The sequence below is a fragment of the Amycolatopsis sp. lyj-346 genome, assembly GCF_046548975.1.
Taxonomy (GTDB): domain Bacteria; phylum Actinomycetota; class Actinomycetes; order Mycobacteriales; family Pseudonocardiaceae; genus Amycolatopsis.
This window is the reverse complement of record NZ_JAJPWT010000024.1, coordinates 1-56,934: the sequence shown is the minus strand read 5'-3', so window position 1 is coordinate 56,934 and position 56,934 is coordinate 1. Positions and strand designations below refer to the sequence as shown.

Annotated in this window: 51 protein-coding genes and 1 pseudogene (1 of these 52 only partly in view); 30 read left to right on the top strand and 22 right to left on the bottom strand. The window is 69.7% G+C overall.

What is annotated here, in order from left to right; all coding sequences use genetic code 11:
- From ACLJQE_RS41875 to ACLJQE_RS41795, 17 genes are all read left to right on the top strand, one after another.
- Nucleotides 1-301 carry the 3' portion of a hypothetical protein gene (locus tag ACLJQE_RS41875; RefSeq protein WP_410645341.1) on the top strand. It extends 257 nt beyond the left edge of the window, so 301 of the gene's 558 nt are visible here — the last part of the coding sequence; its start codon lies beyond the left edge, outside the window; it ends in the stop codon at nt 299-301.
- A 1,270-nt stretch (nt 302-1,571) separates the two neighbouring features.
- Nucleotides 1,572-2,078, top strand: coding sequence for an SAF domain-containing protein (locus ACLJQE_RS41870; protein WP_410645339.1), 507 nt, complete (start codon nt 1,572-1,574; stop codon nt 2,076-2,078).
- Nucleotides 2,078-2,941: a MinD/ParA family protein gene (locus ACLJQE_RS41865; protein ID WP_410645338.1), complete on the top strand. Its 864-nt coding sequence runs from the start codon at nt 2,078-2,080 to the stop codon at nt 2,939-2,941. The genes ACLJQE_RS41870 and ACLJQE_RS41865 overlap by 1 nt, the downstream gene beginning before the upstream one ends.
- Entirely contained in the window at nt 2,938-4,299 is a 1,362-nt protein-coding gene (locus ACLJQE_RS41860; protein WP_410645337.1) for a CpaF family protein, read from the top strand. The genes ACLJQE_RS41865 and ACLJQE_RS41860 overlap by 4 nt, the downstream gene beginning before the upstream one ends.
- Nucleotides 4,296-5,189 carry a type II secretion system F family protein gene (locus ACLJQE_RS41855; protein WP_410645336.1) on the top strand — a complete coding sequence of 298 codons (894 nt, stop codon included), beginning with the start codon at nt 4,296-4,298 and terminating at the stop codon, nt 5,187-5,189. Before ACLJQE_RS41860 ends, ACLJQE_RS41855 begins: the two co-directional genes overlap by 4 nt.
- A complete protein-coding gene (locus ACLJQE_RS41850; protein WP_410645335.1) occupies nt 5,186-6,073 on the top strand; it encodes a secretion system protein in 888 nt (295 codons plus the stop codon). Before ACLJQE_RS41855 ends, ACLJQE_RS41850 begins: the two co-directional genes overlap by 4 nt.
- A gap of 23 nt (nt 6,074-6,096) precedes the next feature.
- Nucleotides 6,097-6,297, top strand: a complete 201-nt coding sequence (locus ACLJQE_RS41845; protein ID WP_410645334.1) for a hypothetical protein — start codon at nt 6,097-6,099, stop codon at nt 6,295-6,297.
- A 1-nt stretch (nt 6,298) separates the two neighbouring features.
- Nucleotides 6,299-6,721, top strand: a complete 423-nt coding sequence (locus ACLJQE_RS41840; protein WP_410645333.1) for a TadE/TadG family type IV pilus assembly protein — start codon at nt 6,299-6,301, stop codon at nt 6,719-6,721.
- Nucleotides 6,722-6,738: 17 nt separating this feature from the next.
- Complete coding sequence (locus ACLJQE_RS41835) at nt 6,739-7,620, top strand: hypothetical protein (protein WP_410645332.1); 882 nt, start codon at nt 6,739-6,741, stop codon at nt 7,618-7,620.
- 20 nt (nt 7,621-7,640) lie between these two features.
- Nucleotides 7,641-8,072, top strand: coding sequence for a TadE/TadG family type IV pilus assembly protein (locus ACLJQE_RS41830; protein WP_410645331.1), 432 nt, complete (start codon nt 7,641-7,643; stop codon nt 8,070-8,072).
- Nucleotides 8,072-8,506: a hypothetical protein gene (locus tag ACLJQE_RS41825; RefSeq protein WP_410645329.1), complete on the top strand. Its 435-nt coding sequence runs from the start codon at nt 8,072-8,074 to the stop codon at nt 8,504-8,506. Before ACLJQE_RS41830 ends, ACLJQE_RS41825 begins: the two co-directional genes overlap by 1 nt.
- Before the next feature lie 18 nt (nt 8,507-8,524).
- Nucleotides 8,525-8,932 carry a hypothetical protein gene (locus tag ACLJQE_RS41820; RefSeq protein WP_410645328.1) on the top strand — a complete coding sequence of 136 codons (408 nt, stop codon included), beginning with the start codon at nt 8,525-8,527 and terminating at the stop codon, nt 8,930-8,932.
- A 102-nt stretch (nt 8,933-9,034) separates the two neighbouring features.
- The gene (locus tag ACLJQE_RS41815; protein WP_410645327.1) at nt 9,035-11,473 is read left to right on the top strand and encodes a transcriptional regulator; all 2,439 of its coding nucleotides are present in this window, start codon (nt 9,035-9,037) and stop codon (nt 11,471-11,473) included.
- A 788-nt stretch (nt 11,474-12,261) separates the two neighbouring features.
- Complete coding sequence (locus ACLJQE_RS41810) at nt 12,262-13,488, top strand: AAA family ATPase (protein WP_410645326.1); 1,227 nt, start codon at nt 12,262-12,264, stop codon at nt 13,486-13,488.
- Between the two features lie 40 nt (nt 13,489-13,528).
- The gene (locus tag ACLJQE_RS41805; RefSeq protein WP_410645325.1) at nt 13,529-15,307 is read left to right on the top strand and encodes a VWA domain-containing protein; all 1,779 of its coding nucleotides are present in this window, start codon (nt 13,529-13,531) and stop codon (nt 15,305-15,307) included.
- Between the two features lie 68 nt (nt 15,308-15,375).
- The gene (locus ACLJQE_RS41800; protein WP_410645324.1) at nt 15,376-16,059 is read left to right on the top strand and encodes a hypothetical protein; all 684 of its coding nucleotides are present in this window, start codon (nt 15,376-15,378) and stop codon (nt 16,057-16,059) included.
- A 56-nt stretch (nt 16,060-16,115) separates the two neighbouring features.
- Nucleotides 16,116-16,709, top strand: coding sequence for a hypothetical protein (locus ACLJQE_RS41795; protein WP_410645323.1), 594 nt, complete (start codon nt 16,116-16,118; stop codon nt 16,707-16,709).
- 84 nt (nt 16,710-16,793) lie between these two features.
- Here the strand turns inward: ACLJQE_RS41795 and ACLJQE_RS41790 are convergent, their stop codons facing one another.
- The 7 genes from ACLJQE_RS41790 to ACLJQE_RS41760 all read right to left on the bottom strand — a co-directional run bounded on the left by ACLJQE_RS41790 (nt 16,794) and on the right by ACLJQE_RS41760 (nt 26,773).
- Entirely contained in the window at nt 16,794-17,444 is a 651-nt protein-coding gene (locus ACLJQE_RS41790; RefSeq protein WP_410645322.1) for a MarR family transcriptional regulator, read from the bottom strand.
- A gap of 106 nt (nt 17,445-17,550) precedes the next feature.
- Nucleotides 17,551-18,513: a C40 family peptidase gene (locus ACLJQE_RS41785; protein WP_410645320.1), complete on the bottom strand. Its 963-nt coding sequence runs from the start codon at nt 18,511-18,513 to the stop codon at nt 17,551-17,553.
- An 18-nt stretch (nt 18,514-18,531) separates the two neighbouring features.
- Nucleotides 18,532-19,608 carry a replication-relaxation family protein gene (locus tag ACLJQE_RS41780; RefSeq protein WP_410645319.1) on the bottom strand — a complete coding sequence of 359 codons (1,077 nt, stop codon included), beginning with the start codon at nt 19,606-19,608 and terminating at the stop codon, nt 18,532-18,534.
- Between the two features lie 20 nt (nt 19,609-19,628).
- On the bottom strand, nt 19,629-22,121 hold the full coding sequence (locus ACLJQE_RS41775) for a type IV secretory system conjugative DNA transfer family protein (protein ID WP_410645318.1): 2,493 nt from the start codon (nt 22,119-22,121) through the stop codon (nt 19,629-19,631).
- On the bottom strand, nt 22,118-23,938 hold the full coding sequence (locus ACLJQE_RS41770; RefSeq protein WP_410645317.1) for a VirB4 family type IV secretion system protein: 1,821 nt from the start codon (nt 23,936-23,938) through the stop codon (nt 22,118-22,120). The genes ACLJQE_RS41775 and ACLJQE_RS41770 overlap by 4 nt, the downstream gene beginning before the upstream one ends.
- A 6-nt stretch (nt 23,939-23,944) precedes the next feature.
- Nucleotides 23,945-25,000, bottom strand: coding sequence for a PrgI family protein (locus ACLJQE_RS41765; protein WP_410645316.1), 1,056 nt, complete (start codon nt 24,998-25,000; stop codon nt 23,945-23,947).
- 12 nt (nt 25,001-25,012) lie between these two features.
- Entirely contained in the window at nt 25,013-26,773 is a 1,761-nt protein-coding gene (locus tag ACLJQE_RS41760; protein ID WP_410645315.1) for a hypothetical protein, read from the bottom strand.
- A 46-nt stretch (nt 26,774-26,819) separates the two neighbouring features.
- Between ACLJQE_RS41760 and ACLJQE_RS41755 the strand changes: the two genes are divergently transcribed.
- Nucleotides 26,820-27,035, top strand: coding sequence for a hypothetical protein (locus tag ACLJQE_RS41755; RefSeq protein WP_410645314.1), 216 nt, complete (start codon nt 26,820-26,822; stop codon nt 27,033-27,035).
- A 206-nt stretch (nt 27,036-27,241) separates the two neighbouring features.
- Here ACLJQE_RS41755 and ACLJQE_RS41750 read toward each other — a convergent pair whose 3' ends face one another.
- The 3 genes from ACLJQE_RS41750 to ACLJQE_RS41740 form a co-directional block, all read right to left on the bottom strand.
- Complete coding sequence (locus ACLJQE_RS41750) at nt 27,242-27,565, bottom strand: pilin (protein ID WP_410645398.1); 324 nt, start codon at nt 27,563-27,565, stop codon at nt 27,242-27,244.
- Nucleotides 27,566-27,723: 158 nt separating this feature from the next.
- Nucleotides 27,724-28,626 carry a sigma-70 family RNA polymerase sigma factor gene (locus ACLJQE_RS41745; RefSeq protein WP_410645312.1) on the bottom strand — a complete coding sequence of 301 codons (903 nt, stop codon included), beginning with the start codon at nt 28,624-28,626 and terminating at the stop codon, nt 27,724-27,726.
- A 476-nt stretch (nt 28,627-29,102) separates the two neighbouring features.
- Nucleotides 29,103-29,279, bottom strand: a complete 177-nt coding sequence (locus ACLJQE_RS41740) for a hypothetical protein (RefSeq protein WP_410645311.1) — start codon at nt 29,277-29,279, stop codon at nt 29,103-29,105.
- Between ACLJQE_RS41740 and ACLJQE_RS41735 the strand changes: the two genes are divergently transcribed.
- The 4 genes from ACLJQE_RS41735 (at nt 29,260) to ACLJQE_RS41720 (ending at nt 33,122) form a co-directional block, all read left to right on the top strand.
- Nucleotides 29,260-29,934 carry a hypothetical protein gene (locus ACLJQE_RS41735; RefSeq protein WP_410645310.1) on the top strand — a complete coding sequence of 225 codons (675 nt, stop codon included), beginning with the start codon at nt 29,260-29,262 and terminating at the stop codon, nt 29,932-29,934. The genes ACLJQE_RS41740 and ACLJQE_RS41735 overlap by 20 nt on opposite strands.
- Before the next feature lie 29 nt (nt 29,935-29,963).
- Nucleotides 29,964-31,064 (top strand): TRM11 family SAM-dependent methyltransferase, encoded by a 1,101-nt coding sequence (locus tag ACLJQE_RS41730; RefSeq protein ID WP_410645309.1) that lies wholly within the window; start codon nt 29,964-29,966, stop codon nt 31,062-31,064.
- A gap of 520 nt (nt 31,065-31,584) precedes the next feature.
- Nucleotides 31,585-32,310 carry a hypothetical protein gene (locus tag ACLJQE_RS41725; protein ID WP_410645308.1) on the top strand — a complete coding sequence of 242 codons (726 nt, stop codon included), beginning with the start codon at nt 31,585-31,587 and terminating at the stop codon, nt 32,308-32,310.
- Nucleotides 32,311-32,393: 83 nt separating this feature from the next.
- A complete protein-coding gene (locus tag ACLJQE_RS41720; RefSeq protein ID WP_410645307.1) occupies nt 32,394-33,122 on the top strand; it encodes an NPCBM/NEW2 domain-containing protein in 729 nt (242 codons plus the stop codon).
- 18 nt (nt 33,123-33,140) lie between these two features.
- Here the strand turns inward: ACLJQE_RS41720 and ACLJQE_RS41715 are convergent, their stop codons facing one another.
- The gene (locus ACLJQE_RS41715) at nt 33,141-33,302 is read right to left on the bottom strand and encodes a hypothetical protein (RefSeq protein ID WP_410645306.1); all 162 of its coding nucleotides are present in this window, start codon (nt 33,300-33,302) and stop codon (nt 33,141-33,143) included.
- Nucleotides 33,303-33,518: 216 nt separating this feature from the next.
- On the opposite strand from ACLJQE_RS41715, the gene ACLJQE_RS41710 reads away from it, so the two are divergent.
- The gene (locus tag ACLJQE_RS41710) at nt 33,519-34,310 is read left to right on the top strand and encodes a glycosyltransferase (protein ID WP_410645305.1); all 792 of its coding nucleotides are present in this window, start codon (nt 33,519-33,521) and stop codon (nt 34,308-34,310) included.
- Between the two features lie 7 nt (nt 34,311-34,317).
- Here ACLJQE_RS41710 and ACLJQE_RS41705 read toward each other — a convergent pair whose 3' ends face one another.
- Both ACLJQE_RS41705 and ACLJQE_RS41700 read right to left on the bottom strand, forming a co-directional pair.
- Entirely contained in the window at nt 34,318-35,457 is a 1,140-nt protein-coding gene (locus tag ACLJQE_RS41705; protein ID WP_410645303.1) for an FAD-dependent monooxygenase, read from the bottom strand.
- The gene (locus tag ACLJQE_RS41700; protein ID WP_410645301.1) at nt 35,454-35,918 is read right to left on the bottom strand and encodes a GbsR/MarR family transcriptional regulator; all 465 of its coding nucleotides are present in this window, start codon (nt 35,916-35,918) and stop codon (nt 35,454-35,456) included. The genes ACLJQE_RS41705 and ACLJQE_RS41700 overlap by 4 nt, the downstream gene beginning before the upstream one ends.
- A gap of 418 nt (nt 35,919-36,336) precedes the next feature.
- On the opposite strand from ACLJQE_RS41700, the gene ACLJQE_RS41695 reads away from it, so the two are divergent.
- Genes ACLJQE_RS41695 through ACLJQE_RS41680 form a run of 4 tightly spaced genes read left to right on the top strand, consistent with a single transcriptional unit; the run spans nt 36,337 to nt 39,671 of the window.
- The gene (locus tag ACLJQE_RS41695) at nt 36,337-37,563 is read left to right on the top strand and encodes a cation:proton antiporter (RefSeq protein WP_410645300.1); all 1,227 of its coding nucleotides are present in this window, start codon (nt 36,337-36,339) and stop codon (nt 37,561-37,563) included.
- A 39-nt stretch (nt 37,564-37,602) separates the two neighbouring features.
- Nucleotides 37,603-38,049, top strand: coding sequence for a CBS domain-containing protein (locus ACLJQE_RS41690; RefSeq protein WP_325148507.1), 447 nt, complete (start codon nt 37,603-37,605; stop codon nt 38,047-38,049).
- Nucleotides 38,050-38,068: 19 nt separating this feature from the next.
- Nucleotides 38,069-39,361: an SLC13 family permease gene (locus ACLJQE_RS41685; RefSeq protein ID WP_410645299.1), complete on the top strand. Its 1,293-nt coding sequence runs from the start codon at nt 38,069-38,071 to the stop codon at nt 39,359-39,361.
- Nucleotides 39,362-39,404: 43 nt separating this feature from the next.
- On the top strand, nt 39,405-39,671 hold the full coding sequence (locus ACLJQE_RS41680) for a hypothetical protein (RefSeq protein ID WP_410645298.1): 267 nt from the start codon (nt 39,405-39,407) through the stop codon (nt 39,669-39,671).
- Between the two features lie 241 nt (nt 39,672-39,912).
- On the opposite strand, the gene ACLJQE_RS41675 is transcribed toward ACLJQE_RS41680, so the two are convergent.
- Nucleotides 39,913-40,980: an SPFH domain-containing protein gene (locus ACLJQE_RS41675; RefSeq protein ID WP_410645297.1), complete on the bottom strand. Its 1,068-nt coding sequence runs from the start codon at nt 40,978-40,980 to the stop codon at nt 39,913-39,915.
- A gap of 2 nt (nt 40,981-40,982) precedes the next feature.
- Nucleotides 40,983-41,414, bottom strand: a complete 432-nt coding sequence (locus tag ACLJQE_RS41670) for an NfeD family protein (protein WP_410645296.1) — start codon at nt 41,412-41,414, stop codon at nt 40,983-40,985.
- Nucleotides 41,415-41,638: 224 nt separating this feature from the next.
- Between ACLJQE_RS41670 and ACLJQE_RS41665 the strand changes: the two genes are divergently transcribed.
- Nucleotides 41,639-42,811 (top strand): PucR family transcriptional regulator, encoded by a 1,173-nt coding sequence (locus ACLJQE_RS41665; RefSeq protein ID WP_410645295.1) that lies wholly within the window; start codon nt 41,639-41,641, stop codon nt 42,809-42,811.
- A 111-nt stretch (nt 42,812-42,922) separates the two neighbouring features.
- Nucleotides 42,923-44,215, top strand: a complete 1,293-nt coding sequence (gene nhaA, locus ACLJQE_RS41660) for a Na+/H+ antiporter NhaA (protein WP_410645294.1) — start codon at nt 42,923-42,925, stop codon at nt 44,213-44,215.
- An 8-nt stretch (nt 44,216-44,223) separates the two neighbouring features.
- Here nhaA and ACLJQE_RS41655 read toward each other — a convergent pair whose 3' ends face one another.
- From ACLJQE_RS41655 to ACLJQE_RS41625, 7 genes are all read right to left on the bottom strand, one after another.
- Nucleotides 44,224-44,976 carry a DUF4142 domain-containing protein gene (locus ACLJQE_RS41655; protein ID WP_410645293.1) on the bottom strand — a complete coding sequence of 251 codons (753 nt, stop codon included), beginning with the start codon at nt 44,974-44,976 and terminating at the stop codon, nt 44,224-44,226.
- Nucleotides 44,977-45,193: 217 nt separating this feature from the next.
- Nucleotides 45,194-48,247: an RICIN domain-containing protein gene (locus ACLJQE_RS41650; protein ID WP_410645292.1), complete on the bottom strand. Its 3,054-nt coding sequence runs from the start codon at nt 48,245-48,247 to the stop codon at nt 45,194-45,196.
- Between the two features lie 565 nt (nt 48,248-48,812).
- Nucleotides 48,813-50,285 carry an arabinofuranosidase catalytic domain-containing protein gene (locus ACLJQE_RS41645; protein WP_410645397.1) on the bottom strand — a complete coding sequence of 491 codons (1,473 nt, stop codon included), beginning with the start codon at nt 50,283-50,285 and terminating at the stop codon, nt 48,813-48,815.
- Nucleotides 50,286-50,586: 301 nt separating this feature from the next.
- Complete coding sequence (locus ACLJQE_RS41640) at nt 50,587-52,017, bottom strand: ATP-binding protein (RefSeq protein WP_410645291.1); 1,431 nt, start codon at nt 52,015-52,017, stop codon at nt 50,587-50,589.
- Nucleotides 52,014-52,703 (bottom strand): response regulator transcription factor, encoded by a 690-nt coding sequence (locus ACLJQE_RS41635; RefSeq protein WP_410645396.1) that lies wholly within the window; start codon nt 52,701-52,703, stop codon nt 52,014-52,016. Before ACLJQE_RS41635 ends, ACLJQE_RS41640 begins: the two co-directional genes overlap by 4 nt.
- An 85-nt stretch (nt 52,704-52,788) precedes the next feature.
- Nucleotides 52,789-54,942 (bottom strand): ArnT family glycosyltransferase, encoded by a 2,154-nt coding sequence (locus ACLJQE_RS41630; protein WP_410645290.1) that lies wholly within the window; start codon nt 54,940-54,942, stop codon nt 52,789-52,791.
- A 43-nt stretch (nt 54,943-54,985) separates the two neighbouring features.
- On the bottom strand, nt 54,986-56,239 hold the full coding sequence (locus ACLJQE_RS41625) for a glycosyltransferase (protein ID WP_410645289.1): 1,254 nt from the start codon (nt 56,237-56,239) through the stop codon (nt 54,986-54,988).
- A 477-nt stretch (nt 56,240-56,716) separates the two neighbouring features.
- On the opposite strand from ACLJQE_RS41625, the pseudogene ACLJQE_RS41620 reads away from it, so the two are divergent.
- A pseudogene (locus ACLJQE_RS41620) lies at nt 56,717-56,934 on the top strand (endoglucanase); the annotation flags it as partial.

Below are 56,934 nucleotides of genomic sequence, written 5' to 3'. Positions count from 1 at the left end.
CGACGCGTTGTCGAGGATCTCCCGCGGCCTCTACGCCGACCACTTCAACGGCCTCGTCACCAAGGGGCATCCCATCAACCATCCCACCGTCGAGTCCGTCGAGCCTGCGATGGCTCCGACGGTAGTCAACTTGACGGACTGCGGCGACGACAGCCAATGGCTCAAGTATCGCGCCGATACCGGTCAGCTGGCCGACGACGGCCCTGCCGGGCGGCGCCGCATCAAGGCGATGGTGAAGAAGGCGGTGGACGGTTCCTGGAAAGTCGTGGACTTCGCAATCCAGGACGTGGGCACATGTTGATGCGAGCCCCGATCGTTGGCGGGTTAGTAGTGACGTTGTTCTTGGCTTCGGCGAGCGAGGTCATGGCCGGCGGATGGGGGTCGGTCGATTGCGCCCAAGAATCGTCGCCGTACTGCGAGCTCGGAGCCAGCCGCGACGGAGGGAAGCACCCACAGCCACCTGCGCGTCCGGGGCAGCCGACACGACCTCACTCAGCGCCGGACCAGCAGCCACCACCTTCAGGTGACAGCATCCTCGGAGGCAATGACACCGCGGCGAAGTGCTCGTACGTCCGGAGCAACTACCAGCCGCCGGCGAACGGGGTGCAGACCGTCGCGCACCACGACGGTCCGCAGGTGAGGTTCGCGCTCTGGTCCAGGTCGGTGAGCTTCAGCGCTCAGCAGCCGCAAGGAGGCGCTTGGTACGTCTACCGGTGTTCCGGACCGGGCGTGCACGACGGCCTTTACCGGGCGCCGATCTGGCTTCCGGACGGCGAAGCGCCCGCGGCAGCCCCGTTACCCTCTCCGCAAGAACTGGCTGACCAGGCTCGCGCTCAGCTGCGACTGCCAATCCCGCGGATCGACGCCAATCCGCCCGGTGACAAGCTCGTGAATCTCCCCACATGGCTGTGGCTGGAGCGCAGCAGCTGGGGACCTCGGCAGGCGACCGCAGCGGTGCCGGGAGTGTCGGTCACCGCGGTGGCCACGCCGACGTCCGTCTCCTGGTCGATGGGCGATGGGGACACCGTGCGCTGCACTGGTCCCGGCACCCCCTACTCGGCCAGCGGGGAGCCGACAGCTGCTTCGCCTGATTGCGGACACACCTACCGGCGATCTTCAGCTGCCGTCCCCAGCCAGCACTTCGCTGTCACAGCGACGGCGCACTGGACGGTGACGTGGTCCGGCGCCGGAGCGAGCGGGACGTTCCCCGACATGACGACTTCGGCGACGGCGGCATTCCGGGTGGCCGAAGTGCAGGCGCTCGGGACCGGCCCCCGCTAAATCCACGGACATTTCCGAAACGAATTCCTGTTGTGCATCAACAACGTCGGTGATGCACGGCGCAGTCGAACCATGCCTGGAGGTACGTCGTGACCAGTCTTCGCACCGGTGAACACGGCACCGGAACCGATGTGAGTTCGGTGTCATGGCTAGGGAAGAAGGGTCGTCTCACCGCGGTGCCGACAGACCGCCGGACGCGCCGGCGCCTGCCACACCTCCTGATCGGCGTCACCCTCATAGTCGTTTGCGTCGGCGGAGCGCTCTGGTGGTCGAGCAGTACGCAGGGACGGGTGCCGGTGCTGGCTATCGCCCGGCCGGTGAGCGTCGGACACCTCCTCGAACGAGTGGACATCCGCGAGGTCGAGATCTCCGCCGCCGAAGCGGTGGCGACCCTCCCGGCCGAACAGGCCGCGTCCGTCCTCGGCAGGCCGATGGCGACGAGCCTGACCGTCGGCGCGTTGCTCACCCCGAGCAGCATCGGCTCCTCGACGATCCCGGCCGCCGGGCAGTCGGTCGTGGCGGTCGGGCTCAAGGCCGGCCAGTTCCCGCCCGAACTCGCGCCTGGTGCTCCGGTCGTCGTCGTGCTCGCGGCGTCGACGCCGAACACCCCACTCGCTGCCGGACAAAGCAGCAGTGATGGGCCCGCGTGGCCGGCGACGGTGACCGGCCTCTCCAAGGCGGAGGCCGAACAGACCACGGTGATCTCTCTGCAGATGCCGAGCGCGACTGCACCGGCGCTCGCGCGAGTCCCGGCCGGGCAGGTCACGCTCGTCATGGTCGCTGGTGGTGAGCGCTGATGCTGATCGCCTTGACCAGCCTGAAGGGCTCACCCGGCGTCACCACGTTCACCGTGGCGCTGGCCGCGAACTGGCCCGTTGCGCTCCGACGCCTGGTGGTCGAATGCGACCCAGCCGGCGGGGACCTCGCCCAGCGGTTCGGCCTTGCACCGTCGCCTGGGCTGCTCAGCCTGGCTGCCGCGGCTCGGCATCCAGCCGGGTCCGACGTCGTCTGGAACCACACGCAGATGCTCGGCGGTGAGTTGCCGGTGGTGGCTGGACCGGCCGGTGGACCGCAGGCGCGCGCGGCGCTGGGCACTTTGGTGGCGGCCGGCTCGCCCCTGTACCGGGCTGCACGCGAGCCCGGGGTGCTGATGTTCGCGGACTGCGGGCGCATGGACCTCGGCTCGCCGGCGGAATCGTTGATACGGCAGGCGGACGTGCTGCTCCTGGTGTCCGGGACCTACTGCGACGAACTCGCGCATCTGGCCGCTCGGCTTCACGAGTTCGGCCGGGCAGCTCGTCCGTCCCTTGTTTTGGCCGGGCGAGGCCACCCGACGAACGAAGTCGAGCGCGAGCTCGGCGTCCCGGTCATTGCGCGGATTCCTCACGACCCCGCCGGAGCGAGAAGCCTGACCGGGCACGACGTCGCAGGCCGGGGACGTAAAGGCGGCCTCGCGCATGTTGCCGTTGCGGTGGCCAGGGTTCTCGCCGGCGAGGCCGTACCGAGGCAGTTGGGAGCGCCCGAGCACGGCTTCGGACTCCAAGTACCCGGCGTTCCGGCCCAGCAGTTGTCGACGTCCGGCGTCCGGGTGGCCCCGGCGCCAGTGCTGCACAACGGCCACCAGCACGTCAGCGTGTCCGGGAAGGACTCTTCGTCATGACTGTTCTCGATGAGCACCGCCGTCCGGCCTCGGCCTTCGCGGCGAGTCCCGAAACGTGGCTCCGGGAGGCGTTCCGCCACGCGCTCGCCACCAAGCTGCCAGCCCGGGCTGAAGCGGAACCGAGTCCCGTAACCGGTGAACGCCGCCGGGAGCTCGCTGAGGAGATCTTGCAAGCTGCCGGAGCCGCGCACAGCGAGGCCGAACTGCAGGCAGGCCGCGTGCTGCTGCCTCCGGACGTCGAAGGGCGAATCGCCGAGGCCGTGCTCGACGAAGTCTTCGGGCTGGGTGGCCTGCAACCATTGCTGGCGGATCCAAAGGTCGAGACGATCAACGTCAACCGTTTCGATCGGGTCTTCGTTCAGTACGCCGACGGCTCCCGGGCGCAGGTCGCGCCGGTCGCGGCTTCGAACGACGAGCTGACCGATCTGGTCCGGACGCTCGCGGCCCGCGCGTCGTCGGAGGAGCGTCGCTTCGACCGCGGCTCGCCGGCGTTGAACCTGCAGCTGCCCGGCGGGGAGCGGCTGTTCGCGGTGCTCGGGCTCACGGCCGAGGGGGTGACGGCGTGCTCGATCCGCCGGCACGGCTACCTGACCACGAGCCTCGCGCAGCTGCGTCGCCGCGGCACCCTCGACGTCGGCCTCGAGCGGTTCTTGCGTGCGCTGGTCCGGGCCCGGAAGAACATTCTCATCACCGGTGGCGCCGGCTTCGGCAAGACCACCTTGCTGCGCGCAATGGCCGCGGAGATGGACCCGCTGGAGCGCATTGTCACCGTCGAGGACGCTTTTGAACTGGGCCTCGGGCTCGACCCGGAGCTGCACGCCGACGTCACAGCGTTGCAGGCCCGCGAGGCGAACATCGAAGGCGCCGGCGCGATCAGCCAGGCCGAGCTTGTCCGCTGGGGCCTGCGGATGTCCCCGGACCGCGTCATCGTCGGCGAGATCCGCGGACCCGAGGTCATCCCGATGTGCAACGCGATGTCCCAGGGCAACGACGGCTCGATGGCCACCTTGCACGCCAGCAGCTCGAGGATCGCGTTCACCCGCCTCGCCTCCTACGCCGCGCAGAGCGCGGAGCGGCTGTCGCTGGAGGCGACCGCGCTGCTGGTGGCGTCGAGCGTGCACTTCGTCGTGCACCTCGACAAAGCCGCTGACCGCACGACCCGCGTGACCTCTTCCATCCGCGAGGTCGTCGACGCCGACGGCGGCACGGTCATCTCGAACGAGGTCTACCGCCCCGGCGCCGACCGCCGCGCTCGCCCGGTCGCCGGCGCGCTCCGCGCGAACACGCTCGACGACCTCATCGAAGCCGGGTTCGACCCCGAGCTGCTGACCCAGCCCGAGGGGTGGTGGGCGGCATGACCACCACCTTCGTCGCCGGCCTGGCCGGGCTCGGCACCGCCGTCGGGCTGCTGTTCGTCCTCGTCGGCTTCCGCGGTCCTCAGCTGATTCGTCGTCCGCGATCGGTCCCACCCTGGCGGGTTGATCGGGCTTGGGGGCCTCGGCTGGCGCTCGCGCTGGGTGCCGGCCTGCTGGCCGGAGTCGCGACCGGCTGGCTCGTCGGGGGAGTGCTCGCTGCTGGTGCGGTCTGGTTTTTGCCGCGTTTGGTCGGCCCTGACCGGGTTCACGTGCGCCGGGTCGCGCGGATCGAGGCGGTCGCGTCGTGGACGGAGATGCTGCGCGACACGCTCTCGGCCGCGGCCGGACTGGAGCAGGCGATCCTGGCCACCGCTCCGCTGACGCCCGCCGCGATCCGTGGCGAAGTCGCTGGGCTTGCGTCGCGGCTGCAGAACGGGCATCGGCTCGCTCCGGCGTTGCGGCTGCTGGCCGACGAGCTGGCCGACCCGACTGCCGACCTGGTCATCGCCTCGCTGGTTCTGGCCGCCGAGCACCAGGCGCGGCAGCTCGGCGAGCTGCTCGGCTCCCTCTCGGAGACCGCGCGGTCGCAGGCGGCGATGCGGATGCGCGTCGAGACCGGCCGCGCGCGGACCCGGACTTCGGTGCGGGTCGTCGTGGCTACCACGATCGCCTTCGCGGTGGGCGTCGTGGTGTTCAACCGCGCCTACCTGACCGCGTACGACAGCGCGCTCGGCCAGGTCGTCCTGCTCGTGATCGGTGGGCTGTTCGGTACCGGGTTCGGCTGGCTGGTCAGGATCGCCGCCGGCCGGACCGCCTCGCGCGTGCTGTCACTCAGCGAGCCGCCCGAGCCGACCGCCGCAGCCTCGTCTCGGTGGGACGGTGAGCGCGCATGATCCCGATCATCTGCCTCGGACTGGGTACCGGCATCGGCCTGTGGATGCTGCTGACCTGGGCACTCCCGCCGCAACCGTCCCTTCACGAGCACCTCTCGGCGGACTCTGCGACAGCGGCTCCGATGGTGGACGTCACGGAGGCCGGCTGGGCGGTGGCCGTGGCGCGACCTGTCGTGCCTAGTCTGCGGAGCCTCGGCCTGCCGGGGGACAAGCTCGAACGCGACTTGCGAGTTCTCGGTCGAGGGACCGACACGCACCTTGGCATCAAGGTCGTCCTCGGCTGCGCCGGCCTGGTGGCACCCCTCCTGCTTCAGGGCCTGCTCGCGCTCGCGGACCTGCCCGTCAGCGTCGAAGTCCCCTTGATCGCCGCACTCGTACTCGCTGCAGCCGGGTTCGTCTTTCCCGACCTCGAAGCCCGCACCAAGGCGGCGCGAGCACGTGCCGATTTCCGCGGCGCGCTCTCGGCCTTCCTCGACCTCGTCTGGATCACCCTCGCCGGCGGCGCCGGAGTCGAGGTCGCGCTCCTGGCCGCCGCCGAGGTCGGACGCGCGCCCGCGTTCACCCACCTGCGCCGCGCGCTGAACGCCGCCCAGCTGACCCGCACCACCCCATGGTCGACCCTCCGCCGCCTCGGCGAAGAACTGGACATCACCGAACTCACCGAACTCGCCGCGTCGACCTCCCTCGCTGGTACCGAAGGCGCCAAGATCCGGGCCTCGCTGGCGGCGAAGGCCAACGCGCTGCGGACCCACCTGGTCGCCGATGCCGAAGCCGACGCCCAGGCCGCCACCGAACGCATGGCCTTGCCGGTGACCCTGCTGTTCCTCGGCTTCCTCGGATTCATCGCCTACCCGGCCGTCACCCAGGTCCTCAACAGCCTCTAACGAAAGTCCACAGGAGACACATCATGCTGACCTACTGCCGAACACTCTGGACGCTCGTCACCGCGCGAATTCTGCTGCTGCGCAAGGACGACGACCGCGGTGAGATCACGACTACCGTCATCGTGACCGCGCTCATGGCGGTGCTGGCCATCGCCCTGATCGCGATCATCGCCGCGAAGCTGACCGCGAAAGCCAACAGCATCGACCTCGGCCTCGGCGGCTGACATGGGATCGAATCCGGTCGTGGCGATGGCTTGGCGCGTTCGGCGTGCCTTGTCGGGCGAGTGCGGCGCCGCTACCGCCGAGTTGGTGATCGCGACACCGCTGCTTCTGCTGGCACTGCTGGCGATCATCCAGTTCGCCCTGTGGTCGCACGCGACCCATGTCGCTCAAGCCGGCGCCGCTGAGGCGCTCGCCGCGGCCCGTGCCCAGAACGGCACCGTCGCGGCCGGTTACGCGGCCGGCCAGCAGTTGCTGGACGACCTCGCGCGTGGGCCGCTGCGGTCGTCGCAGATCGACGTCGAGCGGACCGTGACCTCGGCTTCGGTGAGCGTGCACGGCGAGGTCGTTGCAGTGCTGCCCGGCGTGCACCTGCACGTGCACGCAGAAACCGCAGGCGAGGTCGAAAGGTTCGTTCCGGACGCCTGATCGAAGGGGAAGAAACCATGTCACTGCTGCACAAGCCGGATGCGGTGACTGTCGGCGACTTCGCCGACAGCCCGGACATCATGCTGTGGAATCCCGCTGTCACAACGAACCGCTGGCGGCGGCACATCGTTCGCGTCTTCCTTGCACGACTTTTCTCGACTCGCTGCGTGGCGGGGCTGCTGGCCTTCACGTTGGTTCTGGGTACGGGCGCCGCGGAGACCCTCGGCGGCGCGCTCACGATCGGCGGTGCCATCGCGCTCGTGCTCAGCGGCCTCTGCGACGCGGGCATCACCGCGTCCTGCCTGGCCACGGATCACCACCATCAGCGCGGCCGCCGTTGTCCGCTGGAGCGGTCTCCCGGTGAGTTCTTCTTTCGAAGTGACGACTTTGCCGACCTCAGTGCCGCGGCGCATCACACGGCCGGACTGCTGATTGACCTCATCGGCGAGCTTCACGCCACCGCGGCACGCGACTGGATCGACCCCGAGCTGCCCGACCGAGCTCACCACGCGGTCTGGGACGTACTGACCCGCTTGACTCGGACAGCGCCTGCTCGTCGGCACGCCGCACGGCTCGCCGCAATACCGGGCGAGGCGGACCTCGCGACCACGACCGCCACAGCGATCGCCGAGTTCGACGCCCTGCTGGACGAGCTGGTGTTCCACCTCCAGGGCTGCGTCACGCTCAGCCGGGAATGGGAGGCCATGCTGCGCCACGCCGAGCTCGCCGAGCACACCAGCGCGGCTCAGGCCGAGCTGTACGCCGCGTCGATCCGCCCATTGGTCGAGGTCACCGAGGAGCTGTCGAAGTCCGTCTTCGCGTACGTCACCGCAGCTCGAGACCTGACAGGCGCTGGACGGTTCGCGTGGGAACTGCCGTCCGCGGGGCCGGTTCCGTGACCGCGGCAGAGCCCCGTCGGGTGGCCAGCTGGTGGCGTGCCGAGCGCGGGTCGGTGACCGTCGAGGCGGTCCTGCTCGCGCCGGTCCTGGTCATGTTGTTGGTGTTCTTCGCCGTGGTCGTTCATCGCGGCGTTGACGCGCGGCTGCGGCTCGACGACGCCGCGCACCAGGCCGCGCGCGCCGCGAGCCTGCAGCGCACACGGACGGCAGCCGTCGCCGCAGCGCAAGCGACCGTCGCCTCGGCGCTGGCCCACGCCGGGCTGGTCTGCCGCGACGCCACGGTCAGCACGACGACCTCGTCAAGCCCAGGCAGCACCGTCGTCGTCAGCGTCCGCTGCACCGTCGACTTCGGCCAGGCCCTCGTCCTCGGCGTCCCCGGCAGCCGGACGCTCAGCGCCCAGGCCAGCGAAGTCGTCGACACCTACCGCTCCCAGCGAACCGGAGGCGCGTGATGGACATCCGCCGCGCTGCGTGGTGGCGAGCAGAGGACGGCCAGGTCTCGGCGTTCCTCGTGGTGCTGATGGCCGCGATCCTGGCCTTGGCTGGCCTCGGGCTCGACGGCGGCCTCGCGCTCGCCGCGAAGGTCCGAGCCACTGGCCAGGCCGAGTCCGCCGCACGGGTTGGCGCGCAAGCGATCGACCTCGCCGCCTACCGAGCCAGCGGCACGCTCCGGCTGGTACCCGCCGAAGCCGACGGCCTCGCCCGCCGGTACCTCGCCGGGGTCGGTGCCACGGGCACGGTGACGGCTACGGCCGACACCGTGACCGTCACCGTCACGACCAGCCAGCGCACCCAGCTGCTGTCGCTCATCGGCGTCCCGTCGATCGATGCCCACGGCAGCGGTGCAGCTCACCCTCAGCGCGGGGTTACCGAGCTGGAGCCTTGAACACCGGAGGAGGAAGCAATGATCACGACCGATGAGATCGAACGGCGCGTCGAGAAGGCCGACGCGGACAAGAGCGCGAAGAGGACAGCAGCAGCCCGCGAGGTCGGTGAGCTCGCACACCGTCGAGCTGCGCTGGCCGAGGAGCTGGCGGACGTCGAGCGCAAACTCGGCACGGTACTCGCCGCGGCGGCAGACGTCATCGGCATCGACGAGCTGACCGAGTTCACCGACGTCCCGGCCGCCGACCTCACCAGGTGGCTCACCGCCGGCAAACCCCGCGCCCGACGCGGTCGACCGCCCGGCAGCCGCCGACCGAAACCGGAGACCCAGCCCGGGACCTCGCCGGCACTTGCATCGCCAGAACCTCGACCGGAGCCGCCGATGACCGATGCGCAGCCCCCGGCTGTCCAGGGCCAGCGAAGCTGAGCCCGGGACGCTGTCGTGCCTGCAGAACGGCAGAGCGGAACAGGACCGCGGCGAGCTCGTCGTGGGCTCCTGCGTGGCGTAGGGCGGCTGCTGCAGGCCGGCGTGGCGCTCGTGCTGCTGTCCGGGTTGTGTGCCGGGCTGCCGTGGGCGCTGGTGCGGTTCATCGGCTGGCCCCTCCCGGATCACCTGCCCACCATGGCCGAGCTCGGCGAGGTGCTGACGGCTCAGCTGTCGACAGGTCTGCTGCTGGATGTGCTCGCGTGCGGCGCGTGGCTGCTGTGGGGCGCGTTCCTTGTCGAGCTGGCCAGGTGTGGACGCGACCTCGTCCGCACCGCCGGCCGGCCGGACTCAGTCTGGCGCGGCAGTCCGCTCCGCCGGGTCGCCGCGGTGCTCATCACCACGGTGGTCGTGTCGTTCGTCAGCCGCACTGCCCTCGCCGCCTCCGGCGTAAGCGGCGCGATCCAGACCGGCGTGAGCTCGTCGGTGACCGCGCCATTGGCTGTTGACGATCGATCGGAGGATGTTGAGCTGGTGCGTTCGCCCCGCGAGGGTGTTCACGATTCGCTGTATCGGATCGCGCAGCGCTGCCTCGGTGACGGCAACCGGTGGCCGGAGCTTTGGCGCCTGAACGCTGGGAGCACCCAGCCCGGCGGTCGCACGCTGATCTCGCCCCGCCTGATCCATTCGGGCGATCGGATCCGCCTTCCGTCGACGCCCATGCCTGCTGCCTCCATACCACCGCAGCGGCAGCCGCCACCAGCGAAGCCCATGGCGACCTCTCCGCCGAGTCCGTCGCCGCCTCTCACCGTTGCTCGGGGCCCCAGCTCGTCGTGGGAGCTCGGCGTGTACGTCGGCCTCGGGCTGGCGGGCGCGGTCAGCGCAATGCTGGTGGTCGCTCGACGACGTCACCGTGCCGGCTACCGGCCCGGCAGCGGTCGGCGCGACGACGACCTGCCCGTTGCCCCGGTTGTCTACCAGCTGCACCTGGCACACCAGCACGCCCAGACTGGCCCCGACGAGGCCCATGCCGGCGAAGCGGACGAGGAAGGCGGTGCCGCCGAGCCCGAGGCGATGCTCGCGCTGGGCGAGCCCGCCGATGCGGTGGCTGCGGACCTGGCGCTGGATCTCGCGGCGACGCACGGCCTCGGGCTCATCGGCCCTGGCAGCCCCGCCGCCGCCCGCGCGCTGCTGCTCACAGCCATGGCCACAACCCGCCATCCGCAGATCGTCGCGCCGGCCGCGGATCTGCGTGGCTTGCTCGGCGTCCCAGAGCACGGTACCGACCTGCCCGAGTGCGTCCACGTCGTCGACGACTTCGCCGCCGCGCTCACACACCTCGACAGCCAGATACCACGCGACAGCGCCGTTCGGATCTTGCTGGCGAGTGCGCCGGCAGTTGAACCCGATCGCACCCGGCTGCAGTACGCCCTCGCCGGACGCGGCACGAGCACAACCGTGTTGCTGCTCGGCCAATGGCATCCCGGCGTCACGGCCTACGTGGACACCGCTGGCACCCTCACCGCAACCTCGCCTGGCCCGGGGGAGCGGTTACGCGGCCGGCTAGCCTTCTCCCTTCCCGAATCCGCGACCCGCGAGCTGTTCGCCCTCTTCGACGCCGCACACGGCGCTCGGGACGACCACGTCGAGCCTGCTGTCGAGCCCAGCCACGGGTTGGAGATCGCAGGTCCACCGGACCAAGTCGACGTACCCGAGCCGGACTCGACGAATGCCGCCGAAGCCCAGCGTGACGTCGCCGCGCCGCTGGTGCTGACGGTGTTCGGCCAGCCGAGGTTGTCGTGGCGACCGGACCTCGCTCGCCCGGAGCGCGCGGTGGAAGTCACCGGCAGCCTGTCGCGACGGCTGTGGGAGCTGCTGATCTACCTTTCCCTGCATCCGGAGGGAGTTCCGCGGGCCGCGATCATCGACAGCATGTGGGCCAATCGCCCAGCGCAGGACCCGGCCGCCGTGCTGCGCACCGTCCTGTCCCGCCTCCGCAGCACCGTCCACAAAGCCACCTCGCCCGACATCGGCGACCTCGTGGTCGCGCAGCACGGCCGATATCGCCTCGAGCCCGCGGTCGTCGAAGTCGACTACTGGACGTTCGCCGGCGCGCTCGCCCGACGCCGCACCACGACCGACGAGCAGCACCGTGTAGCGGCCAATGCCGCGATCGTCGCGAGCTATGGCGGGGAGCTGGCCGCCGGTGTCGAAGTCGACTGGCTCACCGCGCTGCGGGAAGGCGTCCGCCGCGACGCTCTCGACGCCGTCGCCGCTCTGGCCCGCGGACGAGTCCGGAGCGATCCCGAGTCCACGCTGGAGTTGCTGGAATCGGCGCGGGACTTCGACCCGCACAACGAGCTGCTCTACCGCGACATCATGCGACTCGAACACAACCTCGGCCGGCACGACGCGATAGCCCGAACGCTACGCCTGCTCGAAGCACGCCTCGCCGAGATCGACGAAACACCGACCGCCGCGACAATCGAGCTCGCCGAACGACTACGAGAACCCCACGCCGGAATCGCGATCCCCAAGGCCTGAACCAGCCTTGGGGCGCGCCATAAAGTACCTCTACGATGAAATGGCTGGTCAGTCGCGACGGATGTTAGTGTCGACGTACTGATAGTCGTCCCGCAGAAAAGCATCCCGTGTTTCCGTTCAGAGTCGCCATTCGTTGTGACACCCATCGAGGTTCTGCATCGCGTCGCATGGACGGACGCTGCGCCCCCGCGACTGTCCGAGCGGCCCGCTCGCTGGAACCGACCGTCCACGGGCGCCCCTCGGATGCCCGCTGGCCACCGGGGGTGCCACCGCACGCGCCGATCGCCCCGGCGTTCCATGGACCGTCTAAGCCGGATCCTCCGTCTCCGCGCATGCTCGCAGGTCAAGGCCTGCATGCGGGGATCCGTCAGTATCCCAGACTCGCTTGGCGACAAGCAGGTAAGCACATCAGGCCTGCCCCGTCGGTCCCGCTGCTGTGAACATGTCCCCACGGTCTGGCTCTCATGGTCATCTCACCTCGTGTCGACAGTCGCTCGTTCCTTTCTATTTTCTTCAAATAAAGGCTGGTCCATTTCCTTTGTTGCGACTGTTGTCAGCCGTTTGACGTCCGCGACCTGCGTGGACGGTTCGGCAAATAAATTCAAATGCTTTGTCTGAATATTGGAATTCGTCACCCGAATGGGGTGCGGAAAGGTATTGTGCGACCGGTCTTGTGGAGTTACTTTTGTTGCGTACCCGGGAAATCCGGAAATCACATTCAAGGGTTGCAACGAATCGTTTTGATTCGCCGTATCACCCGCGTCACGCACTGGAAAGGAATACCTGCGATGGCCACGCCCACCCCGCCCGCCACGGCACCCGCCACCGGGCCGACCACCCCGGCGGGTGGGACGGCGACCCGGCTCCGCAACGGCGAACTCCGCGCGATGGTCGCCAAAATCCTCGCGGACGACCCCGCCACCACCCACACCCCGGGCGGCATCGCGCACACCCTGAACCGTTCGTCCGGCGCGGTTGGCAACGCCTGCAAAGCGTTGACGGACAGAGGAGAAGCCGAACTCGCCACGACCGCGCCGCTGGCCTACCGGGCGACCGCGACGACAGCGGCCGCCGCCGCGACCGCCATCACCCCCGCCCCACCCCGCACGCCACGCCGCAAGTCGCCTTCGACGGCACCAGCCGCGCCCCCGACCACGTCCTCGCTGTCCGGGACCGGCGGCGCTGCCACCCGACCGGTAGGCAAGGTCACCGGCCCTGTGAAACGTCCGAACGGGATGGACTACCACCCCCGGCTCTTGTCCGGGATGCCGGACGTGACCGCGCTGCAGCGGCTGCGGGACGCTGGGGTCGCCGCCCTGCTGTATGGCCCGCCCGGCACCGGAAAGACCTCGGTCGTGGAGGCTGCGTTCAACGACTGCCTGACCGTTCAGGGCGACGGCGACACCGTGGTCGCCGACCTGGTGGGCGACTACACCAAAACCCCCGACGGCGACTTCGTGTTCGTCCACGGTTCGCTGGTCCGCGCGATGCGCGAAGGCGTCCCGCTGTTCATCGACGACGCCACCTTGATCCCGCCGACCGTGCTCGCCGTGGTCTACCCCGCGATGGACGGCCGCCGCGAAATCATCGTCAAGGCCAACGGCGGCGAAGTCGTCAAGGCCGAGCCGGGGTTCTACGTCGTCGCCGGGCACAACCCCGGCGTGCACGGGGCCATCCTCACTGACGCGCTGTCGTCTCGGTTCTCCGTGCACATCCAGGTCTCCAGCGACTACGCCCTCGCCGAACAGCTCGGGGTCGACAAGAAGGCCGTGCGGGTGGCGCGCAACCTCGCGACCCGGCAAGAGAAGGGCGAGATCGGGTGGGCCCCGCAGCTGCGCGAATTGCTGGCGTTCAAGAAACTCGCCGACGCGTGGGACCTCGACGCCGCCGCCGGAAACCTCGTCGGCATCGCGCCGGAAGAAGACCGCGCCACCGTTGCCGCTGTGGTGCGCGACGTCTTCGGCAAGACCGTCACCCCGCTTGCTCTCGGTGCCCGCATCCCCACCAAACCCTGACGTTCCCACGCCGCGCCGAATCCGCGAAAGGACCCGCGCCATGAGCACCCACTTCGCCGCCGACCCGACCGCTACCGGTGCCGCTGTGTTCCCCGCGCGACCGGAGTGGCTGACCCTGTCCGCCGCGTTCGCCGACGAGGTCCCGGTGATCGCCGACCGTGACGACCTCGTGGTCAGCGTCGCCCCCGGCGCGGGTGGCGGTGCCCCGGCGTGCTTCTACCCGCACCGCGCGTTGATCGAAGTCGACGGTGACCGCCTCGGCGTGGACCCCGCGACGGTGGACCCGGCCAACCTGTCCGACCGACCCCGCTACGCCCCGGCATGGGGTGCCCTTACCCACGAGTGCGGCCACGCCAAACACACGGCATGGGAAGCACCGGCCGACGCCCCGCCCGCCGTGGTCGCCGCTGCCATGCTGCTGGAAGAGTCACGGATGGAAGCGGCGCACATCCGCCGCCGCCCGGACGACCGGCACTGGCTGCGCGCGTGCGTGAACGGCATCGTTGCCACCGACCTGCACCTGTACGCCGACTCCGCCACCGCCCCGAAGATGACCCCCGCCGACGCCGCGCGCTCCGCCGCGCTCCTGCTGGGACGGACCGACGGCGGCGTGCTCACCCACGCCGAGGTCTACCCCCTTGCCCGGGTCCTCGAGGACGTGCTCGGCGCGGACGTCCTCGGCAAGCTGCGGGCCGTGTGGCGGCAGGCACTGCGGACTGCCGACAACGCGGGCGAGGAGATGCTCGACCTCGGGCGGCGGTGGTGCGAGATTCTCGGCACAGACCCCGACAACCCGGACCCGGCCGCGCAACCCGCCCCATCCGGCACCTCAGACTCGTCCGGTGGCTCACCCGAACCCGGTGCTCTCACCACCCCGTCACCGCTGGCGGATGCCATTGCGGCCGTGCTGGGCGGTGTGGCGGCGAAAGTAGCGGGGGAGAAGGCACCCGAGGACCCGGCCGCTGTGGCGGCTGGCGCGAAGGAACGCGAAGACGCCGCCGAGAAGGACGCGCGAGAGGCGGCGCGCCGGGTGTTCGGCACCGGAGGACCCCGTGGCGGCGACACCAGGACGGCGGGCACTCGGCCGCCCACGCCGGAGGAGTGCACGGCTGCGCGGGTGCTTGCGCGGGCGTTGGACACCGCCGGAACCCGGGAACGCGTCGCCGTGCGTTCCACCTCGGAGGTACCGCCCGGGCGGCTGCGGATGCGGGGCGTGCGGGCTGCCGAAGCCCAGCGTGCCGCCGGGGCCGTGGTGACCGCCGAGCCGTTCACTCGCACCATCCGCACACCGGTCACCGTGCCGCCGCTGCGGGTCGGAATCGCGTGCGACGTGTCCGGCTCGATGGGCTGGGCGCGTGCTCACGTGGCCTCGGCGGCCTGGATCCTGGCCAACGCCGCCCGGCACACCCGGGTGCCCGCCGACACCGCGAGCGTAATCTTCGGTCACCACGTCGGCCCGCTGACCCGGCCGGGCAACCCGCCGGCCGAGGTCACCGAGTTTCGCTCCCGCGACAACTACGAGGACATCCCTCGTGCGCTCGACGCCCTCGACGGCTCGCTCGGACTGTCCCGCCCCGGCGCGGCCCGGCTGGTGGTCATCGTGTCTGACGGCAAGTACCGCGCCGAGCCGCGCTGCGACGGCCAGAAGAAGCTCGACCGGCTGCGCGCGTCCGGGTGCGCGGTGCTGTGGCTGACCACCAGCCCAGCCGACACCCCGCTCGACGGAGCAACCGTCCACGTGCTGACCGATCCCGCAACGGCCGCCCGTGCCATCGGGCACGCCGCCACCACCGCATTGCGGGCCGCCGCCCGCCGGTAGCCCGCGCCGGGCCCAGCACGCGCGAAACCCAGTTGACACCCGAAACACCAACGGAAAGGCGAGCCACCATGGCGACCCGCGAAGAGCGAATCATGAGTGCAGTACTCGATCTGATATCCGAACTGGAAGGATCGTGGAGCCTGGTGACCTACCTACGCAACTCCGGTTACATGACGAGTCTGTACGGCTGCACGGTGCTCCTTGGCCCAGCGGGCGAAGCCCTTCGCGTTGATCCGGTCAGGAACCTCCGGCCGTGGGCCTACACCATCCAACCCGTCCTCCCGTATGACGAGGACGAATTTTCAACCGGCTGGGCCGAGCCCGACGAGTACGTCCACCAGCGTCTGAACTACCCACCGGGCTGGTTCTTTCCGAAGGAACATCAACCACGCCCGGTGCTCGTGGAGACTCGCACGCCGATCAAGGAGGTCGCCGACCGCCTCGAAGAGGAAGTGCTGCCCTCTTATCGACACTGGGCTGGCCTCATCCGAGCGCGCAACGCTCAACGCCACGAGCGACTGACGCAAGAACGGGCGGCCGCGCTCGACCTCGCGCAAGCGTTCGGCGGGCCGGTGCGTGTCGTGCCCGGCGCGCCGAGCATCACCTTGTGCCGACTCGTCGACGGGCAGTCGCGCGTCCAGGTGGGCACTCGTTCGCCGTACGTGGAGATGTCGTTCTTTGTGCCTCGTGATCGCGCTGCCGTGATTGCGCCAGAGCTGGCTCGCCTGTTGGGATTTGTCTCGACCCGATGACCTGAATGGACCTCCGCAAGAGCAACAGGGCCCACACGAAGACGAAGGAGACCACGATGAACGTCTCGATGACCGAACGCGACGAAGCGACAAACGCCACCCCGACCAGCTACCACCACACCCGCGTCGTCGAGCTTGCCGGACGCGCGCTCCGAGCACGCGTCGAGCGCGGCTACTACATCAACCAGAGCTTCGCTGTCGCCGAGGTACTCAGTGACCAGCTGACGTGGACGAGCCTCGCTGCTGACGCTCCCAGCAACTGGTGGCACGACACGCCGCGACCGAGCGCTGACGTTCACGCTGCCGCCGCTCTCGGCGCGCTGGCCGAGCGTCCCCTCGGCAGGGCCGCCGAAATCCTTGCCGCTCCACCGGCCACTCAGACCATTTCACCTCATGTCCACGGTGCGATCAGTGCGTTGCTGGCCATGACTTACGGCTTCGATGGCGAGAAGCGCATCGACCCGGACGACATCGTTTGGGCGTATCGCCACGGCGGCGCACTGCACATACTCGAGCACCCCGACGGCAGTGTCACCTTCACCAGGGCCCACCGAGACGACTGTCCGTTCGTTATCACTGCTGGCGAGCAGGCGTGCGACGACGATTGCATGTTTCCTCATCCGGCCGACGTGAACCAGCAGGCCACGTAGTGACCTTCCCTGCCTGGGTTCCAGCACCGACGGGGGCGGATCGCCACGATGGCGATCCGCCCCCGTTTGGTTGCGCTGGGCGGTTCAGCTGGAAGTGAAGCGCTTCGGCGCCTCGCACGTTTTCTTAGCCAGCCCGTTGGTGACGAGCTTCTCCAGGGCGTTGTTCACTGCGCCGCTGGATCGCACCAGCTCTGTGCCGATCTTGGCGGGTCCGAACTCTTCGCCGGGATGCGCCTGGAGGAACTCTTTCACCAGCTCGTAAAGCGCACCCTTCGGCAACCGGTCCTTCTTCGGCATGTCCGTCGTAGCGGTGGCGCCGGGGTCAGACAAGGAGGCATCGGCCTCTCGTACGGCGGCTCCGGCGGGACTTTCCGCCTTCTGATCTGCCGTGGCGGGCACGTCGTCGGGCTCCATGACTTCGGCTGCGTCGTTGGTCTGATCGTCGTGGATCGTCCATGTGACAGGGACTGACTGGTCCTTGCCGGTGGTGCGGGTCACCAGTCCTTCGGCGGCCCAGCGGGAAAGGATCTTCGTGGCTGTCGAGCGGCCGACTCCGGCTTCGGTCGCGATCCGTGCGGCGGTGGCGCCGGGGTTGGCTTCGAGCGCGCGGCGAACCTTCGGTTCCGCGGTTTCGGGCTTGGTGTTGGACGAGTCGTTCTGAGACATGACGATTCCGTTTCGGTTGAAGCGGTGGGTGGTCATGCCCCGGCCGGGGCTTTGCTCGCCGGTGCGCATCCAGTGGTTCGGGCTACACGTCTATGGACGCTCCGTCAGTCGCTTCATGTCAAGTCATTGTCCAAACAAGACACATGTATCGCCCAGAAGTGCTTGTGCTCAGGCCTCAACGTGGCGTGGTTGGCCTGGTGGCGCCGATGTAGTCGTCGCCGGGGTGGCGGTATGGCTCCACTTTTACGGCCTGTCCGAAGTCAGGCGCGTCGATCATGTTGCCGCCGCCGATGTACAGGCCGACGTGATGCACGCGCCCGGCGGCCGCGTAGAAAACGAGATCGCCGGGAAGGAGCGGGGCGCCGGCGGGCACGCGCGGTCCGGCGGCGTACTGCTCGCGCGAGGTTCGTGGCAACGGGATGCCGGCGGCGCCGTACGCGGCTCGGGTCAGGCCGCTGCAGTCGAATCCGGCGTCCCCGTCTTCGGGGCCGTTGCCGCCCCACACGTACGGCAGGCCGCGTTGCCCGCAGGCGTAGTTGATGGCGGTGAGCGCGGCGGGCGTCGGTGCGGCGATGTTCGCGCAGTCCCCGGCGCCGGTGTGCTCGCAGGCTGCTCCGGCGACCGCGGCGACGATGGCTTCGGCGGCCGACTGGTGGCGGCCGTAGGCGTCGGGTGTGCCGGACCGCTGGACGGCCTGGGCGGCGTCGTTGAGGCTCATCTGCTGCCAGCCCGGCACGGCCTGCAGATGCCGATAGAACTGCGTTGCCGAGTAGGTCGGGTCCATGATTTGTTGGGGCGTGCCCCAGCCTTGGGACGGGCGCTGTTGGAAGAGGCCGAGGCTGTCGCGGTCGCCGTGATCGAGGTTGCGCAGGGTGGATTCCTGGATGACGACGGCGACCGCGATGACCCATCCGGGTTCGGGGACCTGCAGCTGCTTGCCGACCGAGGTGATGATCGTTGCGTTGGCGAGCTGGTCAGGTCCGTAGCCAGGCACGGTGCCGGTGGTCGCCCCGCTGGGCGTGCAGGTCGTGCTCTCGCTGCCGGTGAGCGAGGTGACGACGGCCTGCGGCACGGCTCCCAGCAGCACCGGAAGCATCGCGAGCACGACGGCGACGCCGACCGCGATCTTCGATCCCATGACGCTCTCCTCGCGTGATCAGGATTCGGGACGGCGAGTTCGGGTGGGCGTGGCGTCCGGGGGGACAGGAGCTGGTGGCGGCAGCCGGTAGGCCACGGCCTGCCCGGACGTTGGGGCGATCGTGTCGTCAAGGTCAGAGGCCGCCGCCGGAGCGACGGTCGGCCAGGCGCGTGTTAGCTCGCCGAGCTCGTACCGCGGCGAAGTCCGCTTCGACGACTTCGCGTTGAGCGGGAGCCAGACCTCGTCTGCCGGGCTCGGGCAGGCTGTGGCCGAGTCGAGGAGGTCGGCGGCCGCGGTGGCGACGGGGACGTCGCCGGTCTGGTCGAGATCGCCGTGGATGCGGGCGAGTGCCGAGCGTGCGCCGGCCTCGCGGCGGCTGGTCGGTAGCCAGAACAGCACCGGGGTAGCGATGCCGGTGGAGTCGGCGAGCCGGGCGTAAGCGAGCAGCTTGCGAGCGACCTTGGGCAGCGACTCGCTGCCGGTGTCGTATTCGAGGAAGAACTCGAGCTCGCCGGTGGCGCTGCGCCAGCGGCCGTACGCGTCGGGGATGACGAGGTCACCGAAGTGCCGGGCGCAGCGGCTTTCCGACCACCACGCCGTGACCCCCTCACCACGTCGGACAGGGTCACCACGTCGGCTGCGCGCGATCAGCGAGGTGAAGAAGTCGCCGACGCCGACGGTGTGAGCGAGGCGCTGGTTGTGGGCGATGGCTATCGCGCGGTCGTGCCGGTAGCCGAGGTCCTTGACCTCCAAGCCGTGCCCGGCGGCCAACACGGCGGCGCCGGCGGGCCCGAGCACGTAGTGCATCGGCGCGGAGCCGAGCTGGCGGAAGGGCTGGAACCGGCTGACGGCGCGCCAGAGGTACAGCTCGCGCAGACGCTGACGAGTCGAGCGACTGGAAGGAAACGCGGCGTCCTGGATCTGGGCGGAGGTCAGGACGCGGTGCTCGAAGAGCAAGGCGAGCAGCCATTTGTCCCGGGCGGTCAGCCGGGCGGCGAGCGCCGCCTGGTGCTCGACCGAGCTGGCCCTGCGGGCCGTCGTCCGGCCGGGGAGATGCTGTCGGAGCTGGTGCTGGCGTGTCGTCGTGGTGATCAACGGGGCCTCCGAACTGGACGTCAGAGCTGGGCGCGGCGCGGGTCGGTCTTGCGGTCTCGCGTCGGCCGCCTCGACGCAGCCGCGGCGCCAGCAGGCCTCGACGGCGACGGCCGGGATGTGCGGAGAGCAGCCCGGATGTCCCTGGCACGGCCCGGAACGGCGGCACGCATCGGCGAGGTGGTCATCGTGAACGGCTCGGTCTCAGCGCCATTGACGACGAGCCGGGCGCCGACGTGGTAGACACCGAGGTGTGCGAGGTCGTGTTCGGACAGCCGCGGCGCGGTGTGGCGGGCAAGTTCGCGGGCGTCCTCGGGGGAGGCGTTGAAGAAGATCTTCGACCTCGCGTTGGTCGAGATGCCTTCCTTGAGCTCGCGGGGGAGCTGCCCGAGGTGCTGGTGGGCGAGCGTCATCGCCAGCCGGAACCCTCGGGCTTCGGCGAGCATGTCCTCGATCGGGTAGGGCAGGTTGAGGAAGTTGTGACACTCGTCGATCACCAGCGAGGCGTCCGGACGTTCGCGCTGCGGAACACGGGCACGGCCGGTGGTGGCCTGCCAGGTGCGGGCAACGACCAGGGACCCGACGAGCCGCGTGGTCTCGTCGCCGAGGGAACCTTTCGGAATCCGGACCAGGCAGATCCCGCCCTGGTCGAGGACGTGGTTCATGTCGACGGTGGACCGGCCGCCGGCGATGGCGTCTTTGACGAACGGGCGCAGCAGGAAGGCGCGGAGCTTGTTCATCAGCGGCGAGATGACCTGGCTGCGGCTGGAGTCGGTGAGCTCGTCGTACCACTCCCAGAAACCCGCGAGCACCGGGTCGGTCAGCCCGCCGGTGATCCGCGTCCGGAAGGCTTCGCTGGTCAGGAGCTTGGGGAGGTCGGCGAGGGTAGGCACGCCGTCCTGGGCGCGGAGGGTGAGGCAGGCGGCGCGCATGAGGTCGTCGGTGCGCGGGCCCCAGAACGCGGAGTAGACGCGGCGAAAGACGGAGACGAGGTTGTCGACCTCGCGGTCGGTCTCGCCACCCGCGAGCGGGTTGAGGCAGGGCGGGCGGTGCCGGGAGTCGGCGTCGAACAGCACGACCCGCTCCGCGGCGTCCCGGGGGAGTCGGGAGAGGACGTCGGTGACCAGGTCGCCCTTGGGGTCGATGAGCACAATGCCACGGCCGGCGTCCGCGTCGTCGAGGATCAGGTTGCCCAGCAGCGTCGACTTCCCGGACCCGGTGGCGCCGAGCACGTGCAGGTGGTGGCGGGCGTCCGGCACGCGCAGCCCGATCGGGCGGACGTGGCCGGTGTCGGCGACCCCGAGCGGTTTGACCTCGGGGCCGGGGACGGCGATGCCCGGTGGCGGGGCGACGGCTTTCGCGCCGGCGCGCTCGAGGCCCGGGATCTCGGCATCGACCGGCAGGTGCGCGATCGCCGCCAGCTCGGGGACGGAGAGCAGATCGCCGCGGTCGAGGCGCCGAGACGCGAGCGCCTGCGCGGGGTGGCGCAGACGGATTCGGGTGTAGTGGTTGTGCTCGGTGTAGGCGGCGAAGCTGGCGGCCAAGGCGTGGGCGCGGCCGCGCGCGGTGTCCCGAGCCTGCCGCACCTCGGTGTCAGTGGCGTCGGCCGGGAGGTGGGTGGTGACGGCGTAGCGGACGACAGTCTCGTACTGGGAGCCGCGCTGCTTGCCGACGATCGCCCGGTTCTGCGCGGAGTACTCCAGCGACAGCTGTGGGTCCTGGCTGATCCGGCGGGCATCGCGCGTACGTCCGGAGCGACTCGCCGACGCGCTTGGCGTGAGGAGGTCGAGCAGCCGGCCGCCGAGCCGCCCGGACGCGCCGGCGTGCACCCGCCGGGCAGCACGCCGAGCTCGGCCCACCCGGCGGCCGGTCACCGGTCGGGCGAGAACTTGCACGCTGGCGTGCTCGTCGCGGCCGAGGCCGACCGGCGCGCCCAGCAGTCCGCGGATCGGGTCGGCGTCGAACCCGGTCCGGATCGGCAGGGCCTCGGAGCGAGCGAGCTTCAGCTGGCCGCCCACCGTGACGGCCCGTCGGCGATCCTTCGGTTCGGGCAGCGGTGCGTCGGCGGGGACGGCGCGCGTGTGCGTGCCGGGCCATGCGGCTTCGATCGCGCGCTCGACGAGGCCAGGCGGGATCACACCGGGGACCCACAGCCGCAGGGTGACGACGTGTTCGGAGAACCGGTACTCCCAGGCCAGGTGCGGCTGGCCGGTGAGCCATCGCCGCCAGCTCGGCCGCAGCAGGCCGACGAGGTTGGACCACAGCAGGACGTCGCCGGCGGGATCGACGGTGGGCGGCGCGAGCACGGTGACGCACCGCGCGTCGGTGAGCAGGGCGGCGTGGCAGCGGCCTCGCCACCAGCGCCGGCCGACGGCCTGGCCTGCGGTGATCATGGCCAGCGCGGGAAGGGCGATCGGGCCCCAGTGCAACGCCATGTCAAGGACTTCCGTGAGCAGCTGGTGTACCGCGCTCCACGGATCGGTCAGGTAACTGCCGACCCAACTCCGCTGGATCATGATCCGACCTCCGAGTCGGCCGGGCCGAGGTCGACGACGTCATCAAGGGCGCCGTCGCCGAAGTCCTGGGCGATCTCGGCGAGTTCGGCGGGGTCGGTGGTGACGAGGACGTTCTCGGTCGGTGAGGCGAGGGCTTGGAAGGCGACCCATTCGGTGCCGGAGCCGAGCAGGCCTTGGCCGCGGTCGGCGGTGAGCAGAAACTGGCGCTGGCCTTCGGAGAGGTTGAAGGTCGCCGCGATCTGGTCGATGGCCTGCGGGGACTGGCGCAGCAGCACGCTGGTGGCGGCGTTGGCCACGATCGCGCGGCCGAGGTCGCTGCCGAGAACGTCCTCGATGTCCTGGGTCGCGACCGTCAAGCCGGCCCAGTGCTTGCGGAAGGTCTTCGACATCCGGAACAGGTACTTCGCACCCTCGGCCGACCGCATCAGCAGCCATGCCTCGTCGACGACCACCAGTCGGCGGCGCCGGTCGGCCGGGTTGGACACCCGCCGCCAGATCGCGTCGAGGGTCAGCAGTGTGCCGATCGCCTTGAGTTCGTCGGGCAGGTCCCGGAGGGAGAACACGACGAGGTGCCCGTCGGGCGTCGTGGTCGTCGGCCCGGAGAAGAGATCGGCGAACGCGCCGTCGACGAACGGGTGCAGCCGGGCGGCGAGGTCAGCACCTCCGGTGACCGCGAGGGTGTCGCGCAGATCGCGCATCACCGGCGCCGGCCGGGTCCAGGTGCGAGGGTCAGTGGTGATCCCGGCGCCCGCGTACGTCGCAGTGATCGCCGTGTCGAGGACGGCACGTTCGCCGGCGGTCAGCTCGGTGCCCAGGCACACGGCCAGCGCGGTCTGCAAGAAGAGCGCGCGCCGGTTGAGGGCATCGTGTGGTGCGGTCCGGCGTCCGGACGCGGTGGTGTGGATGGGTAGGTCGAAGGGGTTGAGCCGGACGCCGCCGGCGCCGAGGTGGACGTAGGCGCCGCCGACCTGGGCGGCGAGGCGGGCGTATTCGTCTTCGGGGTCGATGACGAACGCCTGGATGTCCCGGTAGAGGCTGCGCAGGGTTTCGAGCTTGACCAGGTAGGACTTTCCCGAGCCGGACCGGCCGAGCGCGACGGAGTTGTGGTTGTCACAGGCAAACCGGTCCCAGTGCACGAGCCCCTGGGAGCCGACGTTGTAGCCGTAAAGCACGCCGCTCGGCGTGGTGGACGTCGGGTCCACCGTCGGCAGGTCCGGTGAGGTGAACGGAAACGCCGCCGACGCCGCCGCGGTGTCGAACGTCCTCTTCAGACCGAGCGAGTCCAGCCCGAGCGGCAAGGTGGTGACCCAGCCTTGCAGGGAGCGGTAGGTGGCGGGCTTGGCGTCCAGGAGCAGAGAGGCGCACAGCGACCGCAGCGCCGAAACCTCTTCGGTCAACGACTCCTCGTCCGGTGCGTGGACGGTGAGGTAGAGGCCGAACTTGAACAGCCGACCTTCGCCTCGAGCGACCCGGCGAGAGAGATCGGCGGCGTCTTCGGCGGCTGCGTCGAGGTCCGGGTCGTCGAGGTGGTCGTGCCGGGCGTGGTGGCGGCGGGAGGACTCCAAGCGGGCGCGCTGCTTCTTCAACCCACTGGCCGCGGTCATCGGGTCGACCGGTTGCACGTGGACGGACACGTCCAGCCGGGCGGGGTAGGTGAGCAGGGGTGCGAGCCAGCCGGGGTAGACCTCCTGCGGGTAGCCGGTGACGCCGAATGAGGCGACCCATTCGTTGCCGACCTCGAGGTGGCGGGCGCCGACCGCCAGGGCGTCCGGGGTGAACGCCTCGGCCGCCGAGGCGGGGGTGGGGATGCGAGACATCGCAGTTCACCTACCTTCGAATTCGTCGTCGTAGAGGTCGGTGATCGTCGCGGCGGTGACGATGTCGTCAGCACCGGCGAGCGCGGCCGACGGCGGCAGGAAGGTGTCCGGGTTGCACGCGGCGGCCAGCACACTGGTTGCGGCCATGGCGTCCAGGGCGGTGACGATGATTCCGGCCGGCGCGAGCAGCTCGGTGGCCTCGTTCAGCCGCCGCGCGAGCCGCTGTTCGGCCGCCTGACGTACCGCGGGATCGATCGGCGCTGCCGCAGGTTTCCGCCGGAGGCGTCCCAGCGCGGCGCTCACGCTCTCGGCGACGGCGGGACGGCCTGGTTCCCGTAGGACGAGCAGGACCTGGCGGCGCAGCAGGTTCGCCTGTCGGCTGAGCTGGGTGAGGTAGTCGGCGTGATCGAGCGCGGCGGCTTCCAGCGCCGGGTGGGGGAGTCCGCCGGCCCGGCCGCGAAGTTCGTCGATCTGCGGGACGAGGTCGAGGCGTTCAGCGCGAACCAGGAACTGCACCGGCGCGGTGAGCGAGTGCAGGTAACGCGCGAACGCCGCGACGAGCGCTTCTTGCTCCGCAGGCGTGCGCAGGGAGAAGTTGACCGTCGAGCAGCTGGCGATCACCGCGAGCCCATCCGGCCCGAGATCGATGACGCCGGCGGCGTGCCCGCTGGTGACGCCGCGAGCGGGCAGTTCGAGAGGTACCGGTGCCACGTCCTCGGGAGCGGAGTCGCGTCCGGCGGTGAGCCAGGCCGGAGCCGGGTGGACGCCTTCGGGCGCGGACACCTGGTGACGTGGAGTGAGCCGTTGCCGGACTGCGGCCAGCAGAAGCCGGTCGAGGCCGACGCCGTCGCGGCGGCCGAGCGCGATCACCGTGACCGCGAGCGCGATCGGTACTGCGATGAGCAGGAACAGCAGCAGCGGAAGGAAGGCCCGGGTGGCGTTGTAGAGGGCGTATAGCAGGAGCCCGGTGACGCCGAGGACCGCCAGCTGCCGCGCGGTGAGCGGGCCGAGCACGCGGTCGGGGCGGTCGACGTCGGCGGGAATGCGGACGGGATGGGACATGACGTCGCTACCTCACTTCGTCTTCGGGCGGCGTCGCCGGGGTGGCAGGGGCAGCGGCAACGGCAGCTGCGCGTCGGCCCGTTTCCGTGGCGGCGCAGGTTCGGCTGGCGGTTTCGGTTTCGGTTGCCGGTGCACCCCGAGGGGCATCGGGTACTGGCCGGACGCGAGTGGCCGGTTGCCGCTGTAGGCGTCGGGAGCCGGACGCCGGTGAGCGCGTGCCGCACGGTTGATCTGCCCCGCAGAGGTGAGAAGTCCCGGGCCGGGATCCGGCACGCGATTGGTGCGGGCCGGATCCCCGAGTTCGTCGGCGAGGCTGCGGCGCGCCGAGTGCGGCGTCTGGGGTGGCAGGTGGATGGGCAGCATGCCCGCGCTCGGCGCGATCAGCGCGTTCGGCAGTTTCGCGGGCGGGCGAGCGTTGCGGTTGATGCGTCCGTCCGGCATCAGCAGGCCGGGCTGGCGCGGGGACCTGCCCGGCGTTGGCGAGGTGGCGAGGTCGTCGGCCAGGGTGCGCCGCGGCGTGCGGTCGGGGTCGCGCCGCACGGTGATCGGCAGCCCGAGCTGGTCGGCCGGCAGTGCGTTCGGCAGGTCTTTCGCCGGCAAGGCGTGCCGGTTCGCGCGGACAGTCGTCTCCCCGTTGCGAACGGTGGAGCCGAACAGCGACAGCTGCCCAGGCCCCGGCCCGAGCTCGCTGAGTGTGCCCTCGCGCAGAGGTTCGTCCCAGCCGCGGCGCGGGGTGCGGAACGGGCGGGTGACGCGGCGCACGCGCATCGGCAGCATGAACTGGCCCGAGCGCGTCGCCGGGGGATCCGCCGGTGCTCGAGGTCCGGCGGTACGAGGTCCTCCACCGCCTCGGCTGGCCGCGGCGCCGGCGAGGAGCCCCATCGTCTTGTAGGCGATGACGCCGCGCGCGATCCGTCCGAGCAGGCTGCTGCGCCCGGAGCGCAGTGGTGCGAGGAACCAGAATGGGATCTTGATCAGCACGTAGAACAGCGCGATGCACAAGAGCAGGTTCATCAGTGCCGACAGCGACGGCCCGAAGATGGTGAAGCCGCCGGGGGCGAAGAAGATCCTCACCGTCACCACGAGCGTGAGTGACTGGCCGACTTGAATGGCCAGCACGCAGCCGGTGCCTTTCCACCACCAGTAGGCGATGCCCTCAGTGTGCGGGAGCGCATGGAACATCAGCACGAACGGCGCGGCGGCGATCAGCAAGACCGTGGCGATCACGCGCACGATGAAGACGACGAGCAGCACCAGCAGCATCGCCACCAAACCGAGCCCGAGGATGCCGAGGAACAACCCGCCGCCGTGCAGGGAGCCCTGCACCATGGTGATCAAGCTGCGGGTCATCTCGGCCGGGTCGGCGCCGATCCCCAGCACGGCGGTGGACACCGCGTTGGCGATCTGGATGCCCTTGGTCGCGAGAAACAGCGACAGCGTGCCGGCGAGGAAGCCGACCACGAGCCGGGGCGCGAGCTCCTTGACGGTGTAGCGGGCCTGCAGCGTCTGGTAGCCCATGATGATCAGCCCGGCCAGCAGAACGAGCACGACGTAGGCGGTGAGCAGGATGTGCCACGACCCGACCCAGATCGCGCCGAGCCCGGGCAGCTGATCAGGTTCCGGGGTGGCCAGCAGCGTCTTGCCCAGCAGGTCGAGCAGCGGGTTCAGCCCGGCCGCGACGACCGCGGCGAACAGCGCGCCGGCGGCGGCCACCATGCAGCCGGTGAGGTTCGTCAGTCCGCACTCCGCGACGTCGCCGGCGCCATCGGGCACCGGTGCCGGCGGCGGTGTGCTCGGGACGAGCGTGGAGGGCTGCGGGATGCAGTTCGGTCCCTCGCACGTCGAGCTGCTCGGCGGCACGCACCCGGGCTCCAGCGATCCGGGGAAGCAGGCAGGCGGTGAGGGCAACGTGGTGATCGGCGGCAGTGGAGTTTCCGCAATCGATGGCGTCGGGGACGCGCTCGGCAGGTGGCAGGCAGGCTCGGGTGAGCCGGGGACGCAGGCGGGGTTGGGTGGCCATGGCAGCGGCGGCTGAGCGGGTGCGAGCTGACCCGCGGCTTCTGCTGAATCCGAGCCGGAGGTTGCCGAGGCGGTCGTGATCAAGCCGAGCGCGATCACCAGCGACGCGGCCAGCAGGACTATTCGACGGGTGCGACGCCGCCGGCGCGGTGACCGCAGCGGCTCACTTCGTTCCGGAGGCGCCACCATGCGGCGCGGCCGGTGATGCGGGGTGGACATCGGCTACACCCCGCCGACGATCGTCTTGAGGATTTCGACCACGAGCGGCGCGAGCGCCGCCAGGCCGAACCCGATGCCGGCGGCTTTGAACGCGCCTTTGGCCTTCTCGATCTCGCCCGGGTCGTTGGACGCCATCAGGTAGCGGAGTCCGCCGATGGTGAGGAACACGAGCGCGACGCCGGCGAGGATGCCCATGATCCACGAGCGGATGTTCGACAAAACCTGGTCGACTGTCTGCGCGAGTGCGACATATTGCACGGTCTCGGCGCGCGCCGCGGATCCGCTGAGCAGCAGCGCTGCGGCGGCCAGCGTGCAGCCGAGCAGCACCACTGACCGACGCCGCAGCCGCGGAGAGGTCGGAGCTTCCGGCGCTGGAGGGGTGCGCGGGCACCCCGCCGCACGGCCCAGGGGCTGGGCGTTCGTTCGGTGGTCGGGCCGGTTCGACGGCCGGCCGACGGCGAGACGGTGATCGGAGCGGGGCGAGATCAGTCGCATGAGGACGCCTCCTGAACGGCGCCCGGTTCCAGTTCGGACCGGGATGGGCGAGGGCGCGCGGACAATCGGGTCCCGCGGTCACCAACTCCGGAATTCGAGCGGCGGGGAGACACCGGCCGCCGCGTCTTCTCGGCGCCGGGCCGGTTCCGCGGCTGGGCGAGACTTGCCGCTCGACCTCGCCGGGTAGGTTCCGCGGCGTCTTCGCGAAGGGCGATGAGGTAGTCGGCGAGCTTGCGCTCGGCGCGGTGGCGCGCTTGCTGAGTCGCCTTGTACGTCTGGCCGCGTGCCTGCGCGGCGTCGGCCAGTGACAGCTCGCCGAACCGGGTGTCGCCGATCAGCGAGGCCTCTGCGGTCGTCAGGACGCCGGCCTCGACAGCGGCGAGCAGGACGAAGTCCGGGTGCCCGCCGGCGTTCTGCGGGCCGGCCGCGCGAGCGCCGAGGTCGGCTACCGGTGCCGCGGCGTCGAGGGCGTCGCGCAGCGCGCGGTGGCCGGCGCGGTAGGCGGCCCAGCGCAGCCGCACGAGAATGGCCTGCCGGGTGAGGTCGACATCGGTGAGCGCTTCGAGGAAGCCGGTCAGCACCGCGGCGTGGATGTCGTGGACTTCACCGCGGAACCGGTTGGTCAGCTTCGCCGCAACCGGGATCAGCACCGGCAAGGCGAGCCCGACGCACGCGACCGTCCACGTGCCACCCTCGGCACGCGACCGCGTCACCAGAGCCGTCCACACCGCGTCCCGCGTCTCCTGTGGACAGCCCTTGGCACGGAGCAGCGAGCCGACTTCGTCCAGCGGCACCAGCCGCGGCGGCAATCCGTGAATCCGGCGGCCGTCGATGGCGACCGGATGCGGTCCGGTGACGAGCCAGGCGAACGCGGTACGGGCGGTGTCGAACACGCCGGGCTCCGCGCTACGACCGCGCGGAACGCGCGCTGGCGGCGCCCAGGATTCGGGGTTCTTCGGTGACGTGGGCAAGTTCATGACGGCACTCCTGACGAGCGGAAGATGACGTCGCCAGGAACTCAGCCCGGCCGCCTCAAAACCGCTTCACGCCCAGGTCAAAGCCGTGTCAAAGCCGCATCAAAGACGTTTCACGCCAGCGTGTGCGCCCGAAATTCGCAGACCGGTCACACGGCCTGTTAGGACGGTCAGCCGCCTGTGTGTGGAGAACTCGTTTCGGCGCTGCGGTGTCTCTTGCCGACGCGGTTTGCGGAGTTAGCCGGCGACAGCGCACAAGCCGCCGAAGTGATTGTCGGCGGCCCGCCTCCGGAGGTTCCCCTCGTGACCCGACGTCCGCCAGCATCGGCCAACCGACCGTCCAACCGCGACGACTCGACCCGTCCACAGCGCACGCGCCCGGCAAACGGCATCCCCTACCCGGGCGCGCCCGACCCCAGCGTTCCGAGTGCGCGCCGGAGCCGCTCCACGAAGACGAGCAGCACGGCGACACGCACCCGGGAGCTCCCACCCATCCCGCCCACCGTGTGGACGACCGGCCCGAAGCCGATCGACCCGACGGTGACCTGGCCCGTGCCGATCGTCGAATCCATCACGACCAGCTTCTCCGCCGCTGGCGCTCGCGTCCTGCTCGTTCCAGGGCCGGCGGCGGCCGAAGCGCACCGCGCGGCCAACGACCACGAGCTGGCTGTCGCGCGCCACGCCGTGCGCGCGCTGGGACGGGACGCCGTGGTAGCCGAGCTCGTCCTCACAGCCTCGCCGTCAGCCGACACCGCCGCGGGTGGCCTCGCGGCACTGAACGAACGAGCCATGCGCGACGAGGTGGCTCCCGGAATGGCCGTCGACAGCGCGCGGGCTGACTTGATCATCACCATGCTGCCGTCGAACGCCGACAACGACGCTTCGGTCGAGACCCTCGCGATCGCGGCCGCCCGCATGCTCGTCTTCGGCGGCGTCCTCGCCGTCTACACCCACACCGACTGGTCGACCGGGCGCCTGATCGACCCGTCCGGACCGATGATCGCCGCCGCGCAGAACGCCGACCTGCTCTACCTCCAGCACATCGTCACCCTGCACACGCCGATCCGGAATGGACGTCTGCACCCGCCACCCGGATCAGTCGGGCCGACGCACGACGACGCCGGCCAGCACGCGTATCAGCTCGGCGCGCCTGCGCCGCACGCCCGCGTGCACGGCGACGTTCTCGTCTTCGCCCAAGCCCATGCCGACACGGCAGACCTCCGATGACCGACCAGCCGAAGGACAGGTGCACCATCATGACCAGCACACCACCGAGCACGCCGCAGTCGCCGGTCGACGAGCCGACCATGCCACTGTCCCGCGCGTTCATCGACGCTCTCGACGCCATCTCGTCCGCACCCGATGGTGCCGCGGCCAACAGCTTGAGGACCCCGTTCGACAGCACGCCGACGGGCCGAGATGAGCTGCCGGTGTCGGTGTGGGCGACCGCGCAGACGTCGCCGGCTGCGCAGCGCAAGGGCCGGTACGTGCCGGAGTCCACCGCACACCCGGCGAAGATGCTGCCCGCCGTCGCCGCGCACGCCATCGCGCACTACACCCGGCCGGGTGACCTCGTGCTGGACCCGATGTGCGGAATAGGCACCACGCTCGTCGAAGCGATCGACCTTGACCGCCGAGCGGTCGGTGTCGAGTACGAGCCGCACTGGGCCGATATCGCCCGCGCGAACCTGCGCTTCGCCCGCAAGCGTGGCCGCGACCACGACGGCCAGGTCGTCCGCGGCGACGCCCGCCAGCTCGAGACGCTGCTGCCGGACGAGTACGCCGGCCAAGTCGCGCTGGTGGTGACCTCGCCGCCGTACGGCCCGTCGGTGCACGGCCAGGTGAAGACCGACCGGGAGACCGAGGACGGCAAGGTGCGCAAGCACCACTACCGCTACGGCAGCGCGCTCGACCGCGGCAACCTCGCCAACATCGGCCACCACCGCCTGCTGGCCGGCTTCACCCGCATCCTCACCGCATGCGCCCGCGTCCTGCGCCCGGGCGGTCACGTGGTCATCACGGTCCGGCCGTGGCGCGAGCACGCCGAGCTGATCGACCTGCCTTCCCAGGTCGTCGCCTGCGGCATCGCCGCCGGCTTGGTCCCGGTCGAGCGGTGCGTCGCGCTGCTCGCCCGCGTCGCCGACACCGACCTGGTCACCCGGGGCAGCTTCTTCCAGCGCGACTTCATCCGGAAACAGCGCGACGCCGGCCTACCGCTTCACCTGATCGCTCATGAAGACGTCATCGTTCTCCGAACCACAGAAGATCGGGACCAAAGGCATGTCGGCCGTGCGAAATGCCAAGTCGAGGCGCGCCACGAGTACGGCGCGATCGGACCTGGACACTGGGCCGCGTAGTCGAGGCCGGGTGCGCAGCCCCGTGACAGTTCGGCGTGTCGCCGCCGCACAGCTTCGTAAGGCCGGACAATCGGCGAATGACCGAGCGGTGGGCTGACTTGAAGGCGCTCAGCGATGATGAACTGATCGCCGCGCACGATGCGATCGCAGGGAACACCGTGACCGGCCTTGGCCTTTAACCGAGACGAGCTCATGAGACGATCAGCCGAGCGCTCGGCGGACGCCGCACTCGCAGAAGCTCGTGCCGCTGCAAGCTCGCGAAGATGAACATGTGGGTCGCGATAGTCGCCGTGGTGGTCGCGGTGGCAGCCATTCTGACTCAAATTGCCACGGGCTGAAGTTGAGTCGGCCTCACCCGCGTGTCCGGTTGCCCGGTCTTGTCGCCACTACCAGCTAAAGTACCGGCATGGCCGAGGAGCAGCCTTTTCAGAGTTTCGACGATCGGATGGCCGGCTGATCGGTCGACCGCGTCCTGCTGGAGGGTGTACCTGAACATCTCTTCAAACCACTCCACAACTGGATGGCCGACGCCTTCGGCGATGACGGGGAGAAGCTGGCCGAAGCGGTGTTGCTGTCCTTGGGCTGGTCACACTCGACGCAGTACATGGTCGATGCTTTGTATAAGGCGCCGGGGCCGAAGCGTCTCGCTGTCGTTGACGCCATGTTGCAGCTCAATGAGGAACACGGCGACGGCGTCATCGAAACAGCTGATGTCGAGCGACTTGACCGGATACTTCGGATCGGTCGGTCGGCGTACAAGGTGGCCGACGACTACACGCATCTGACCTGGCGAGTCGATCCTACAGTGGAGGATGCATTCCAGCACACACTCGCTGCTGCAGGCGAAGGAACTGCGGAGTTGTTGCGCAAGGCCTGGTATCACGCTTACCGACCGGAGCCGGACGCCACGTCCGCCTACCGTGAAGCGGTGCGCGCCGTCGAAGAGGCGTTCGTTCCGGCCATCTCGCCGAAGAACGGCCGGGCTTCGCTTGGGACCGTTGTGAGAGACCTGCGCAGCCAGCCGGACCGGTGGGAGTTGGCCCTGGTCGACGGCGCAGACGCGCCGGCGAGCATCGAGCCGTTCGTTGGATTGCTGGATCAGCTGTGGCGAGGTCAGCGTTCCCGGCACGGTGGAGGCGTCACGTCGCGAAATCAGCGACAAGAGGAGGCCGAAGCCGCGGTACACCTCGCAGCCATGGCCGTTCAGTGGTTGACAAGCGGCGCGCGGCAGCGGAGGTCGGGGTGAGCAACTCTGGGGTCTGGCGCCGAGCGGTACCTGCTCGTCAGCCGAGCAGTAACGTTCTCTGAAGTGCCACCGACCTTCGTCCCGTGACGGATTCGGGTAGCGGGCACAAGAAGTGGTACTTCGTGATCGGCGGAGCGATAGCCGCCTTCGTGGCTTTCCTCAACAGCGTGTTCGATCTCGGCGACCACATCTTCGGTGACGGCGGTACCGACGTCGCCTCGTCAGCATCGGCGGCACCGGGCACGCCCACGCCGCCGGGCACCGGTGTCGTGTCCGCGCTGCCGGACCAGCCCGCGGAATCCACCGATCCCGTTCCGGCGGGGACCGTGGCGCGCCGGTCGGAGACCGCCACCGCAGCGTCGCAAGTTGGGCGATCGGGACCAGCGTGGTACGACCTCACGGCTTACGAGGCGGTTTCGTTCGGTAACGGCCACACGTCGGTCGCCTCGATCACTATCGGGACGACGTCCTTTCCGAACAGCATCCGCGGGTACTATCAGTCCTCGGCGTCGGATCCGAACGATCGGCGTACCTGGCTGACGGCGGGTGCCTGTGACCGGCTGTCGGTTTGGGTCGGCAAGGACGCCGCGTCGTCCGGCACTGGCGGCACGGGTCACTTCAGCGTCCAGGCCGAGGGGGCGGAGGTCGCCGGCGCGGACGCGACGCTGACCGACCCGCCGCGGCACCTGGACGTCGACATCAGCGGTGTCAGCCGGTTGACGCTCCTCGACACCAAGGCGAGCCGGGACGCCAACAATGCGTGGGGCAGCCCGAAGGTGCACTGCACCGCCCCGCCCGGAAAAGCTCGGTGACGTCCGGCGGGACCTCGCTCAACGCTTCCGGGCCAGCGCCTCCCGCTTCACGAAGCCGATCACGCCGGTGGCGACGAACAGCACAGCGCCGACGATGATCAGCCAGAACAGCCCCTTGATGACGATGCCAAGCACCACCAGGATGGCCCAGATCACGAGCAAGCCTACGAGAATTCCCACGACGACTCCCTTTCTCGGGTTCCGCGCCGTGGTACCCGTTGTGCCGGCCATTCATGCGAGCGCCTCGAAGTTCGTTGGTGGTCGCGCACCTTTCGGGTTATTTATGCACATTGACCGTAGTGGCGGGAGCTCGGCGTGCCTGCGGTGATGGCGTTGCCGCTGCCCCTTTACGTACCGACCACAGAGTTCCCCTGGCCGGGACAGAACCTTCCCCGCGTGTTGCCCGGACCGGTCAACCGGGCCACCTACCTCGGCATGCGCGGGACGGAGGTGATCTTCGGCCGTGTGATGGACCGATTCCGCGCCGACCTCGGCCTGCCACGCCGACGCGGTAGGCACGACCCGTTGCGCAGTCCCGACGGCGGCCCGGTGACGGTGCTGCACGCGGTGAGCCCGCAGGTCCTGCCTCGCCCCGGGGACTGGCCGGACACCGCGAGCGTCACCGGCTATTGGTTCCTGCACGACACGGAAGCGGAGATCGGCGCGCTGCCGCCGGATCTGGAGTGCTTCCTCGACGCCGGTGAGCCGCCGGTGTTCGTCGGGTTCGGCAGCATGTCCGGCCCGGACCCCGCGGCGACGACCCGCACTGTGCTCGACGCCGTGGCGCAGACCGGGCGGCGGGCGGTCCTGGCCACCGGATGGGGTGGCCTGGCCCCCGGCGAGGTCCCCGGCAGCGTCTTCGTCGCTGCGGAGGTTCCGCATCACCTCGTGCTTCCCCGGACGTCGGTGGTCGTGCACCACGGCGGCGCCGGGACGACCGCTGCCGCGGTTGCTGCCGGCCGTCCGCAGGTCGTCTGCCCGTTCGTCGCCGACCAGCCCTTCTGGGGGCGTCGCATGGCCCAGCTCGGCGTCGCGCCGTCACCGGTTCCCCAACGCCGGTTGACCGCGGCGAAGCTCGCCGAAGCCATCGGCCACGCGGCCGGATTCGCTGCGGCGGCGGCCGAGCTGGGCAGCCGGGTCCGCGCCGAACGGGGCGTGCACGAAGCCATGCGGCAGCTGGTGAGGTGATCCGGCTCTATGTGCGCGCGGGCAGGCGCGGCGGTTCCCAGCGCCAGGTCGCGTTGGAGCCGGGGGCGATGCTTTTACGCCACAGGGCGGCGGGCATGAGCCGGATCATGGTGACCATCGTCCGGTACGCGGCCCTGGAGGTGGTGCGGTCGCCGTCTTTCCTGGCTCCGCGAGCGGTGGCCTGGGTCCGTGGCCGCCGATCCGCGTCGTAGCGGTGCAAGGCGGCCTCGACGGTCGGTTCGGTGGCGAGTGCGGCGGCGAGGACGACGGTGTCTTCGATGGACTGTCCCGCGCCTTGGCCGCGGTCGGGGCTCATCGCGTGTGCGGCGTCGCCGAGCAGCGCCACCCGGCCCTGCACGTAGGAGGGCAGCGGGTCCAGGTCGTGGATGTCGATGTGGATCACCGATCCGGGCGGGGTGCGGCCGATCAGCTCCGGGATCGGGTCGTGCCAGGCGCCGACGCGGCGCGTGACTTCCGTCCTCTCGTCGTCGTAGCGGACGCCCGGGCGGCTTTCGGTGGTGACGTAGGCCCAGTAGGCGCGGCCGCGTGCGACGGGGTGGATGAGGAAGTAGCCGCCCGGTCCGAGCGTGATGCTGCCGGGCAGGTCGGCGACGTCGGCGATGCCCAGCCAGGCCGTGCGGCCGAGGAACCGTGGCGGTGGCGCGTCCGGCCACAGGAGTCGGCGAGCGGTGCTGCGGATGCCGTCGGCGGCGACGACCAGGTCGGCGGTGAGCTCCTCTTCGCCGGTGACGACCGTGACGTGCCCGGCCTCCTGGCGCAGATCGGTGACCTCGACGCCGGTGCGTACCCAGCCGTCCGGTGTCGCGTCCAGCAGCGCCCGGTGCAGGTCGGCGCGGTGGAAGGCCAGCATCGCGGCCGTGTTCCCGGGCCGGGCGCGTTGCAGGTAGCGGCCATCGGGGGTGCGCAGGGTGCCGGCGGCATACGTCGGCACACCCGCCGAGCGGGCCTGGACGCCGAGCTCGTCGAGCGCCCGGAGCGCGTTCGGGGCCTGGGACATGCCCGCGCCGATCTCGCCCAGCACGGCGGTGCGTTCCAGGACGGTCGCGCGCCAGCCGATGCGGTCCAGCGCCACGGCGGCGGCCAGCCCGCCGATGCCGCCGCCGATCACGATGGCTTCTCCGCTCACGGTGTCTCCTTCCGGTCGGGCTGCAGGGGTGGTGCGTCGTCGAAGACGTTGGCCATCCACTCGAAGGTCGCGTGCGCCTGCCGGATCCGGGTGGCGTGGTCGTCGTCCGGGCCGACCAGGCTCAGGCCCTCGCGGGTGATGTCCAGGAACGAGGTGATCCCGGCGATCTGCCGCTGCACGACCACCGACCACGCCTGCTCGGCCAGCCGGTAGTAGACGGTCCGTGCGCCGGGACGGGATCGCCACGTCAGGAACCCCATGCTGGACAGCAGCCGCAGGTTGGACGTCAGCGATGCGCGGCTGGCTCGGATGGCGGCGCTGATCTGCCCGGCGGACTGCTCCGGCGGATCGCAGATCATCAGCCATCCCAGCACCCGCCCCGCGATCGGCGGCACGCCGTCGCGGGCGAGGTAGGCGGAGACCCGCTCCACCCAGTCCAGCAGCTGCTCTTGTTCGGCCATGCCAGGCGACCTCTCGTTACAGTAGTTTCAGTATTAACTGAAATAGCTGTATTTGGCAAGGAGCCGCTCGGCGCGCAGCGGAGGTCCTGTTGCCCGGACCTGACCTCGCGCGACAGACCCGCACAGCCCAGGAGTGTGATGGACGACAGATGAGCGTCGAGCTACGCCGACGACGAAGCACTCCTCGGTCACCTGCGCGACGCGTGGACCTGGCGAAAACCACCCGGCAGGTTGCTGACGGCAGGCCCGGCGGTTGTCGTGGCGACCCTGCTCACGCTGCGGGGACGAGACGGGCGCCATTCCGGTTTGCCCCGGGGCCGTCTTTGCGGCATCTTTACGCGAGGAGTGCCGGGAAGTCTGGTCGGCCTGTCCGCGTCCGGCCTGGGCGGCGGGCGGTTGGACCGACCCGTGGAGTTCGATGGCGCTCATCTTGGCGTTCGGCGTCGTGCTGCTGATCAGCGTTTCGCTGTCCGGCGTCGCCGCCCGCACGATCTTGTCGACGGCGTTGCTGTTCCTGCTGGCCGGTGCGCTGATCGGGCAGGGCGGGTTCGGGTTGGTCGAGATTCACCCGCGTGATCCGCTGGTGACTGCGCTGGCGGACATCGCGCTGTTCACGGTCTTGTTCACCGACGGTCAGCGGGCGAGCCTGCCCGCGCTGCGGGAAGGGTGGCGGCTGTCCGGGCGGGCGCTCGGGCTGGGGATGCCGCTGACCATGATCGGCGTCGCCGTACCGGCACACTTCCTCGTGGGCCTGGACTGGCCGACGGCGCTGCTGGTCGGGGCGATCCTGTCGCCGACGGATCCGGTGTTCGCGGCGGCGATCGTGGGCCGCGACGACGTGCCGTTGCGGCTGCGGCGGCTGCTCAATGTCGAGTCCGGGCTCAACGACGGCTTGGCGCTGCCGTTCGTGTTGATCTTCCTGGCCACGGCCGCGCACACCGAGTCAGATCTGGGCACGGTCGCGATCGAATTGGTACTCGGGCTGGTGCTGGGGATCGCGGTGCCGGCGCTGGTGTGCCTGGCGTGGCGGCTGAAGGTGCTCACCGCCGAGCCGCGGCTGCAGGCGCTCGGGCCGCTCGCGATCGCGGTGATGCTCTACGCGGGGTGTCATCTGACGCACGCGAACCCGTACCTGGCCGCGTTCGCCGCCGGCTCGGCGCTCGCGACGATGGACAAGCTCGCCGCCGAGCACTTCGAACCGCTTGGCGACCTGTTGTCGGAGATCACGAAGTTTGCCACGCTGCTGGTGTTCGGCGCCTTGATCACCCCGGACCGGCTGTCGCATCTGAGCGTCGGGGCGTGGGTCGTCGCGGTGCTGGCGATCGTGCTGGTCCGACCGGCGGCGGTGCTGCTGTCGCTGCTGCGCACGCCGATGTCGGGGCGGGAACGGTCGACCGCGGCGTGGTTCGGGCCGAAGGGGTTCGCCTCGGTCGTCTACGGGCTGCTGGCGTTGCAGTCCGGGATTCCGGACAGCGAGCTGGTGTTCGATCTGGTCGCGGTGACGATCGCGCTGTCGATCGTGCTGCACTCCTCCACCGACGTCCCGATCGCCAAGGCGCTGCGGGTCGAGCCGCCCGACAACCTGCCCACCGGCCACGCCGCCCGCGGCGAGAACCGTCAAGAAACCGACAGGAGAAGCCCATGAACCCCGGCGCCGCCGGCTGCGACGTCGTACGCTGGGACGATGCACGCCTCCGAGATGGCCGAGGAATACCCGGTCGTGGAGCTGGACTCCAACGCCTTGGACGCCGCACGGCTGCTGGCCGAGCGGCGGCTGCCCGGCCTGGTCGTGACCGACAAGACGGGCTGCCCGCAGTCGGTGCTGCCGGCCTCGCAGGTGGTGCAGTTCCTCATCCCGAACTACGTGCGCGACGATCCGTCGCTGGCGGGGGTGCTGGACGAGTCGATGGCCGACAGGGTCGCCGACAAGCTGGCCGGCAAGACCGTGCGTTCACTGCTGCCGGAGAAGGCCACCGAGCTGCCGCGGGTGAACTCCGACGACACGATCGTCGAGGTCGCTGCGATGATGGCCCGGTTGCGGTGTCCGCTGGTCGCGGTCATGGAGGACAAGACGCTGATCGGCGTGGTCTCCGCGTCGCGGCTGCTGGAGCTGGCGCTGGCGCCGCACTGACCACGGCGGGGGCGGTGGCATGAGCACCGTCATCGCCGTCACGGTGTTCGTGGTCGCCTACATCTTCATCGCCACCGAGAAAATCCCGAAGATGGCCGCCGCTCTCGGCGGTGCCGGGGTGGTGCTCGCGCTGGGCGTCAGCGGAGCCGACGACGCGTTCTTCTCGGAGGACACCGGCGTCGACTGGAACGTCATCTTCCTGCTGCTCGGCATGATGATCATCGTCGGGATCCTGCGCCGGACCGGGGTTTTCGAGTACGTCGCGATCTGGGCGGCCAAACGGGCCAAGGGCTCGCCGCTGCGGGTGATGATCCTGCTGTGCTTGATCACCGCGATCGCGTCGGCGTTCCTGGACAACGTCACGACCGTCCTGCTGATCGCCCCGGTGACGCTGCTGGTCTGCGACCGGCTGGACATCAAGCCGGTCCCGTTCCTCATCGCCGAGGTGCTCGCCTCCAACATCGGCGGTGCGGCGACGTTGATCGGTGATCCGCCGAACATCATCATCGGCAGCCGCGCCGGGCTGACGTTCAACGACTTCCTGGTCAACATGACCCCGATCGTGGCGATCGAGCTCGTCGTGTTCACCCTCGTGCTGCCCCGGTTGTTCCGCGGCTCGTTCACGGTCGACCCGGCCCGGGTGGCCGACGTGATGGCGCTGAACGAACGCGAGGCGATCCAGAAACCCAAACTGCTGATCAAATGCGGCGTGGTGCTGCTCGCGGTGTTCGCCGGTTTCGTGCTGCACTCGGTGATCCACATCGAGCCGTCGATCGTGGCGCTGCTCGGCGCCGGCGTCCTCGTGCTGATCTCCGGAACCGAGCCGAAGCAGTATCTCGCCGGTGTCGAATGGGAAACGCTGCTGTTCTTCGCCGGGTTGTTCATCATGATCGGCGCGTTGGTCAAGACCGGGGTCATCGGGACGCTCGCCCGCCTAGCGGCCGAGGCGACGGGCGGCAACGCCCTGCTCGCGGTGATGCTCATCCTGGGGGTGTCGGCGGTGCTGTCGGGCGTCATCGACAACATCCCCTACGTGGCGACCATGAGCCCGCTCGTTTTGGCTCTCACCAACGACATCTCAGACCCCTCCCATTCCGAGGCGTTGTGGTGGTCGCTGGCGATCGGCGCCGACTTCGGCGGCAACATGACCGCCGTCGGCGCCAGCGCCAACGTCGTGATGCTCGGCATCGCGGCGCGGTCGGGCTCACCTATTTCGTTCTGGGAGTTCACCAAGAAGGGCGCGGTCATCACCGTGATCACGGTGCTCGTCGCCGCGCCGTACCTGTGGCTGCGTTACTTCGTCCTCGCCTGAACGCACACCCCACCCGGAAAGGTGATCCCCTGGACGACGACTCGTGGTCATGACGTTCGGCGGCGAACTGCTCGTGCTGGCGGCCGTGCTGGTCATGATCTCCTTCGTCGCCATTCCGCGGCGCTACCAGTACTGGCGCCTGCTTGCCGTCTTGGGCTGGTCGCTGGTGTGGTTCGACAGCCGGCTCACGCCGGCCTTGCATGACTGGATCGGACTGGTCATCGTCGTGCTGACGCTGGTGACTGTCCTCGTTCAGTCCAAGCGAGCCCGGCGTGGGGATGTCGGTAATAAGCCCGGGTCACTTCAGTGATGGCTGCGCTGGTTCGATTTCGCGTGCGTCCGGCGATATGCTGACTCGAACCTCGCACGTGGGAGACCATCGATGGGCGACCTCGTTACCGCAGCAACCCTTATCTTAGTGTTCCTGACCGCCGTACTGGCGCTGCGCCTGGCTCGGCAGAGGTAGCCCTCTCGCACGCCGAACGGGCCGGACAACGGCAACGTAATCCCCGAGGCAAAAGCCTCGGTGGCTACGTTTTCGCTCATCCGTTTCAGGTGCCGGCGTGGCGAGGGGGCTGTCCGGCGTGGTTGGCGGTGGTGGTGGCCGGTTGCAGGCTGGTGCTGGCGTCCGCCGCGTCGGCGACCGCCTCCGCGGCGGCCTCGGCGGCTCGGGCGGCGTCATCGGTCGCATGCTCGGCAAGGTCGTCTTGAGGAGCGGGGTCACGAGTTGCCGGTGACTTGGGCAGGGCTTCGGTGAACGCCGTTGACACGCTCTGAAGTGCGGAGGTCACCTCGCTCGGAATCACCCAGAACGTGTTGGCCGGGCCTTTCGCGAGTTCGGGCAGCATCTGCAGGTACTGGTAGGCGAGCAGCTTGGGGTCGGGGTCGTTGCGGTGGACGGCCTGGAAGACCTGGTCGATGGCGCGGGACTGGCCTTCGGCCTTGAGGATCTCCGCGGCCCGGTTGCCTTCGGCGCGCAGGACGGCGGCCTGCTTGTCGCCTTCGGCGGTGAGGATCTGGGACTGGCGTTGCCCTTCGGCGCTCAGGATGGCGGCGCGCTTGTCCCGTTCGGCGCGCATCTGCTTCTCCATCGCTTCCTTGATGGTGTTCGGCGGGTCGATGGCCTTGATCTCGACGCGGTTGACCCGCAGTCCCCACTTTCCGGTGGCGTCGTCCAGGACACCGCGCAACTGGTTGTTGATGGTGTCGCGGGAGGTGAGGGTGCGCTCGAGGTCCATGGAGCCGACGACGTTGCGCAGCGTGGTGACGGTGAGCTGTTCGACGGCCTGCAGGAAGCTGGCGATTTCGTAGGCGGCGGCGCGGGGGTCGGTGACCTGGAAGTAGAGCACGGTGTCGATTTCGACGACCAGGTTGTCTTCGGTGATGACCGGTTGCGGCTGGAACGAGACGACTTGTTCGCGCAGGTCGATCGGCGGGTAGACGCGGTCGATGTAGGGAATGACGAAGCTGAGGCCGGGTTGCAGCGTGCGGTTGTAGCGGCCGAGCCGTTCGACGTTGCGAGCGCGGGCCTGCGGCACGATGCGGACGGCCTTGAGCACGGTGATGACGGCGAGCAGGGCGACGAGCACGCCGACGATCAAGAGAGCGGAGATTTCCATGGCTACTCCTGGGGGTAGACGAGTGCGGTGCTGCCGCGGACTTCCATGACGTCGACGACCGTGCCTTTTTCGATCACCAGCGTTTCGTCGTAGGCGCGGGCGCTCCATTCCTCTCCGCCGAGGCGGACCAGGCCGTCCAGGGCGGTCACCTCTCGCAGGACGTAGGCCGGTTTGCCGATGAGGGCGTCCACGCCGAAACGTTCGAGTTGCGGCCGGTGCATGTGCCGGTGGACGACCGGCCGCAGGAGTACCAGGCCCAGGGTGGCGGTCGCGGCGAAGACCAGCATCTGCACCGGCGGAGGCAGCCCGACGCTGGCGGCCCCGGCCGTGATCAGCGCGGCACCGCCGAGCAGCCCGAGTGCGGCGGTGAGGGTGAAGATCTCGGCGACGCCGAGCACCGCGGCGAGGATCAGCCAGATCTGCCAGTCGATCATGAGATCCCCTCTCGATCTCGGCTGCGGAACCGTCTACTCATCGTGTTCGCCCGCCGGGCTGCGGACAAGGCGCGTCTCCGGCTGTGTTGCCGCGCAGTTCGTTGCCAGGACCTGGCAACGTGCGAAGCAGGTATGTGTCTGGATTGGCGGCACTTGTGACTGCAGTGCGAAGATGCATTGCCGGTACCGGGCAGCACGGAGACGCGAGGAGAAACGGATTGACGATGACGGGCAGTGATCGTCGAAGGCTGGATGTGGCGGCAGTCGCCGAACAGGCGGCCCGCGACGCTGGTGGTGTGTCGGCGGCTTACCTCGACGGGTACCTCGAGATGCTCGACGGCGTCAGCCTGACCGGACGGAGGCTCGCGCCCGCCGAACTCGACACCCGGCGCGCGCTGGGCGCGAGTGCCGCGGAGCAGAGCGTTCCGTTGCGCGCCCTGGTCGATCTCTATCTCAGCGCGAACTGGCTGTCCTGGCGCGAACTCCCGGCTGTCGCCGCGGCCACAGAGAAGGAGGCGATCTGCGCGATAGCCGAGGCGGTCCTGCGTGCGGCCGATGATGCGATCGTGGCGCTCGCCGACGGGTACGACAGCGCACAACGCCTGGTCATGCGCCAGGAAGGAGCCGAGCGACGGGAGTTCATCGACGACCTGCTCCACGGGCGCAGCGACCTGGGACGGCTGGCCGAGCGGGCCGACCGCTTCGGGCTCCGCCTGGCCGCGAGCTACGTCGTGATCGCCGCGCGCGCCGACCGGCCTTTCGCCGACGCGGACGCCACGACCCGGCGGATCGAGGCGGCCCTGCTGGACCGCTTCGACGCCCGCGAAATGCTGATCACCACCAAAGACGGACTGCTGCTGTGCATCGCCCCCGGCGCCGCAGCCGACGCCGCCGACGAGTTCGCCCGCCAGGTGGAGGCCGCGCTCTCGGTCAGCCGCGTGTGGCAGGTCGGCGTCGGCCGCAAGCACGCAGGCCCCGGCGGCATCCTGCGGTCCTACGAGGAAGCCCGTAGCGCTCTTGAGCTGGCCGGAGCCCTGGGGCTGACGACTTCCGTGCTCAAGGCCGACGATCTGCTGGTCTACCAGGTTCTCTTCCGCGACCGCGCCGCGATCATCGAACTGGTCGACACGGTCCTGGGCCCGCTGGAGGACGCCCGCGGCGGGGCCCGGCCCCTGCTCGACACGTTGTCCGCCTACTTCGCCACCGGCGGGATCACCGCCGAAACGGCTCGCGCCCTGTTCCTGAGTGTCCGAGCCGTCACCTACCGGCTCGACCGCGTGAAGCAGCGCACCGGCTACGACCCCCGCGACCCCGCCGAGCGCTTCACCCTCGAAGCCTCGGTGCTGGGGGCGCGTCTGCTCGACTGGCCCGCCCGGCCGCTGTCCCGGCCGGACTGACCCAGCCAAACCCCCGCGGCAACCCCCACAGCCTGGTCGGCGAACGAGCCGGACCACACCCGGAGGAGTCCATGACCACAGTGTCTGCAGCTACGCCCCACCCGGCGTCCCATGAATGACCGCAACGCACGTCCTGCCCGGCTTCTGGACCGGGGATCGTGGCCTGAGACCCAGCGGGTCGCGGAGATCCTCCGCAAGGAGACCGTGGGCGGAGTCCTGCTCCTCGTCGGCGCCGTCCTGGCCCTCGTGTGGGCCAACTTGCCCTGGTCCGACTCGTACGAGGCGCTGCGTGAGATCAGGGTCGGCCCGGCCGCGCTGCATCTGGACCTGACCCTGGCATCCTGGGCCGAAGACGGATTGCTCGCGATCTTCTTCTTCGTCGCCGGCCTGGAAGTCAAACGCGAGTTCGTCGCCGGCGACCTGCGCGACCCACGCCGCGCGGCCGTCCCGGTCGCCGCCGCCGTCGGCGGGGTCGTCGTGCCGGCGCTGGTCTACACCGCGGTCAACCTCGGCGACTCCGCGGCTCTGGGCGGCTGGGCGATCCCGACCGCCACCGACATCGCGTTCGCCCTGGCCGTGCTCGCCGTGATCGGCCACCACCTGCCCTCGGCGCTGCGCACCTTCCTGCTCACGCTAGCCGTCGTCGACGACCTGCTCGCCATCGTGATCATCGCCGTCTTCTACACCCGCGAGCTCTCGGTCGGCCCGCTGCTGCTGGCGCTGCTGCCCTTGGCCGCGTTCACGGTGCTGGTGCAGCGCCGGGTGCGGTCGTGGTGGCTGCTGCTGCCCCTGGCCGCGACCACGTGGGCGCTGGTGCACGCCTCCGGCATCCATGCCACCGTGGCCGGGGTTCTGCTGGGGTTCGCGGTGCCGGTGATCCGCAAGCACGGCAACGGACCGGGCCTGGCGGAGCACTTCGAGCACCGGTTCCGGCCGATCTCGGCGGCGGTGGCGGTGCCGGTGTTCGCGTTCTTCGCCGCCGGTGTCACCGTCGGTGGCCTCGGCGGTCTGGCCACCTCGCTGGTCGATCCGGTCGCGCTGGGTATCGTGCTCGCGCTCGTGCTCGGCAAGACGATCGGCATCACCGGCGCCACCTACCTGGTGTCCCGGTTCACCCACGCCGAACTCCACGACGACCTCACCTGGACCGACGTGCTCGGACTCGCCGTACTGGGCGGCATCGGGTTCACCGTCTCCCTGCTGATCGGCGACCTCGCCTTCGGCGCCGGCAGCGAAAGCGGAGAACACGCCAAGATCGCGATCCTGGTGGGTTCTCTGCTCGCCGGCCTGATCGCCACCGGGATCCTCAGCGCGCGCAACCGGGTTCACCGACGAATCTGCGCCGAGGAGTCGGTGGACTCCGATCACGACGGCATCCCGGACGTCCACCAACGCGAAAACTGACAAGGTCGCTATTTGGCGGGCCGGGGTGCGACAGCGGCGCCGACTTCGTCGAGAGTCTCGGTCGTGACCAGGCCGGTGTCTTCGAGGACTTCCATGTGGTCCATGACGGTTTGGTTGGCCTGGCGGGCCAGGCGCCGGACGAGGTCGTTCTGGGTGCTGGCGCGGACTTCGGCGATGGTGGCGAAGATCTTGCCGTGGGACGACCGGAGCAGGCTGACGAAGAGCTCGTCGAACTGCAGCCCCTGAGCGTTCGTCATCTGGCGGACCCAGCCCTGTTGCTCGGCGGTGGCCTGGTCGGGGAGCTGCACGCCGGTGATGGCCGCGTCTTCGCGGACGAGCTGGTCCAGGGTCGAGTGACCGTCGAGCAGGTGCATGCCGGCTCGCTTGACGGCTTCGCTGCTGGCGTGCGTCTGTGCGAGGCGTCCGGCGGGGATTTCCCACAGTCCGGCTTGCCGCACCTTGACCAGGAAGGTTTTGTCCACCTCGGTGAGTGGTCCCGTATTTCCGGCGGGCGAGGCTGCTTCCGGGGCGGAGCCGGCGTGCGCGCCGACGTGCACACCTGTGTCCGGAGCTTGGCTGGTCTGGGTGGCGCTGCTGTTCGCGATCGCTACTGAGCCCACACCGAGCGCGCTGGCGGCAACTACGCCGACGATGATTGCCCGGGCTTTGTCGTGCGGGTCATTCCGCGGTGGTTGGGCATGGATTTCCTTCCGGTGAAGCTCGGTCCCGGTGAGGGTGCCCGCCGTGGGGATGGCAGGCACGGCGGGCACCCTCGGCGGGGTCAGGCGTTGCAGGTCTTGTTGCGGTTGATGCAGTTGACGACCTGGTTCATGAGGCGTTGGGACATGACGTTGGCGAAGTCGTCGTGGTCGGACAGCGGGTTGTGGTCTTCCTGGGGGTGACCGGTCCCGGTCGGAGGTTCGAGTGGTGGTCACCGGCCCGGCGCGGTGGTGAACGCGCGCCGGGCCGGGAGATCCGTCACGCGGGGACGAATTGCCACTGCTGGTTGGCGCCGGTGCCGGCCGTGTACTGCGCGACCTTGGCGCCGTCGCTGGTGTCCCAGTTGTAGTCGTCCGCCACCAGCCCGCTGTCGTGGCTGATGATGGTGAAGTACCCGTCGCCCGTGGGCCGCAGGTACCACTGCTGGTTGGTGCCACCGCTGGGGGTCCACTGCTGGAGCTGGAGCCCGAGTGTCGTGGAGTAGCCGTTGACGTCGAGCGCTTTTCCGGTGGGCACGTAGATCAGCGTGTAGGCACCTCCGGGGGCGGCGTTGACGGTCCAGGCACCGCCACTCGTCCGTTGGACGGCCAACGCGCCGTCGTTGGCCGCGTCGCCGGCGATGGCGAGCGGCTTGCCGCTGTTGCGGTTGACGATGCGGTAGTTCGTGCCCGCCGCGGGTTGATTGGAGATTTCGAAGCGGTCGATGGTGGCCCAGTCGTGCGTCGCGGCGGATTGCTGGGTGCCGGTGACGCGCACGCGGATCGTGTGCGTGCCGGAGGTGAGCCGGGGGCTGGACCAGACCGCGACGTCACCGGTGCGCGTCGCCGAGTACTCGTCGACCAGCGTCTCGGACCCGCCGTCGATGGAGACGCCCACGATGCCGTGGCTCGGCGCGGTCACGGCGTGCAGCGTGACGCCGGTACCGACGAAGCTCAGCGTCGCCGTGTCGCCCGTGACGTCACTGTAGGAGTTGGTGCCGGCGTACAGGCTGGTCTCGCCGCTCGTGTGACCCCAGCTGCCGGTGTAGGTCACCGGGGAGCCGGCGTCGTCCACACTGGACGTCGGGTTGCCCAGGTTGAGGTACTCGACGTCGTCGGTGAAGGTGGTGCTGCCCGACTTCGTGGTCGACAGCGTCAGGTACACGCGGGAGCCGGTGGCCGGCGCGGTGAACGAGATCGGATGGGTGACCCGGGAGCCCAGCGGGATGGTGAGGGGGGAGCTCCCGGACGCGACGACCGCGCCGTCGGGCTGGTCGAGGTGCGCAGTCCAGCCGAGGGTGACGGAGGTGTTGGTGAAGTCGTCGTTGAAGACGGTGATGTTCCGGGTGATGGCGCTGTTGTGGGCGTAGGTGTCCACCGCCTGCGGGAGCGGGAAGGTGCCGTTCGCGTCCGACTTGCCGGAGGCCGACCAGTAGGGCAGGTCGATTGCGGCGACGGGGTTGAACGCGGCCTGGATCCGCTGGATCTGCGGGTTGCTCCACGGGTCGGTCAGGTTGTCCTCACCGTAGACGGGGTGGCCGCCCTCTTCGGGGACGAAGTCGGTGCTCCGCACGCCGGGCACGAAACTGGCCCAGCCGGACAGCAGGGTATACGGGCGCAGATCGGCGGCGTCCTTGGCGCGCTTGGCGGCGGTGGCCGTGGCAAACCACTCGAAGCCCTGCTTGGTGTTGGACTTGTCCCAGACGTATTCGCCCTCGCCGTCGGGCCGGCCGGCCAAGGTGGCGCGCGCTTCGCCGTACGCGCCGATGCCGTCGAGGTAGTGGGAGAAGACGGCGAAGTTGCCGTTCAGCATGTTCGGGTACGGGTTGGTGTTCCAGGCAGTGTCGACGCTGACCGGCCGGGTGCCGTCGTTGCCGTTCATTGCCGCGTACAGGTCCTTTTCGAACGCTTCGGAGTCGAAGGTGCTGAGGTCCGCTTCGTTGCTCTGGCTCCAGCGGATGATCGCAGGGTGGTTGCGGTCGCGCAGGGTCAGTGCCTTGGCGTGGTTGACCATGTTGTCGTGCCCGGCGACGAAGTCCTGGCAGCTGCAGGTGCCGCGGATCGCCGTCTCGTCGATGACCATCAGGCCCATCTCGTCGGCCACGTCGAGCATGTACGGGCTGGCCGGCTCCTGGTGGATGCGGACCACGTTGTAGTTGAGCCGTTGGTAGTTGTCCACCGCCTTCGGCCAGCCGCCATTGCCCGCGGACGGCGGAAGGAAGCCGGGCAGCGTGTCGTAGGCGTCGCCCTTGCCGCCGTTGTCGATCCGGTCGTAGTCCGCGCCCTGCAGGCTGTCACCGCGGAAGTTCACGCGCACGCCGTTGAGGTAGTAGTACTCGCCGTTCTGGGTGCTCTCCCGGAACCCGAACCGGTAGGACGTGTCGCTGGTCCGGCCGTCGTCGGTGGAGGTGTGCACCGACAGCCGGTGCAGCTGGGCGCGGTACCCGGCGCGATAGGGGACGTTCGGCCACCAGAACGAGGCGGAGCCGAGGTTCCACGCCACCGGGCCGACCGTCACCTTGGCGGTCGAGCGGGCGGCCACGGTGACCGTGCGGCTGGGCAGTGCAGGGTAGCTGAACGACGTGCCGTTGTCCGAGGCGAGCGTGCCGGTGAGCGTCACGGACCGCGCGCTGCCGGAGGTGTTCGTTACGGACACGTCGTAGCTGAGGGTTTGGTTGGCCACGGAGGTGCGGACGAACGTGTCGCTGACGTACACCGCGGGGTATACGCGCAGGAACGCCGAGCGGTAGATGCCCTGGGGGATGGCCTCGGACCAGTTGGCGGCGTCGGGGACCAGGGTCTGGTTCCCGTTCTTCAGTGCGTAGCGGCCCTTGACGTTCACGCTGATCGTGTGGGTGGTGCCGGGGGCGGCGAAGGCGGAGATGTCGAAGTTCGACGGCGTGAATGAGGTGGTCTGGGTGGCGACCACCCGCCCGTCCACCGACAGCGTCGCCTGGTGGTTCACCGCGCCGAATTCGATCCACGCGGACTGCGGCTGCCCCGTGTTCGGCACGGTCACGGTTCGTGAATACGTCGCCTCGTTCACGTCGGTGAAGCCCTGCTTGTACCAGCCACCACCGGGCACGGAGATCGTGGTCGCCGCCCGGCCGGCGGGGGTGAAGCTCCACCGCCCGGCCAGATCGACCGACGCGAGCGCCCCGTTGCCGGCGGCGACCCCGTCGAGGGCGGTGGAAGACGTCGCGGGGGCCACCTGGGCGACGGCTGATGGGCTCGCGACCCACGCCTGCACCCCGGCAACGGCAAGCGCCGCCGTGGCCATCGCCATCCACGTGGTGAAGCGACGAGGACGCGCCGACCGAGTCTGATGCCACATGAGGCCGCTCCTTATCTCCATTGACCGCAGGAATGTTATCGCTCACATTCGGGCGGCGGAAGCCTCAGATTTCCCCGGCCCGGGAGCCACGATCAGCGCTCGACCGGGCCGCCTCCGGGGCGTCGTCCCGGCCGGTTCCGAACCCAAAGGACCAGTACAGCGGGGGCGCGTGGGGCTTCGACAACACCCGCCGAAGAGTGGCGAGAGGCCGCCTTCCTTCAGTCCGCGTCGTCTTCCGATGGTGTTAGCGCTAACCTCATGCCCGGTACGCGGCTCGGATCAGGGTTGCCGGCCGTCCGGCCTCGCTGCTGAACGGGATGAGCTGGTGACGGGTGCCGCGCCGCCGCATCGGGCGGTGACCGGCTCGTGCTGGATCAGGATCCGGACCACGCGCCGTGGGGCTGCTTTCGCGGAGCGGGGCGAGCACCGCGGCCTCGGCGCGGGCGTGCTCGGTCAGCAGTTCGGGCGGCACCCGGTGCCCGGCGCGCTCCAGCGCGCCGCGGCGACCCGGCGTTGGCCACGACCACGTCCAAGCTCCTCGGTGCCCGCCGCGACCGTCGTGTGGTCAACCGCGCAGGCTCCACCGTTGGTTCGTCCCTCCGTTGCACGACCAGAGGATGATCTTCGTGCCGCCGGCCGTTGCGGCGCCGCTGGCGTCCAGGCAAAGGCCGGACTGAACGCCGGTGATGGTGCCGTTCGAATTGACGTTCCACTGTTGGTTCGCCTGGCCGTGGCAGTCCCAGATGATCACCTGGGTGCCGGCGGTGGTGCCCTGGCCGTTGGCGTCGAGGCACTTGCTGCCGTAAACCTGCAGCTTTCGGTCGGCGGTGGTGGTCCAGCGCTGCCGGTCGGCGCTCTGGCAGTCCGCCAGCTGCACCTGGGTTCCGTTGGTGGTGGAGCTGTTCGGCACCTCGACGCACCGGCCGGACTGGCTGCCCACGATCTGGGCGCCTTGTGGCGGGTTTCCGCCGGGCGGCGCGTACTGGGCGGCGGTGATGTTGGCTTGCACGGCCTCTTCGGTGGCGTTCGACGGGTAGCCGGAGGTCAGGACGCCTTCGTAGAAGGTGCCGGCGCCGGAAACGCTGTTGTCCCCGCCGATGCCGAGCAGGATCGCGCCCTGTTTCTTCATCGGGTGGTAGCCGTTGGGGCGTGGCCCGTCGAATACGGTCGACAAGCCGCCCGACTGCGCGTTTCCGCTCCGGATGGCCCAGTGGTTGGGTTCGCCCTTGACGATGGCGGTCACGAAGCGGTGGTTGATGGTCGGGTTCGGGTTGTGGCCCGGGTTGACGCCGGAGAACAGCCCCCACTCCAGGTCGGCCATGACCCAGGGGCCGGGGCCGTCGCCGTAACCCCACTGCCGGTCGGCTCCGAAGTAGACGGTCTCCATGATGGCGGGCGAGTCGGCCTGGTTGTTCGTCTGTGCGTTGCCGTAGTCGAAGCAGCACCAGTTGTTGTAGTGGGCGCCGTCGACGACGGCGTAGATGCCCTCCGGCTGATCACCGGTGGCGACGCCGTTGGTCCTGTTGTTGCGGTAGCCGGTACCGGGTGAGATGTAGACGCCGTACGCCTTCCGCCCGCCGACCGTGGTCGGGGCCGCCGTCGCGTTGGCGAGGTTGTCCCATCCGCCGGGGGCGGGGCCGGGCCAGGTGCCGGGGGGCGCCTGCGTGAGGTGGTTGCTCCGGCCGGACTGGTCGTAGACGACGGTGATGAGGCACGTCGTGCCGGCGCAGAAGGCGTCTTGGGTGGCGGCGTTGGCCGTACCGCCCGCGCTGAGCACGCCGATGTCGCGCGTGGTGCTGTCCGAGGACCGCCTGACCTGGTAGAGCGGGCCGTTGTAGGTGCCGTACAGCGCCCGGGTGGTGCTGTGCGCGGCCACGCACAGTGTGCCGCCCGAGGCGTAGATGTCGCATGGTCCCGTCGTGGCGGCTTGGGCGACGGGAAGAGCGGGTGCTCCCACGGTGACGGCAAGCGCGAATGTGGTGGCGACGGCGGCCGTGAGGCGAGCGGGAGCGGAAAAGGCAGTTCGCCGTTGAACCATGACGACTCCGAACGAATCGGTAGTACTCGAATCGGTTCGACTAGACAACGAACGATACGCCGTCTCTGGCTGCTGCAGCAAGAATCGAACTTGTCGAATCGGTTCGCGCCGCCCCACCGGGGTTCGCCGTCAGGATGCCGGAGGGGAGGTGGCAGCTGTCAAGCTTCTCCGGGCCAAGGTGAATTCCGTTGCTCCGTACCGAAATTCGGCCGGGCCGGAGGTGCTGACCCGGGAAACTTTCACCGCGTCCCTGATCGGTCACCCGGTCCTGATCACCATGGCAAGACCTGCATCAGGCTGTTCACGAGGCTCCCGCCGGCCGGTGAGGGGATTCCTCCGGCGCGCCGGTCTCCTTGACGGGCAGCTCGATGTGGATGTGGGTGCCGGTGCCCACGGGGGAATCGATCGTGACCGTTCCGCCGTGGGCGGCGATGGTGTCGGCGACGATCGCGAGCCCGAGCCCGGAGCCGGGCATTGCACGGGCTTCGGGGGCACGCCAGAACCGGTCGAACACGTGCTTGCGGTCGTCCGCGGGAATTCCCGGCCCTTCGTCGGTGACGGAGATCCAGCCGGGCTCCGACTCGACCGCGATCGTCGATCCGGCCGGGGCGAACTTGATCGCGTTGTCGAGCAGGTTGACCACGCAGCGCTCGAGCGCGCCCGCATCACCCACGGTGGACCATTCAGCGGCCTCGACGTCGATGTGGTGCCTGGTGGACCGACTTGCCGCGCGCCGTACCGCCCGCTCGATGACGGTGTGGATCCGGACCGGCAGGCGATCGAGGGTGCGCTGGTCCTTGGCGAGGATGACCAGTTCGGTCACCAGTTCGGTGAACTCCTTGCTTTGGGACTGGAGGCTGGCGATCAGCTGGCGCCGGTGAGCTTCGGGCAGGGGCCGGCGCGCGTTCTCGCTCCGGGCAAGCAGGTCGATATTGGTGCGCAGGCTGGTCAGTGGCGTGCGGAGTTCGTGAGCGGCATCGGTGACGAGGTCGCGTTGACGGCGCCGGGATTCGGTGAGGGCGTCCGTCATCGCGGCGAAGGCTCGCCCGAGCCGGCCGGCCTCGTCCCGGCCGCTGACGTCGACCGGCGTCTCCAGGTCTTGGGTGCGGGCGATGTGTTCGGCGGTATTGGTCAGCCGTTCCATGGGCCGCAGGGCTTGGCGGGTGAGCAGGAGCCCTGCGGTGCCGGCCACGGCGACGCCGATGAGGGACACGGCGAGCAGCGCCGCGCGCAGGCCGGCGAGAGCGTTGTCGATGTCCGCCACGCTGCGGCTGGTGATCAGCATTGCGTCGCTGCCGAACGGTCGCACCATGGCTCGTACGGCGATCCCGCCGGCGGTGACCCCGTCACGCAACGTCGGTGCGGTGACGGTGAGATCGGCGGCGTCGGTGAGGACCGGGTCGACTCCGTCGGGCACGCAGGTGGAGCCGTCCCGGCGGAGGAACTGGAGGCCTTCGACGAATCGCTGAAGCGGCTTCCCCGCTGCGGTCTTCCGGCACATGGTCTCGAGGTCGGGGAAAGGCGGTGTCCCGTCGGCCGCGCCGGGCGCGGGCGGGATCGGCGCCCGGGTCAGCGTGTTGTCGAGCTGGGTGCGGAGGTTGTGTTCGGTGACCAGCCAGGTGATGACGCTGACCCCGGAGATGGCCAGAGCGACCACGAGGGCGGTGGTCAGCGCGATCCGGCTGCGCAGGAGCAGCCGTCGTTCGCGGGCCGGACGACGTCGGCGCGTCATCCAGGATCACGCAGGACGTAGCCGACGCCGCGGGCGGTGTGGATGAGCCGGGAGCCCCCGTCGGCCTCGAGCTTGCGGCGCAGGTAGCCGACGTAGACGTCGAGGCTGTTCGTCGCGGGTTCGTGGCCCCAGATCTGTTGTTGCAGGTGAGCGCGGCTCTGCACCCGGCGAGGTTCGGCCAGCAGCTGAGCCAGCAGCTCGAACTCCGTCGGGGTGAGCGTGAGCGCGTGCCCGCCGCGGTTGGCCTCCCGGGTCGCGAGGTCGAGCTCCAGGTCACCGAACCGCAGTACGTGCCGGGCCGGCACGGCGCCGGCCGGTCGAGTCCGGCGGGTCAGCGCGCGGAGCCGGGCGAGCAGCTCTTCCAGGGCGAACGGCTTCATCAGGTAGTCGTCGGCGCCGGCGTCGAGTCCGGTGATGCGGTCGCCGAGGCCGTCCCGGGCGGTCAGCATCAGCACCGGCATGCGCTCGCCCGCGGCACGCAGGTTCCGGCATGCTTCGAGGCCGTCGGTGCCCGGCATCATCACGTCCATGATCACCAGCTCGGGACGCAGGGCGGTGGGCCCGGTGCACCGGTGGACGGCTTCCGCGCCGTCGGCGACGGTATCCACGTCGTAGCCTTCGAATTCGAGACTGCGTTGCAGGCTGTCGCGCACGTCGGGATCGTCGTCGACCACCAGGACCCGCAGGGTGATCACCTCATTCGCTTGCGCGTCCTCATGGTAGGGACCGTTCCGCCACCCGGCGAGGCGGAACGGTCCCGTTCGGGTGACCTCAGGCGTGGCACTCGCGCAGCGTCGACGAGTCGGTGCCACCGTAGGTCGCGGGAGCGATCTTGGTGCAGTGCTGCTCGATCCACTGCGAGCGGGTACCGGCCGTCCCGCCGGCCCGGCCGAACATGCCGCCCGGGCCGCCGGCCCCCATGCTGGAGGACGGGCTCAGGACGAACTTCAGGGTGCCGTCGGCGACCCAGCGCTGCAACTGCCCGACCGACGGGGAGTCGTCGGTTCCGCTGAACCCGCCCATGCCGATGACGGTGTCGTCCGAGCCGAGGATGTAGGGCGCCGCCATCATCGCGGAGCCGTCCACCGCGAGCGTGATCGCCGCGCCACCGCCGTGCTGTTCGGCATAGGCGAGAGCTTTGCGCTGCTCCGTGCCGAGCTCCGCGGCACCATCGATCGGGTTCCCGGCCATCCCGGCGCCCGGGCCGACGGCGTCCCCGGGCATGCCGCCGCCCGGCTGCCGCGGTACCTGGCCCCCGGTGGGCATTCCGGGGAACTGCCCGTTCGAGGGAAAACCACCGGTACCCGACGGGAGGCCCGGCAGCTGTCCCTGCCGCATGCCGCCACCCATTCGCCCGGCGCCGGGAAAACCGCCGCCCGGGCCCGCGGCCGGGATGTTCCCGTTGTCCCTGCCGGTGGTGGCCGTCGCCACTGACCACGCTCCCGGGGCAGCCAGCGCCGCGACGAGGCCGATCAGCACGGCCGGGCGCAGGGCCCGGCGGAACTGCGCCGGGGCGCTCTTGGCGACGGCCAAACCCGCGACGGCCAGCACCGTGGCGGCCGGCACGATCCAGCGGAGCCAGCCGAGATAGCCGGTGTCGCGGGACACCAGGACGAAGGCCCACCCTCCGGTGATCGCGATCGCGGCCGGCAGGAGGAGCCAGGCCGTGCCGCTCGGGGCGCGGTAGGACCGCCAGAACATCGCCAGGCCGGCGGCGGCGAGCGCGGCGATCGCCGGAGCGAGCATCGTGGTGTAGTAAGAGTGCCAAATTCCCTGCGCGTAGCTGAACACGACAGCGGTGACCACCAGCCAGCTGCCCCACATGATCCGGATTCCGCGTGCGGCCCGGTCCGTGGCCGTCCTGGTGGCGATGCTGCGGATTCCGCCCACGCTGAACACCACGATCACCAGCAGAGCGAGGGGGAGCAGCCAGCTGATCTGGCCGCCGACGTCGGCGCCGAACATCCGGCCGGGACCGATGTTGCCGCCGAACATGCCACCCATTCCCCCCGTGGGCAGTTCCATCCCGGCCGGCAGTTCCACGCCCGACGGTGGCGCGCCTCCGCCGGGCATGCCCTCGCCGCCGAAGATCCGGCCGAAGCCGTTGTAACCGAAGATCAGGTCGAGGGCGCTGCCGTCGGTGCTCCCACCGATGTAGGGCTTCTCGCCCGGCCACAGGTCGACCAGCGCGACCCACCAGAACGACGACGCGACCAGGACGGCGGCTGCCGCCAGGACGTCGACGACGCGGCGTTTGACGGGTGCGCCGCTACCGGCGAGGTAGGCCGCGGCGAATCCGGGAACCACGATCCAGGCCTGCAGCATCTTGGTGACGAACCCGCAGCCGATGAAGAACGCGCACCACAGCAGCCAGCGGGTCCGTGGCCGGCTCTCGGTGGCCTGGACGGAGCGGGTGAAAGCGTAGGCCGCGGCCACGAGCAGCAGGACCAGCAGCGTGTCCGGGTTGTTGTCCCGGTTGATCGCCACGGTGATCGGGGTCAGGGTGAGGATCAGGGCGGCCAGCAGCGCCACGTGCTCGCCCGCCCACCGGCGCACCGTGCGGTGCAGCAGGAGCACCGCGGCCACGCCCTCGAGGACCTGCGGCACCAACAGCGCCCAGCCGTGGAACCCGAACACCCAGGTCGACACCACCTGTGGCCACAGGCTCATCGGTGGTTTGTCCACGGTGAACACGCCGTAGGGGTCGAACGAGCCGAACAAGAAGTTCGTCAAGCTCGGCGACATCGACTTCACCGCCGCCGAGTAGTAGGAGTTGCCCAGCCGGCCGTCGGCGATGCCCCAGGCGTAGAGGATCGCCGCTCCCACGCAGATCCCGGCGAGCGCCCACGGCTGCCATCGCCGTCGTGGGCGCACCGGCGGATCGGGATCCCGCGTCGCGTGGATGTCGGTCGTCCTGGTAGACAAGTCTTCTCCTTTGTGACGGGCGGATCAGGCTGTTGGAAGGGGTTCAGATCGTGGGTTCGGCGGTGCTGGTGAACACCCAGCCGCGCAGCAACAGGAAGCGCCCGATGGTGCCGACCACCGAAGCGGTGGCCAGTACCAGTACTTCCACCAGCGGCGAAGGCGCGGCGACGAGCGCGTGCAGCCCGAGCAAGGCGCCCGAGGTGAAGGCGTAGTACAGGCCGAACACGACCAAGCCCTTCAGGTGCGCCCGGTCGGCACCGCCGCGGCGCCTGGCGAAGGTGAACCTTCGGTTCGCCTCGGTGTTGAACAGCGTGCACAGGACGAGCGCCAGCAGGTTCGCCACCAGCACGGGCAGCCACTGCCGCAGCAACGTGTACAGCACCAGGTTCGCCACGGTGGACAGCACGCCGATCACGGCGAACGACATGACCTGCCAGGTCATCGTGGGATTCCCGGGGCCGGTCACCGCGTCCGGGTGGGCCGCGCGTGGCTCGGGCCGCCGGGGCAGATCCGGGATGCGTGCCGTGCCCACGGCCTTCGCCCGCGCGACCCGGATCAGCCCCCGGAGATCATCGCGGGCGGTCGAGACAACATCCACCCGGCTGTCGACGTCCTCCACCCAGTCCACCGGTACCTCGTGGATGCGGAGTCCGTTGTGTTCGGCCAGCAGGAGCAGTTCGGTGTCGAAGAACCAGGCGTCGTCCTCCACGTGGTCGAGCAGCTGCCGCACGACGTCGGTGCGGGCCGCCTTGAAGCCGCATTGGGCATCGGAGAACCGCGCGCCGTGGGTCCACTTGATCACGGTGTTGTAAGCACGGGAGACGAGTTCCCGCTTCGGACCTCGGACGGTCCGTGAGCCGGGGGCCAGCCGCGATCCGATCGCCAGGTCCGAATGGCCGTTGACCAGCGGCGTCACCAACGGCAGCAGGGCGTCCAGGCCGGTGGACAGATCGACGTCCATGTAGACGACGACGTCGGCCGTGCTTTCGCGCCATGATTCCTTCAGTGCGTGGCCGCGGCCCTTGCGTTCCAGGCGCACCGCGCGCACCCGCTCGAACTGGGCGGACAGCTCCATCGCCAGTTCGAAGGTGCCGTCGGTGCTGGCGTTGTCGACGATGGTGATCGAAGCCGGGAAGGGAAATTCCCGAGCCAGGAAGTCGTCCAGCACCCGCACGCAGCCCGGCAACGACCGGACCTCGTTGTACACCGGTATGACGATGTCCACGGTCGCCGTCGAGAGCGTCGCCGTGGTGCCGGGTGCTGCGGATTCCGCCCCGGTTGCCCTGTTCGCCGTCATCATCACCAATCTCTTGCCGCCCAGCCGGACAGGCCGGCGCCGTCCGGCGCCGCCGGATCAAGTACCTCCCGCGTACGTGAAACCACGCTCTGGGCAACCTGAAAAGATCATGAGAAGCGCGGGGAACTCCGCGCCGGGGCCTTGCCATGTCGTCCACTGTGAAATTTTCAGGTATCAGCATCACCCGACCTGCCGGATTTCGTGGCAGGGAGCGGGAATCGGATCCCAGTACAGAGCAACGAAATCGCTGCCGTTCCCGGCGGGCTATCGGTCGGTCGCCGGTGACGGGGCATGGTCCGTGAAAGGACCGATGGTTGCGGAAACTTGACGGATGTCCCCGGTCCCTCCAGCATGCTGTCGGCCAATGAAAAATGTCCGTGCGCTGGATCGGGTGGAGGCGTCGTGGTGGGTTCTTGGCGGTGGCGGAAACGACGGTCGATTACCGCTCTCGGCTTGGCGGCGTCTCTCGTGGCCGTCATGCTCACGGACCAGACGGCCGCGGCGGCAGGCACGGGGTCCGCGCTGTCGGTGGACGTGTCCGCCGCCCGGCACGCGATCAGCCCCGGCATCTACGGCCTGAACGGCGGTGATCCGGCGTTCAACGCCGAGATCGGCCAGTCGGTGGCGCGCTGGGGCGGCAACGCTTCCAGCCGCTACAACTTCAAGAACCACACCTACAACACCGGCAGCGACTG

Excerpts from the sequence above, each read along its gene's own strand:
- ACLJQE_RS41685 (WP_410645299.1), top strand. The coding sequence starts at position 38,069 with ATGAGCACCGTCATCGCCGTCACGGTGTTCGTGGTCGCCTACATCTTC.
- ACLJQE_RS41740 (WP_410645311.1), bottom strand. The coding sequence starts at position 29,279 with ATGGATTCGACGATCGGCACGGGCCAGGTCACCGTCGGGTCGATCGGC.
- ACLJQE_RS41825 (WP_410645329.1), top strand. The coding sequence starts at position 8,072 with ATGGACATCCGCCGCGCTGCGTGGTGGCGAGCAGAGGACGGCCAGGTC.
- ACLJQE_RS41670 (WP_410645296.1), bottom strand. The coding sequence starts at position 41,414 with ATGATCGACTGGCAGATCTGGCTGATCCTCGCCGCGGTGCTCGGCGTC.
- ACLJQE_RS41850 (WP_410645335.1), top strand. The coding sequence starts at position 5,186 with ATGATCCCGATCATCTGCCTCGGACTGGGTACCGGCATCGGCCTGTGG.
- ACLJQE_RS41845 (WP_410645334.1), top strand. The coding sequence starts at position 6,097 with ATGCTGACCTACTGCCGAACACTCTGGACGCTCGTCACCGCGCGAATT.
- ACLJQE_RS41795 (WP_410645323.1), top strand. The coding sequence starts at position 16,116 with ATGAACGTCTCGATGACCGAACGCGACGAAGCGACAAACGCCACCCCG.
- ACLJQE_RS41700 (WP_410645301.1), bottom strand. The coding sequence starts at position 35,918 with ATGGCCGAACAAGAGCAGCTGCTGGACTGGGTGGAGCGGGTCTCCGCC.
- ACLJQE_RS41765 (WP_410645316.1), bottom strand. The coding sequence starts at position 25,000 with ATGTCCCATCCCGTCCGCATTCCCGCCGACGTCGACCGCCCCGACCGC.
- ACLJQE_RS41725 (WP_410645308.1), top strand. The coding sequence starts at position 31,585 with ATGGCCGACGCCTTCGGCGATGACGGGGAGAAGCTGGCCGAAGCGGTG.
- ACLJQE_RS41690 (WP_325148507.1), top strand. The coding sequence starts at position 37,603 with ATGCACGCCTCCGAGATGGCCGAGGAATACCCGGTCGTGGAGCTGGAC.
- ACLJQE_RS41840 (WP_410645333.1), top strand. The coding sequence starts at position 6,299 with ATGGGATCGAATCCGGTCGTGGCGATGGCTTGGCGCGTTCGGCGTGCC.
- ACLJQE_RS41820 (WP_410645328.1), top strand. The coding sequence starts at position 8,525 with ATGATCACGACCGATGAGATCGAACGGCGCGTCGAGAAGGCCGACGCG.
- ACLJQE_RS41730 (WP_410645309.1), top strand. The coding sequence starts at position 29,964 with ATGACCAGCACACCACCGAGCACGCCGCAGTCGCCGGTCGACGAGCCG.
- ACLJQE_RS41810 (WP_410645326.1), top strand. The coding sequence starts at position 12,262 with ATGGCCACGCCCACCCCGCCCGCCACGGCACCCGCCACCGGGCCGACC.
- ACLJQE_RS41645 (WP_410645397.1), bottom strand. The coding sequence starts at position 50,285 with ATGGTTCAACGGCGAACTGCCTTTTCCGCTCCCGCTCGCCTCACGGCC.
- ACLJQE_RS41770 (WP_410645317.1), bottom strand. The coding sequence starts at position 23,938 with ATGTCTCGCATCCCCACCCCCGCCTCGGCGGCCGAGGCGTTCACCCCG.
- ACLJQE_RS41855 (WP_410645336.1), top strand. The coding sequence starts at position 4,296 with ATGACCACCACCTTCGTCGCCGGCCTGGCCGGGCTCGGCACCGCCGTC.
- ACLJQE_RS41800 (WP_410645324.1), top strand. The coding sequence starts at position 15,376 with ATGGCGACCCGCGAAGAGCGAATCATGAGTGCAGTACTCGATCTGATA.
- ACLJQE_RS41665 (WP_410645295.1), top strand. The coding sequence starts at position 41,639 with ATGACGGGCAGTGATCGTCGAAGGCTGGATGTGGCGGCAGTCGCCGAA.
- ACLJQE_RS41860 (WP_410645337.1), top strand. The coding sequence starts at position 2,938 with ATGACTGTTCTCGATGAGCACCGCCGTCCGGCCTCGGCCTTCGCGGCG.
- ACLJQE_RS41695 (WP_410645300.1), top strand. The coding sequence starts at position 36,337 with ATGGCGCTCATCTTGGCGTTCGGCGTCGTGCTGCTGATCAGCGTTTCG.
- ACLJQE_RS41640 (WP_410645291.1), bottom strand. The coding sequence starts at position 52,017 with ATGACGCGCCGACGTCGTCCGGCCCGCGAACGACGGCTGCTCCTGCGC.
- ACLJQE_RS41805 (WP_410645325.1), top strand. The coding sequence starts at position 13,529 with ATGAGCACCCACTTCGCCGCCGACCCGACCGCTACCGGTGCCGCTGTG.
- ACLJQE_RS41625 (WP_410645289.1), bottom strand. The coding sequence starts at position 56,239 with ATGACGGCGAACAGGGCAACCGGGGCGGAATCCGCAGCACCCGGCACC.
- ACLJQE_RS41775 (WP_410645318.1), bottom strand. The coding sequence starts at position 22,121 with ATGATCCAGCGGAGTTGGGTCGGCAGTTACCTGACCGATCCGTGGAGC.
- ACLJQE_RS41675 (WP_410645297.1), bottom strand. The coding sequence starts at position 40,980 with ATGGAAATCTCCGCTCTCTTGATCGTCGGCGTGCTCGTCGCCCTGCTC.
- ACLJQE_RS41865 (WP_410645338.1), top strand. The coding sequence starts at position 2,078 with ATGCTGATCGCCTTGACCAGCCTGAAGGGCTCACCCGGCGTCACCACG.
- ACLJQE_RS41650 (WP_410645292.1), bottom strand. The coding sequence starts at position 48,247 with ATGTGGCATCAGACTCGGTCGGCGCGTCCTCGTCGCTTCACCACGTGG.
- ACLJQE_RS41785 (WP_410645320.1), bottom strand. The coding sequence starts at position 18,513 with ATGGGATCGAAGATCGCGGTCGGCGTCGCCGTCGTGCTCGCGATGCTT.
- ACLJQE_RS41835 (WP_410645332.1), top strand. The coding sequence starts at position 6,739 with ATGTCACTGCTGCACAAGCCGGATGCGGTGACTGTCGGCGACTTCGCC.
- nhaA (WP_410645294.1), top strand. The coding sequence starts at position 42,923 with ATGAATGACCGCAACGCACGTCCTGCCCGGCTTCTGGACCGGGGATCG.
- ACLJQE_RS41790 (WP_410645322.1), bottom strand. The coding sequence starts at position 17,444 with ATGCGCACCGGCGAGCAAAGCCCCGGCCGGGGCATGACCACCCACCGC.
- ACLJQE_RS41755 (WP_410645314.1), top strand. The coding sequence starts at position 26,820 with ATGCAGTTCGGTCCCTCGCACGTCGAGCTGCTCGGCGGCACGCACCCG.